This window comes from Streptomyces sp. NPDC048484 (genome assembly GCF_040651415.1).
Classification (GTDB): Bacteria; Actinomycetota; Actinomycetes; order Streptomycetales; family Streptomycetaceae; genus Streptomyces.
Window position 1 is genome coordinate 114,748 of sequence record NZ_JBEZJY010000012.1, and the last position, 57,671, is coordinate 172,418.

A 57,671-nucleotide genomic window follows, 5' to 3' on the forward strand; every position below is an offset into this window, starting at 1 on the left:
CGTACGGCCCCACCGAGGCGACCACCAACTCCACCCTCGGCCTGTGCGACCCCGACACCCCGGCCGGCACGATCGTGCCGATCGGCATCCCCGACCCCGGTACCCGGGCCTACGTGCTCGACGCCCGGCTCCAGCCCGTACCGGCCGGTGTCCCGGGCGAGTTGTATCTCGGCGGAGCCGGTCTCGCCCGCGGCTACCTGGGGCGGCCCGGCCTGACGGCCGAGCGGTTCGTCGCCGACCCGTTCGGCGCGCCCGGCGAGCGGTTGTACCGCACCGGCGATCTGGTGCGCTGGAAGGCCGACGGCAGGCTGGAGTTCCTCGGCCGCGCCGACTCGCAGGTGAAGATCCGCGGCTTCCGTATCGAACCCGGCGAGATCGAGTCCGTGCTGCGCGCCCACCCGGCCGTGGAGCAGGCCGCGGTCCTGGTCCGCGAGGACCGGCCCGGGGACCGCAGGCTCGCCGCCTACGTCGTTCCCTCGCTGGACGCGGACCGGGACTTCGGTGAGCAGGTCCAGGAGTGGAAGGACCTGCACGAACTGCTCTACGCGGCAGCCGGATCCGAAGGCCGGCGGGACGAGACGGCGGGCTCGGACGACAGCTCCGCGGGCTTCCGGGAGAACTTCGCCGGCTGGAACAGCATGTACGACGGGCTGCCCATCCCCGTCGCGGAGATGCGGGAGTGGCGCGAGGCGACCCTCGCCCGCATCGAGGAGTTCGCGCCGCGCCGGGTGCTGGAGATCGGCGTCGGCAGCGGCCTGGTCCTCTCCCGGATCGCCCCCGGCTGCGAGACGTACTGGGGCACCGACCTCTCCGAGCAGGCGGTACGGGCCCTGCGCGCCCAGGTCGACACGGTGCCGGAACTGGCGGGCCGCGTGCAGCTGAGCGCCCGGCCCGCCCACGACACCACCGGCCTGCCCCGCGCCTACTTCGACACGGTCGTCCTCAACTCGGTCGCCCAGTACTTCCCCGGCGCCGACTACCTCACCGATGTCATCGGCGGCGCCGCCGAGCTGCTGGCCCCCGGGGGGCGGCTGTTCGTCGGCGATGTGCGCAACGCCCGTCTGCTGCGCTGTCTGCGGGCCGCCGTGGAGACGCGTCGGGCGGCCGACCCCGGGGACAAGCAGGCCCTGCGGGCCGCCGTGGAGCGGTCGGTCGCCTGGGAGGGCGAACTGCTGCTCGACCCCGACTACTTCGCGGCCCTCGACGGCTTCGACGTCGACATCCGTGTCAAGCGGGGCAGCCATCACAACGAGCTGACCCGCTACCGCTACGACGTGGTGCTGCGCAAGCGGACGCAGCCGCCGGTACCGCTCGACGAGTCGCCGTCGGGCGGCGAGGAGACGTTGTCGGGTGGTGATCCGGCGTCGGTCGACGGCGACGAGGTCGCGTGGGCGGACCTGAGCGGCGGGGGCGAACCTGCGGTCGGTCCTCGCGGGCTGGACGCCCTCGATATCCTGCTCGCCAGTCGTCCGGCCCTCCCCGCCGGGTGCGCGGCCCCGCTCCGGGTCACCGGTCTGCCCAACGCCCGCCTCGCCGAGGACCTGGCAGCGCTGTCCGTCCTCGACGACAGCAGCCGCACCGCGGCTCCGGCCGACGCGGCGGCCCCGGACCCGGACGCCCTTCACGCTCTCGCCGCCCGGCACGGGCTGAAGGCAGCCGTCACCTGGAACGGGGTCGCCGACGACGGCAGCCTCGACGTGGTCTTCGGCTCGGGCGACGCCGTGCACGGAGCGTCGGGCCGGTTGTACCGCCCGTCCGGAGCCGTCCCGCACGCCAACCGCCCCGCGCCCTTCCGTGATGTGAACTCCCTGATGAAGGCCCTGCGTTCGTACGCGGCCGATCAGCTCCCGGAGTACATGGTCCCGTCCGCCGTCGTCCCCCTGGACCGCCTGCCGGTGACGCCCAGCGGCAAGCTCGACGGCGCCGCGCTCCCGGTGCCCGACTACGGGGCCCTCAGCTCCGGCCGGCCGCCGCGTGACGCCCGTGAGGAAGTGCTCTGCGCGGCCTACGCCGAGGTGCTCGGCCTCCGGGCGGCAACGATCGACGACGACTTCTTCGCCCTCGGCGGCGACAGCATCACCGCCATCCACCTGCTCATCCACGCCCGCCGAGCCGGGTTGCGGCTCAGCTCCCGCGATGTCTTCCGGCACCGGACGGTCGCGGCCCTCGCCCAGGCCGCAGGCGTGCGGACCGACGCGGAAACCGGCAAGGGGGGCGTCGGTGCGGAGGCACCGCTCGTGCGGGTCACCGAGGCCGAACTCGCCGAGCTCCAGAGCGAGTACCCGGTGACAGTGCGGGAACTGCTGCCGCTGAGCCCTCTCCAGGAAGGCTTCTACTTCCACTCCCTCGTCGACGGCGCCGACCGCGACGCCTATGTGGTCCAGCAGGCACTCGAACTGTCCGGTCCGGTCGACGCCGAGGTACTGCGCCGGGCCGCCCAGCGCGTTCTCGACCGGCACGCCCCGCTGCGGGCCTGCTTCCGCCCGCTCCCCGACGGGCGCCCCGTGCAGATCATCGCCGAGGGGCTTGAGCTGCCCTGGCGCGAGGTGGATCTCTCGGCGGAGGCGTATCTCCCGACGGAGACCGGCCGGGCCGCCGACGCCGAGGACCGCCTGCGGCTCGCCGCCGACGCGGTCGCCGCCGAAGAGCGCGCCCGCCACTTCGACCTCGCTCGGCCGCCCCTGATGCGCTGCGCGTTCGTACGGCTCGGCGAGAACCTGGGCCGACTGCTTCTGACGTTCCATCACAGCATCGCCGACGGCTGGTCGTTGCCGGTCCTGCACCGGGAACTGCTGGCCAACTACGGTGCGAGGCCCGCCCAGTTGCCCGAGGTCGCCCCGTACCGCACGTACCTGCGTGGCCTGGCCGCCGCCGACCGTGACGCGGCGCGCGAGACGTGGCGCGACGCGCTCGCCGGGATCGAGGAGCCCACCCGCCTGGTCGAGGCCCCCGCCGACGGCACACCGATCACGCCCGCCCAGGTCCGCGTCGAGCTGTCCGAGCAGGTCACCGCCCGCCTGTCGGCGCGCGCCCGCGAGCTGGGAGTGACGCTGGGAACGGTCGTCCAAAGTGCCTGGGGTCTGCTGATCGGACGGCTGACCGGCCGCCAGGACGTGGTGTTCGGCACCACCGTCTCCGGCCGGGACGCCGAGGTCGAAGGCATCGAGTCCATGGTCGGGCTGTTCATCAACACCCTCCCCACCCGCTTCCGTTGGGAGCCCGCGGACACCCTCGTCGGCCTCCTCGGACGGCTCCAGGACGAGCAGGCCGCACTGCTGGACCACCAGCACCTCGGTCTCGCCGAGATCCAGCGTGTCGCCGGACTCGCGGGCAGCGGCGAACTGTTCGACACCCTGGTCGTCTTCGAGAACTACCCAGCCGCGGACGGCCTCTCCGACCCCTCCGGCCGGGTCCGGGTCACGGGCCACGAGTTCCACGACGCCGTCCACTACCCGCTCGCCCTGATCGTGAAGCCGGGCCGCCGTCTCGACCTGCGTCTGAAGCACCACGCCCAGCGGCTCGACGCCGAGGCCGTGCGCCGCCTCGCCGACCGGCTCACCCGGATCCTGCACGCCCTGGCCGCTGACCCCGGGCAGCCGGTCGCCGCCCTGGAACTGCTCTCGCCGGCCGAGCTGTCCCAGGCCCACCCGGCCGGCGAACGGCGGGAGGTGCCCGACACCACCCTGGCCGCGGCCTTCGAGGCCCAGGCCGCCCGCACCCCGAGTGCCACAGCGGTCGTGTACGAGGACGAAACCCTCACCTATGAGGAACTCGACGCCCGTGCCGCCGAGTTGGCGCGACGCATCCGTACCAGGGGCGCCGGTCCCGGTGTCATCGTCGCGGTCGCCGTACCGCGCTCGGCCGCCCTCATGATCGCGCTGCTCGGTGTGCTGAAGTCCGGCGCCGCCTACCTGCCGGTCGACGTGGACTACCCCGCCGACCGGGTGGCCCACATGCTCACCGACTCGGGAGCGACGACGGTCGTCACCACCTCCGACACCGCTCACCGGCTGCCCGAGGTCCCGGGCCTCGCGCACCTCCTGGTGGACGCGGCGACGGACGACCAGCCCGAAGCCGCCCGCGCTCCTGAAGGCACCCGTGCTCCCGAAGCGGCCCCCGACGACCCCGCGTACCTGATCTACACCTCCGGTTCCACCGGGCGGCCCAAGGGCGTCCTCGTCACCCACCGGGCCGTCGTCAACCGGCTGACCTGGATGCAGGGCGAGTACGGACTGGCCGCCGACGACCGGGTGCTGCAGAAGACCCCAGCCGGCTTCGACGTCAGTGTCTGGGAGTTCTTCTGGGCGCTGTGCGAGGGAGCCGCCGTCGTGCTCGCCCGCCCGGACGGACACCGCGACCCGGCGTACCTCGCCGAGCTGATCCGTGAACAGGGCGTCACCACCCTGCACTTCGTGCCGTCGATGCTCGAAGCCTTCCTGCAGTCCGAGGAGATCACCGACGATCCCGGGTGGGCCGGTTCCCTGCGGCGCGTCTTCAGCAGCGGCGAGGCGCTGCCCACCGCCGCGTCGGCCCGCTGGCGGGACCTCACCGGGGTGCCGCTGCACAACCTGTACGGCCCCACCGAGGCCGCCGTCGACGTCACGTACCACCCGTACGACAACGCGCCCGGTACCACCGTGCCCATCGGCCGGCCGGTGTGGAACACCGTCCTGCGCGTCCTGGACTCCTGCCTGCGCCCGGTGCCCTCAGGGGTGCCCGGCGAGCTGTACCTGACCGGCGTCCAACTGGCCCGCGGCTATCACGCGCGGCCCGGCCTGACCGCCGAGCGGTTCGTCGCCGACCCGTTCGGCGGGCCCGGCGCACGCATGTACCGCACGGGCGACCTCGTACGCCGTCGCGCCGACGGGGTCGTCGAGTACCTGGGCCGCACCGACCGCCAGGTCAAGATCCGTGGCAACCGGATCGAACTCGGCGAGATCGAGGCCGCGTTGGTCCGGCAGGCCTCCGTCGCGCAGGCAGCCGTCACCGTCACGGGCGGCGCGCTGGTCGCGTATGTCGTCCCCGCACGCGACGCGCACCCGGAGCCCGCCGAACTCCAGGCCGCGCTGGGCGAGTCGCTGCCCGCCCCCATGGTGCCCGGCGCGTATGTCGTCCTGGGATCCCTTCCGTTGACCCCCAGCGGCAAGCTCGACCGGGCCGCGCTGCCCGCTCCGCAGGCGGTACGCGCCGAGGTGCGCGCGCCTCGCGACGAGCGTGAGCGCGCGCTCACCGGGATCTTCGCCGCCGTGCTGAAGCTCGACGAGGTCGGCATCGACGACGACTTCTTCATGCTCGGCGGCGACAGCATCACCTCGATCGGAGTCTCCAGCCGCGCCCGACGGGCCGGCCTGGACCTCAACCCCCGCGACGTCTTCGAGCACCGCACCCCCGCGGCCCTGGCCGCAGCGGCCACTACGGTCGTCGAGGCCCGCGCCCCGCGCTCCGACTTCGCCCTCACCGCCGAGGAGACCGAACGCGTCCACCGCCTCAGCCCGGGCCCGGTGGACGACATCTGGCCGCTTGCCCCGCTCCAGGAAGGCCTGTTCTTCCACTCCACGTACGACGAGGGCACCCTGGACGTCTACACCGTCCACGAGTCCTTCGACCTCGCCACCCCGCTCGACACGGACCGGCTCCGCACCGCCGTACGGGTGCTGCTGGAACGTACCCCCAGCCTGCGCGCCGGGTTCACCAGTGAAGGCCTGCGCCAGCCGGTGCAGTTCATCGTCCGCGACCCCGAGATCCCACTCGAAGAGGTCGACCTCTCCGCACTGTCCACAGCGGAACAGGACGCCAGAATAAGGGAGTTGACGGACGCCGAGCGGTCCCGTCGCTTCGATCTGACCCGGCCGCTGCTCTTCCGGATCCTGGTCATTCGGCTCGGTGAGGATCGCGGCGACCGACTGGTCGTCGGCCGGCATCTGCTCCTGTGGGACGGCTGGTCCGCGTGGCTCTTCCTGGACCAGTTCTTCGCCCTGTACGAGTCCGGCGGCGACCCGGGCGGCCTCGTCGCGCCCGGCTCCTACCGCGACTACCTGACCTGGCTGGAGGTCCAGGACACCGCCGTCGCCACCGCCGCCTGGCGCACCGCCCTCGCCGGACTGGACGAGCCCACCCTGCTCGCCGCCGCCGACCAGGGCCTGGAGCCGGACATCCCGGAGAGCCTCGACGCCTTCGTCCCGGACGAGGTGGGGATCCGGCTGCGTAACATCGGCCGCCGGTACGGACTGACCCTCAACACCGTGCTCAACGCCGCCTGGGGCCTGACCCTGGCGACCGCGACCGGCCGTACCGACGTCGTCTTCGGCACCACCGTCGCGGGCCGGCCGAGCGAGGTGCCGGAGATCGAGAACGTCATCGGCATGTTCCTCAACACCGTCCCCGCCCGCATCGCCTACGACCCGGCCGAGCCCGTGCTCGCACTGCTGCGCCGCGTCCAGGGCGAACGGCTGGCCGTCATGCCGTACGAGTACCTGGGCCTCGGTGTGCTCCAGGCCGAGACCGGGCACAGGCGGCTCTTCGACACCCTCTTCGTGCTGCGCAACAGCGACACCGAGGAGCGGCTGGCCGAACTGAGCGACCGGCACGGGGCCACCGCCGTCGCCAACGTCGACGCCACGCACTATCCCGTCAACCTCGTCGTCACGCCGGGACGCAGCATCCAGGTCACCCTGACCCACCGGGCCGATGTCATCGCGCGCCCACAGGCCCAGGAACTGCTCGACCGGTTCACCCTGCTCCTGGACCGGCTCACCCATGACCTCGACGCCCCCGTGGGACGCCTGGACCCGCGACTGCCGACCGAACAGGCCGGGTTGGAGCGCGCGCTGGCGGCCGGCCGGGTGCCCGAACCCGAGGACACCATCGCGGACCTGCTGGCCGACCAGGCCGCCGCCACGCCCGACACCACCGCGCTGGTCTTCGGCGACGAGACCCTCACGTACGCCGAACTCGACGCCCGCATCAACCGCATGGCACACCTGCTGCTCGACCGCGGCGCCGCGCCCGAGCGGGTCGTCGCGCTCGGGCTGCCCCGCTCCCTCGACATGGTCGTGGCGCTCTTCGCAGTCCTGCGCACCGGCGCCGCCTACCTGCCCCTGGAGCTGGACCACCCCGACGACCGGCTCGTGGCGATGCTCCAGGACGCCCGGCCCACGCTGCTGCTGTCGAACGCGGCCGTCTCCGCACGGCTGGCGGCGGCCGACACGCCCCGCGCCCTGCTGGACGACCCGGCGGTCGAGGCCGAACTGGACTCACTACCAGGGCACTTGGAGAGGCGGGTCTTCAGCCTGGAGCACCCCGCGTACGTCATCTACACGTCCGGGTCCACCGGCCGACCCAAGGGTGTCGTCACGCCCTACCGCGGCTTGACCAACATGCAGCTCAACCACCAGCGGGAGATCTTCGAACCGGCCATCGCCTCGGCGGGCGGGCGCGGACTGCGCATCGCGCACACGGTGTCCTTCGCCTTCGACATGTCCTGGGAAGAACTGCTGTGGCTCGTCGAGGGCCATGAGGTGCACATCTGCGACGAGGAGCTGCGGCGCGACGCCGAGGCGCTGGTCGCGTACTGCGAGACCCACCGCGTCGACGTGATCAACGTGACGCCCACCTACGCCCATCTGCTCATCGAGCAGGGCCTGTTGGAGGGCCACCGGCCGCCGCTCGTGCTGCTCGGCGGCGAGGCCGTGTCGGAGACGGTGTGGAACCGGCTCCGCGACACCGAGGGCACGTACGGCTACAACCTCTACGGGCCGACCGAATACACCATCAACACCCTCGGTGGCGGCACCCTCGACAGCGCCACACCGACCGTGGGGCGTCCGATCCGCGGCACCCGCGCCCACATCCTGGACGCCTGGCTGCGCCCGGTGCCCGAGGGCGTGCCCGGCGAGCTGTACATCGCGGGCATCGGCCTGGCCCGCGGCTATCTGGACCGGCCGGGCCTGACCGCCGAGCGGTTCGTCGCCGACCCCTTCGGTGAACCCGGCGAGCGCATGTACCGCACCGGTGACCTGGTGCGCCGCCGCCCCGACGGCAACCTCGACTTCCTCGGCCGCACCGACGACCAGGTCAAGATCCGCGGCTACCGCGTGGAGCTGGGTGAGATCGAGACCGCCCTCTCCCGGCACCCGCAGGTCGCGCACGCCGCCGTCGTCGTCCGCGACGAACGGCTCGTCGGTTACGTCGTCCCGGCCCCGCTCACCGGCGACGACCGCGACGGCGCCGAGCGCGAGCAGGTCGGCGAGTGGCAGGAGATCTACTCCGACGAGTACGAGGAGATCAGCACCGCCGTCTTCACCGAGGACTACGCGGGCTGGGACTCCTCGTACGACGGCCTGCCCATCCCCTTCGAGGAGATGCGGGAATGGCGCGAGGCCACCGTCGAGCGGATCCGCTCGCTGCGCCCGCGCCGCGTCCTGGAGATCGGCGTCGGCTCCGGCCTGCTGCTGTCCAGGCTCGCGCCGGAGGCGAAGGCATACTGGGCGACCGACTTCGCCGCCCCCGTCATCCGCAAGATCGGCGAGGAGCTGCGCCAGGACCCGGAGCTGGCCGCGCGCGTCATGCTGCGTGCCCAGCCCGCCGACGACCTGACCGGCCTGCCCGCCGACGGCTACTTCGACACCATCGTCATCAACTCGGTCATCCAGTACTTCCCGAGCATCGACTACCTGACGTCGGTGATCCAGGGAGCGATGGAGCTCCTGGCCCCGGGCGGCGCGCTGTTCGTCGGCGACGTACGCAACCTGCGCCTGGCCCGGACCTTCCAGACGGAGATCCAGCAGGCCAGGGGAGTCACGGGGGAGGGCCTTGAGCGAGCCGTCGAACGCGGTCTGCGCCTGGAGAAGGAACTCCTCGTCGACCCCGACTACTTCACCACCCTCGGCCACCGTGTCGACCTGCGCACCAAGCGCGCCCGTCACCACAACGAGCTGAGCCGCCACCGCTACGACGCCGTCCTGTACGCCGGTGAGGCGGACGTCGCCCTGGAGCGGGTCCCGTCGGTCGGCTTCACCAGGGATCTCGACCTGGTGGATCTCGTCCGTGCGGTCACCCCGCTGCGGTTCACCGGCATTCCCGACGCCCGCGTCGGGGCCGCCCAGGGAGTGGACCCTCAGACGCTGCACGACCTCGGCGCCGAACTCGGCCGGCGCGTCCTGACCACCTGGTCCCGCGAACCCGGCACGTACGACGCCGTGTTCATCCCCGGCACCGGCGCGGACACCGAGACCGGCACCGGCACGGACGCTGAGACCGGCGCCCGCATCGGTTCCGGTGAGGGGCCCGGTCGCACCGCCGGGCTGTATCTCCCGGGTGGCGGCGAGGCCCCGTACGCCAACGAGCCCACCGCGGCGCGCGGCGCGAACAGTCTGGTCCGGCGCCTGCGCGACGACCTCAAGCAGCACCTGCCCGACTACATGGTCCCGGCCGCGTTCGTCACGCTCGACCGGCTGCCCATGAACGACAACGGCAAGCTGGACGTGCGCGCCCTGCCCGACGCCGAGCCTGCCGTCGCCCTCGGCAGGGGCCGCGGACCGCGCACTCCACAGGAAGAGGTGCTCTGCCGGCTCTTCGCCGAGGTGCTGGGCCTGCCCGAAGTCGGCGCCGAGGACGGCTTCTTCGACCTGGGCGGCCACTCGCTGCTCGCCACGCGGCTGATCAGCAGGGCCCGCACGGAACTGGGTGCCGAGCTGGCGATCCGTGACCTCTTCGAGGCACCGACGGCCGAACTGCTCGCCGCACGGGCCGACACCGGGCGCCCTGTCCGCCCGGCCGTCACCCCCGCCGAACGGCCCGACCGCATCCCGCTCTCGCCGGCCCAGCGCCGGCTGTGGCTGGTCGAACGGATCACCGGCAGCGGTGTCGCGTACAACTTCCCGCTGGTCTTCCGGCTCCGCGGGGAACTCGATTCCGACGCGCTGCGGTCCGCCCTGCGCGACGTGGCGGGGCGGCACGAGGCGCTGCGCACGGTGTTCCACGAGCACGACGGAGAGCCGTACCAGCGGATCGTTCCGGCCGCCGAGGCCGCGCCCGGGTTCACCGTGACGGACTGCGCCGAGGAGGCCCTGGCCGCGCTGATCGAGTCGGCGCAGCGCCGCCCCTTCGACCTGGCACATGAACTCCCGCTGCGCTGCGAGGTGTTCCGGGTCGGTCCGGCCGACCAGGTGGTGGCCGTCGTACTGCACCACATCACCACCGACGAATGGTCCGACCGGCCGTTTCTGACCGATCTGAACACCGCGTACGCGGCGCGGACCGCGGGCCAGGAACCCGGCTGGGCCCCGCTGCCCGTCCAGTACGCCGACCACACCCTCTGGCAGGACAACCTGCTCGGCCGGCTCGGTGAGCAGCAACGCGACTACTGGGCAGAAGTGTTGAGCGACCTGCCCGACGAGCTGCCGCTGCCCCTCGATCGCCCCCGCCCGGACACACCGACCGGACAGGGCGGCAAGGTCCGCCTCGAACTGCCCGACGGCACCGGCCGGGCGCTGCGCGACCTGTCCACCGCCGGCGGCACCAGCATGTTCATGCTGTTCCAGGCCGCCACCGCCGCGCTTCTGCACCGGCTCGGCTCGGGCGACGACATCCCGCTCGGCGCGCCCATCGCGGGCCGTACGGACGACGCGCTCGACGACCTGGTCGGATTCTTCGTCAACACCCTCGTGCTGCGCACCGACCTGTCCGGTGAGCCCACCTTCCGTGAACTCCTGGGCCGGGTACGGGAATCGGCCCTGGAGGCGTTCGAGCACCAGGACCTGCCCTTCGACCAGGTGGTCGAGGCGATCAACCCGCCGCGCGTGGCGGGCCGCAATCCGCTCTTCCAGGTCATGCTCGGGTACCACTACCGGCCGGACGGCGACCCCGACGTGCTCGGCATGTCCACCGAGTGGTTCGACATGGACACCGGCATGGCCAAGTTCGACCTCCACTTCACCTTCGTGGACGAGGCGGACCGGCTGGTCCTGCTCCTGGAGTACGCGGCCGACCTGTGCGACAGCGGCACGGCGGAACGCCTTGCCGGGCGCCTGGTCCGGCTGCTGGAACAGGTGGCGGCCGAACCCGACCTGCCGGTCGGGGCGTTGGACGTCCTGGAGGAGTCCGAGCGCAGGCTCGTGCTCTCGGACTGGAACGACACGGCTCACAACCTCGTGTCCACCACCCTCCCCGAACTGTTCCGTGCCCAGGTGGCCCGTACGCCCGACGCACTCGCCCTGGTATTCGGCGAACAGCGCCTGACCTACGCCGAGTTGGACGGGCGGGTGGAACACACCGCGCGGGTGCTTGCCGGTATGGGCGTGGGTCCGGAGCGCACTGTGGCCGTCGCGCTGCCGCGCTCGGCGGACCTCGTCGTCGCCCTGCTCGCGGTGCATCGCGCGGGCGGCGCCTATCTGCCGCTGGACTCCGACTACCCGCGGGATCGCCTCACGTTCATGCTGGAGGACGCCCGCCCGGTGTGCGTGATCCGCGACCGCCTGCCCGAGGGGGAGGAGGGCGAACTCCCCGGCGCGTACGACCCGTCGAGCCCCGCCTATGTGATCTACACCTCCGGTTCCACGGGCCGCCCCAAGGGTGTGGTCGTGCCGCAGGCGGGCATCGTCAACCGCCTGCTGTGGATGCAGGACACGTACGGACTGAACGGTGCGGACCGGGTGCTGCAGAAGACCCCGTCCAGCTTCGACGTCTCCGTGTGGGAGTTCTTCTGGCCGCTGATCACCGGGGCGGCTCTGGTGGTCGCCGGACCGGACGGGCACAAGGACCCCCGCTACCTTGCCGAACTCATCCAGCGGGAGGAAGTCACCACCGCGCACTTCGTGCCCTCGATGCTCCAACTGTTCCTGGAGGAACCGGCGGCCGCCCGGTGCACCGGCCTGCGCCGTGTGATGTGCAGCGGCGAAGCCCTGACCGGTCCGCTCGCGGACCGCTTCCACCGAACGCTCGCCCCCGTCGAACTGCACAACCTGTACGGGCCGACCGAGGCATCCGTCGACGTCACCGCCACCCAGGTGCGCCCCGGCGCCATGACGGTGCCCATCGGCCGGCCGGTGTGGAACACCCGCGTGTACGTCCTGGACGCCGCCCTGCGACCGGTACCGACGGGTGTGGCGGGTGAGCTGTACCTCGCGGGCGCCCAGCTCGCCCGTGGCTATCTCGACCGCGCCGGTCTGACCGCCGGGCGGTTCGTCGCCGATCTGTACGGCCGGCCCGGCGAGCGCATGTACCGCACGGGCGACCTGGCCCGCTGGACGTCCGACGGCCTGGTCGAGTACCTGGGGCGCACCGACGACCAGGTCAAGATCCGCGGCTTCCGAGTCGAACTCGGCGAGATCGAGGCCGTACTCGGACGGCACGGCACCGTCGCCCGGGCCGTCGTGGTTCCGCACGACCAGCGGCTCGTGGCGTATGTCGTCCCGGCGGTCGGACGTGCCACCGACAGTGCGGTACTGGGCCGCCATGCCGCGGCCGAACTGCCCGAGCACATGGTCCCCGCGGCCTTCGTGGCCCTGGACGCCCTGCCGCTCACCCCCAACGGCAAGCTCGACCGCAGGGCCCTGCCCGCCCCGGACTTCGCCGCCCGGACCACCGGCACCCTGCCGCGCACCCCGCGTGAGGAGATCCTCTGCGGTCTGTTCGCCGACGTCCTGGGCCTGGAACGGGTCGGTGTCCACGACGACTTCTTCGCCCTCGGTGGGCACTCGCTGGTCGCCATGCGGCTGGCCGGCCGCATCCGCACGGTGCTCGGCACCGAGGTGTCGCTGCGCACGGTGTTCGAGGCGCCCACGGTCGCCCGGCTCGCCGAGCGCCTCAGGGAAGGCACCGAGGGGGCCGGCGCCGGGCTGCCCGTCCTCGCGCCCGCGGACCGGCCCGAGCGGCTGCCGCTCTCCTTCGCCCAGCAGCGGCTGTGGGTGCTGTACCGGGTGGAGGGCCCCAGCCCCACGTACAACATCCCGCTCGCCTGGCGGCTCACCGGGCCACTCGACGCCGACGCGCTGGACCTCGCGGTCGACGACCTGGTCGCCCGCCACGAGCCGCTGCGGACCGTCTTCCCGGAGGAGGACGGGCGCGCGTACCAGCTGATCCTGGAACCGGCACAGGCCCGCATCGCCGTGCGGTCCGCCTCCGTGGCCGACGAGGAAGAGCTGGCCGAACGGCTCGCAGAGGCCGCCGGGTACGGCTTCGAGCTTGACCGGGAGGCGCCGCTGCGCGTGCACCTCTTCCGCACCGCCGAGGACGAGCACGTGCTGCTGCTCCTGCTCCACCACATCGCGGGCGACGAGTGGTCGGACCAGCCCCTCACCCGCGACCTGGCCGACGCCTACGAGGCACGCGCGGCGGGCCGGGCGCCCGAGCGGGCACCGCTGCCGGTCCAGTACGCCGACTACACCCTGTGGCAGCGGGCGGTGCTCGGCGACGAGAAGGACCCGGAAAGTCTGGTTTCCCGTCAACTCGCGTTCTGGAAGCAGGCGTTGGCGGGGCTCCCCGAGGAGCTGGGGCTGCCCGCCGACCGGCCGCGCCCGCTGGAGGCCGGCTACCGCGGTGGCGGGGTCGCCATGGCCCTGGACGCGGAGCTGGCGGCGGGGCTGCGCGAGCTGGCCCGGTCGGGCAACGTCAGTATGTTCATGATCGTCCAGGCGGCGGTGGCGGCGCTGCTGACCCGGCTGGGCGCCGGCACGGACATCCCGCTCGGCAGCCCCATCGCCGGGCGCACCGAAGAGGTGCTGGAGGACGTCGTCGGGTTCTTCCTCAACACCCTCGTGCTGCGCACCGACACCTCCGGCGATCCGGCGTTCCGCGAACTGCTCGCCCGGGTGCGGGAGACCGACCTGGCCGCCTTCGACCACCAGGACGTGCCGTTCGAGCGGGTGGTGGACGTGCTCAACCCCGCCCGGTCGTTGTCCCGGCACCCGCTGTTCCAGGTCATGGTCGTGTACCTCGCCGCCGGCAGCGAAGGGGACGTCCTCGCCGGACTCAAATCCCGGCGGGAGGAAGTCGGCGCCACAAGCGCCAAGTTCGACCTCTCCTTCGACTTCGTGGAACGCGACGGCGGTGACGGCGTCGACGGTGGCGGAGTCGACGGTGGCGGAGTCGACGGGGTGCTGGAGTACAGCACCGACCTCTTCGACCCCGCGACCGCCGAAGCGATCGCCGAACGGCTCGTGCGCCTTCTGCGGGCCGTGGTCGCCGCCCCCGACACCCCGATCAGCCGGATCGACATCCTCGGCGACGCGGAACGCCGCCGCGTCCTCACCGAGTGGAACGCGCGGCCCCTGCTCGCCGAACCGACCACCGTGCCGGCCCTCTTCGAACGGCAGGCCGCGCTCTCACCGGACGCACCAGCCATCGCGTCCGACGGCATCAGGCTGACGTTCGCCCAGCTCAACGCCAAGGTGAACCGGCTCGCCCGGCTGCTCGTCGCGCAGGGCGCAGGACCCGAACGCCTCGTGGCGCTGGCCCTGCCCCGCACCGCGCGGACCCTGCTGGCCGTCCTCGCGGTGCACAAGGCGGGCGCCGCCTACCTGCCGCTCGACCCGGACGCTCCGACCGGCCACCTGAGCGACACGCTCGTCGACGCCCGCCCGATCCTGACGCTCAGCACACGGCAGATCGCGCCGCTGCTGCCCGCGGGCGGTCCCCCGGTGCTGGAGCTGGACGCCCCGGCGACCGCGGAACTGCTCGCCGCCGAAGCCGCGAACGATCTCACCGACGCCGACCGCCTCGCGCCCCTGACCCCGCGCCACCCGGCGTACGTCATCTACACCTCCGGCTCCACCGGCCGCCCCAAGGGCGTCGTCATCACCCACGAGACGGTCGGCAACCTCTTCCACAGCCACCGCGAGACGCTGTACGCGCCGGCCAAGGCGGCCACCGGCCGACGTCATCTGCGCGTCGGGCACGCCTGGGCGTTCTCCTTCGACGCCTCCTGGCAGCCCCAGTTGTGGCTGCTGGACGGCCACTGTGTCCATGTCGTCTCCGACGAGACCCGCCGCGACCCGGACCTCCTCTCCGCGGCCGTCGTCGAGCACGGCTTCGACTTCCTGGAGGTCACACCGTCGTTCTTCGCGCAGATGGCGGACACGGGGCTCGTACGCGAAGACGGCAGCAGCCCCCTCGCGGTCGTCGGCGTGGGCGGCGAGGCCGTGCCGGGCGCACTGTGGGAGCGGCTCGGACGGCTGAACGGCACCGAGGCGTTCAACCTGTACGGGCCGACCGAGTCCACTGTCGACGCGCTCGTGGCACGGGTGCGCGACAGCGACCGGCCCCTCGTCGGCCGCCCCGTCGCGGGCACCCGTGCGTACGTCCTCGACGACCGGCTGCAGCCCGTACCGCCCGGCGTGACCGGCGAGCTGTACCTGGCCGGCGGCGGCCTCGCCCGCGGCTACCTGGGCCGCCCCGCCCTGACCGCCGAGCGCTTCGTCGCCGACCCGTTCGGCGGGCCCGGCTCCCGGCTCTACCGGACCGGCGACCTGGCCCGCTGGACGGCCGACGGATACCTCGACTACCTGGGCCGGGCCGACGACCAGGTCAAGATCCGCGGCTTCCGCATCGAACCCGGCGAGATCGAGTCCGCCCTGACCGCCCACATGGACGTCGCGCAGAGCGTGGTGACGGTACGTCAGGAAGGCGCGCGGAACCTGCTCGTGGCGTACGTGGTCCCCGTGCCCGGAGCGCTGCCCGACGCCGGACGGCTGCGCGCCCACGTCGGCGTGCGTCTGCCCGACCACATGGTCCCGGCCGCCGTGGTCCTCCTGGACCGCCTGCCGGAGCTGGCCAACGGCAAACTGGACCGGGCCGCCCTGCCCGCCCCGGACTTCTCCGCGCTCTCCACCGGCCGGGCTCCCGGCACCGAGCTGGAAAAGGCCCTGTGCGCCGTGTTCGCCGGCGTACTCGGCCTGGACGAGGTCGGCGTCGACGACGACTTCTTCGCCCTCGGCGGCGACAGCATCATGGCCATGCAGCTCGTCAGCAGGGCCCGCGCGGCGGACGTGCGGATCACGCCGCGCCTGGTGCTCCGGCACCGTACGGTCGCCGGGCTCGCCGAAGTGGCGACCAGCACCGGAGCCGCCGACGCCCGTCCGGCAGCCGACGACGGAACCGGCGTCGTGCCCCTCACCCCGGTCATGCACTGGCTGCGAGAACTGGGCGGCCCGTCCAAGGGCTACCACCAGGCGGCCCTGGTCCGGACGCCCGCCGCGCTGGACCGGCCGAAGCTCACAGCGGTGCTGCAGGCGCTCGCGGACCGGCACGCCATGCTGCGCGGCACGCTGATCCGCCGCGACGACGGCGACGGCGACGGCGACGGCGGTGACGGTGCCTACGGCGACGACGCCGGGAACTGGAGCATCGCGGTGCCGCCCGTCGGCGCGGTGGACGCCGGGACCTGGATCGAGCGGGTCGACGTCGCCGGACTGGACGACGAGGCGCTGCGGACGGCCGTCGCCGACGGCGCCCACGCCGCCCGCGCGGCGCTCGACCCCGACGCCGGTGTCATGGTGCGGGCCGTGTGGTTCGACGCGGGCGCCGAACCCGGCAGGCTGCTCCTGATGGCGCACCACCTCGTGACCGACGGTGTGTCCTGGCGCATCCTGCTGCCGGACCTGGAGACCGCCTGGCGGGCCGTAGACGCGGGGCGCCCCGTGCGGCTTCCGCCCGTCGACACGTCCTTCCGTACCTGGTCGCGCAGGCTCGAAGAGCTGGCCAAGGACCCGGCCCGGGAGGCTGAACTCCCGTTCTGGAGCGGGTTGTTGCAAGGCGCGGCACCCTTGCCGCTGAACAGCCCGCTCGACCCGGTCCGCGACACCGTCGGCACCGTGCGGCGGCTGGAGCTGCGGCTGCCCGCCGAGCACACCGGCCCGCTGCTGTCCGCGGTGCCCGCCGCCTTCGCCGCGAACGTCAACGACGTCCTGCTCACCGGCCTCGGACTCGCCGTGGCCGACTGGCGGCGGCGTCATGACAGCGGCCCCGGAGGACCGGTCCTGGTCGACCTGGAGGGTCACGGCCGCGACGAGGAGGTGGCGGGGGACGTTGATCTGTCCCGTACGGTCGGCTGGTTCACCAGCGTCTTCCCCGTCCTCCTGGATCCCGGTCCCGTCGATCTGGACGCGGCGCTTGAGGGCGGCCCGGCCATCGAGGAGGCACTCGACCGGACCCGGCGGCACCTCGCCTCGCTGCCCGCGAACGGCGCCGGCTACGGCATGCTCCGCCATCTCAACCCCCGTACGGCGCCGGTACTCGCCGGTTTCGAGGCGCCGCCGATCGAGTTCAACTACCTCGGCCGCTTCGGCATCCCCGAGGCCACGGACTGGTCGTACGCCCCCGAGGAGGACGTCTCGGACATCGGCGCCGAGCCCGGCATGCGGGAGGGCCATGCGCTCGGCATCAACGTGGTGACCGAGGACCGCGCCGACGGCCCTGTCCTGGCCGCCCACTGGTCCTGGCCCGAGGCCGTCCTGGACGAGGAGGCGGTCCGCGACCTGGCGGAGTCCTGGTTCCGCGCACTGCGTGCGCTGGTCGCTCGGGCGGTATCCCGCGACTAGGTCCGCACTCGTTTCCAACGTCCCTGTCCAACGCCCGTGCAAGACAAGTGAGTCGGAGGAATCCCATGAGCACCAACCCGTTCGAGAACCCCGAAGGCACCTACTCCGTGCTGGTCAACGAGGAGGGCCAGTACAGCCTGTGGCCCGACTTCGTGGACGTGCCGGCCGGCTGGACCGTCGCGCACGGCCCGGCCCCCCGCCAGGAGTGCCTGGACCACATCGAGACCAACTGGACGGACATGCGTCCCAAGAGCCTGGCGGAGCGGATGGCGGCGGAACAGGCCGGCTGAGGCTTCGTCGGCGACGGACAGGGAGACGGTATGGAGACGGACATGAAGGCGTACGCCCATCTGTGGCAGGGGCCGCCGTATCCGCGCCGGTGGGTGCTCTGGGACACCGCGGGGGACGTCCTGGTGTTCGACCGGGACGCCAACTGTTTGGTGGACATCGACGACGGGGCCGTACGGGGCGAGGTTCTGCGCAGGATGCGTGACGCGGGGGTGCCCGAGAGCGACGACTATCCGGGACAGCCCTGCGCGTGAACGGGACAGCCCTGCGCGTGAAGCGGCTCCCACTCCGCCCTGCTTCACTGTTCAATGGAGGTGAACGCCTTTGACGCTGCCGTGCCGCGAAAGGAGTCGACCGTGCCCCCTGTGGTGGTGCCGCCGGTCGGCGCGCGTATCCGCCGGGCGCGTACGGCCCGGGGTATGAGCCTGCGCGGTCTGGCCCGGGAGATCGGAGTGTCCGCGAGCCTCATCTCGCAGATCGAGACGGGGAAGAGCCAGCCGTCGGTGAGCACCCTGTACGCGATCACCACCGCGCTCTCCATCCCCGTCGAGTCGCTCTTCGACGCCGACGCCGACGCCGACGCCGAGGGCGCCCCGGTCCTCGCCCCCGCCCCGGCCCCCGTGGCGACGGTCGGCGAAAGGCGCCGCGCGCCCGTGGGCGCACCGCCCGACCCCGTGCCGAACGCACTCGCCGCCTTCGCGGCCGACCCCCGCCGCAGGATCGGCCCGCTGGTCAACGGCGGTGAGCGGGAGGTGCTGGAGCTGGACTCGGGCGTCGTGTGGGAGCGTCTGGGCCGTGTTCCCGGAGCGGACGTCGACTTCCTGCTCGTGACGTACCGCCCCGGCGGGGCCTCCTCCGGCGCGGGCGGCCTGATGCGGCATCCCGGAACCGAGTACGGCTACCTGACCTCCGGCGAACTGGTGCTCACGCTCGGCTTCGACGAGTACGCGATCCGGCCGGGCGACGCGGTCAGCTTCGAGTCGACGACCCCGCACCGCTACCGCAACGACGGCGGCGAACCGGCCGTCGGTGTCTGGTTCGTGTTCAGTATGCCTTGACACTTTCCCCGGACGGTCGTTCACTCCGGATGAGGGTGGTGGTCGCCTTGGCAATCCGCACATTCGGGCCGAACGCCGTCGACTGGGAACAGCGCATCGACCTCGACCGGCTCCGTCAGGAACGACTGGCCCGGCTCCACGCGGCCCTGAACCGCTCCGAGTTGGGCGCGTTGCTGAGCTTCGACTTCGCCAACATCCGCTACATGTCCGCCACTCACATCGGCACCTGGGCGATGGACAAGCTGATCCGCTTCGCGCTGCTCGTCCGCGGCGGCGAACCGGTCGTCTGGGACTTCGGCTCCGCCGCCCGCCACCACCAGCTGTACAACCCGTGGCTCGACTACAGCGACGGCAAGGAAGGCCCGCCCACCGGCGCCCGCGCGGGCATCTCGACCCTGCGCGGCGCCTTCCACCCGGACGCCGGAATCGGCGCGGACGTCGCGGCGAAGGTGGCCGCCGAACTGCGCGAACACGGTCTGGCGGGTGAGTCGTTGGGCGTCGACATCGCCGAGATGCCCGTCCTGCTCGCCCTCAAGGACCAGGGCATCGACGTCGTCGACGGCCAGCAGGTGTTCCTGGAGGCCCGCCGGGTCAAGACGCCCGACGAGATCTCCCTGCTCACCCAGGCCTGCTCGATGGTCGACGCCGCCTACGAGGAGCTGTACGCCCACCTGCGGCCGGGCGTGCGCGAGAACGAGTGCGTCGGACTCGTCAGCAAGGTCCTCTACGACCTCGGCAGCGAGTACGTCGAAGGCGTCAACGCGATCTCCGGCGAACGCTGTTCACCGCATCCGCACGTCTACAGCGACCGGCTGATCCGCCCCGGCGACCCCGCCTTCTTCGACATCCTGCACAGCCACCTCGGATACCGCACCTGCTACTACCGCACGTTCGCCGTCGGCAGCGCCTCACCCGCGCAGCGCGACGCGTACGTCCGCTGCCGTGCCTACATGGACGAGGCCATCGCGCTGGTAAGGCCGGGCGCCACGACCGCCGACATCGTCGAAGTCTGGCCGCGCGCCCAGGAGTTCGGCTTCCCCGACGAAACCGCGGCCTTCGCCCTGCAGTACGGACACGGGGTGGGCCTGTCCATCTGGGAGAAGCCCATCTTCAGCCGCCTGGTCTCGCTCGACCACCCCGAAGTCCTGGAAGCGGGCATGGTGTTCGCGCTGGAGACGTACTGGCCGGCGGCGGACGGCTGGTCGGCGGCGCGTATCGAGGAAGAGGTCGTCGTCACCGCCGACGGGTGTGAGGTGATCACCAAGTTCCCGGCGGAGGAACTCCTCGTCGCGGGCCGCAAGTACTGGACCGTCGGCGGCGAGCTGAACACCCGCCGCGAGTCCCAGTCCCACCTGAACACCCGTGAGGGCAGGGGGGAACGATGACCCGCGCCCCACAGGCGGCAGCCGGAGTCGAGGCCGCTCGACTCCTGCTCCTGTACGAGGAGATGGCCGTGATCCGGCGTACGGAGCAGGCCGCCCACGACCTGTTCATGTCCGGCCTCGTCAAGGGCACCACCCATCTCGCCGCCGGGCACGAGGCCATCGCCGTCGGCGCGAGCGCGGCCCTGCGCGACGACGACTACGTGTTCGCCACCTACCGCGGCCACCACCACGCCCTCGCCCGTGGCGCGACCCCCGAGGAGTGCCTCGCCGAACTGATGAGCCGAGCGACAGGCCTGTGCGGGGCCAAAGGCGGCTCGATGCACCTCACCAAGGCCTCGGACAACATGCTCGGCTCGTACGCGATCGTGGGCGCCCATCTCCCACTGGCGGTCGGCGCCGCCTGGTCGGCCAGGCTGAGGGGAACCGAGCAGCTCGCCGTGGCCTTCTTCGGCGACGGGGCGACCAACATCGGCGCCTTCCACGAGGCGCTCAACCTGGCCGCCGTGTGGAAGCTGCCCGTGCTGTTCATCTGCGAGAACAACCTGTACATGGAGTACACCCCGATCGCCGACGTGACCGCCGTGGCCAACCCCGCGGCCGACCGGGCGCCCGCCTACGGCATCCCCGGCGAGATCGTCGACGGCAACGACGTGGTCGCCGTGCGGGAGGCGGTGACCGGGCTCGCGGACCGGGCCCGGGCAGGAGGCGGGCCCGGTCTGCTGGAGGCCCGGACCTACCGCCACTACGGCCACAGCCGCGCCGACCCGGCGACGTACCGGCCCGCCGAGGAGGTGGAGCGCTGGCTCAAGCACGACCCGCTGGACGTGGCCCGCGGCCGGCTCGCCGAACTGGGCGTGCCGACCGAGATGGTCGCGGGGGCCGACGAGCGCGCCGGCGCCGTCGTACAGGCGGCGGTCGAGGCGGCGAAGAACGCGCCCGGGCCCGACCCCCGTCAGGCGCTGACCGACGTATGGGCGGACGGAGGTGCGCGGTGGCGGACGTGATCACCTACCGGCAGGCCGTGGCCGAGGGCATCGCGCGGGAGATGCGGCGCGATCCGGCGGTGGTGTGCCTCGGCGAGGACATCGGCGCGGCGGGCGGGGTGTTCAAGACGACCGCCGGACTGTACGAGGAGTTCGGGTCCGAGCGGGTGTGGGACACGCCGATCTCCGAACAGGCCATCGTCGGGGCGGCGATGGGCGCCGCGATGACCGGGATGCGCCCCGTCGCGGAGATCATGTTCTCGGACTTCCTCGCCTGCTGCTGGGACTACCTCGCCAACGAGATCCCCAAGGTCCGCTACATGACGGGCGGTCAGGTCACCGTGCCGCTGGTGGTGCGGACCGCCAACGGCGGTGGCCTCGGCTTCGGCGCGCAGCACTCCCAGGCCACCGAGAACTGGGCACTGACGGTCCCCGGACTGAAGATCGCCGCACCGGCCACGCCCGCCGACGTGATCGGCATGATGGCCGCCGCCATCCGCAGCGACGACCCCGTGGTCTTCTTCGAGCACAAGGGACTGCTCGCGGCCAAGGGGCCGCCCGCACCGCCGGACCACGTCGTCGAGCTGGGACGTGCCGCCGTGGTACGCGAGGGCGCCGACGTCACCCTCGTGGCCCTCGCCTCGATGGTGCCCGTGGCGCTCACCGCCGCCGAGCGACTGGCCCCGGAGGGCATCGACGCCGAAGTGATCGACCTGCGCTGTCTCGTGCCGCTCGACGCGCTGACCGTGCTCGGCTCACTCGCGAAGACCTCACGGCTCGTGACCGTCGAGGAGAACCCGTACCAGGGCGGCTGGGGCGGCACGCTCGTGTCGATCGTCGCCGACGAGGGATTCGGTCTCCTCGACGCGCCCGTACGCAGGGTCGCCGCCGAGTGCGTGCCGCTCCCCTTCGCGGACGTCCTCGAAAGGGAGGTCATCCCGACCGTCGACAAGGTCGTGGCGAAGGTCCGCGACCTCAGCGCGTACTGAATCCGACACGTACTGAATCCGACATGCAGAGAGGCGAGTAAGGCGATGACCGACCGAATGCTGCTGCGCTCGGGCCATGTGCTCTCGATGGACCCCGGCATCGGGGACCTGCCCGACGGTGACGTCCTGATCGAGGACGGGAGGATCGTCGAGGTCGCACACGGCATCAGCGCGGACGCGGAAGTGCTCGACATGACGGGCCGCATCCTCGTACCCGGCTTCGTCGACACCCACCGGCACACCTGGGAGGCGCCCCTGCGCGGCTGCGCGCCCAACGCCACGCTCGACGACTACTTCGTCGAGGTCCTGGACACCTACGCGCCCGTCTACGGCCCCGAGGACGTCTACGCGGGCAACCTGGCGGGCTCGCTGGAGTGCCTGAACGCCGGGATCACCTCCCTTGTCGACTGGTCCCATATCAACAACACGCCCGAGCATCCCGACGCGGCGGTCCAGGCCCTCGGCGAGACCGGCATCCGCGCCCAGTACGCGTACGGCAGCGCCAACACCTCGCTCGCCGACTACTGGTACGAGAGCAAGATCGCGATACCGGGCGATGACGTACGGAGGGTGAAGGAGCGTCATTTCACGTCCGACGACAGCCTGTTGACCATGGGGCTCGCCACTCGCGGACCCGGCTTCTGCATCAACGACGTCGTCGAGGCCGAGTGGCGCCTCGCGCGCGAGCTGGGCATCCCCATCACCGTGCACGCCGGCATGGGGCGGCTCGCCGGCCGGTTCGCAATGGTCAAGCAGCTGCACGACCTGGGGCTGCTCGGCCCCGACACCACCTATGTGCACTGCTGCTACTTCAGTGAGGAGGAGTGGCGGATGGTCGCCGACAGCGGCGGCACGGTGTCCGTCGCCCCGCAGGTGGAGACGCAGATGGGGCACGGCTGGCCACCCGTGATGAAGGCGATCGAGTACGGCCTGAGGCCGTCCTTGAGCATCGACGTCGTCACCACCGTGCCCGGCGACATGTTCACCCAGATCCGCGCGGCCTTCGGCGCCGAGCGGGCCCGGGTGAACGCGGCGTGCTGGCAGGCCGACAGCCCCGTACCCGCCACCATGTTGACGGCGCGTCAGATGCTGGAGATCGCCACGGTCAACGGCGCGCATGTCGCGGGCCTTGAGCACCGGACCGGTTCACTGACCCCTGGCAAGCGCGCCGACGTCGTGGCGATCGACGCGACGGCGCTCAACGTCGCACCGCTCATCGACCCGGTCGCCGCCGTGACGCTGAGCGCGGACGTCTCCAACGTCGAGACCGTCATCGTCGACGGCGTCGTCCGCAAGCGCGAGGGCAGGCTGCTCGCCGACGTCGGGCGGGCGCGGCGACTGGTCGAGGAGTCCCGTGACCGCCTCACGGCGGCGGTCGAGGCGCGTGGGAAGCGACAGGCATGACACACCATGTGATCCGGCGGGCGGCGGACGCCACGTTCGCCGCCCCGCCCCTGCTGCCGGCCGGAAGCAGCGGGCTCCGGCGGCGGAGCGTCGTGGGGGAGGAGGACGGCTCCGTACACACGGGCTTCGGCGTGTGCGAACTGGCGCCGGACGGGGCGATCGGGGCCCACGTCCACTCGTACGAGGAGTCCTTCCACCTGCTTTCGGGCACCGTGGTCCTCGATGTGCCCGAGGGCTCGTACCTCCTCGAAGAGGGCGACTACGGGCTGCTGCCGACGGGCGTCCCGCACGCCTGGCGCGGCGCCGGGGACACCATCGCGCGCTGGGCGGACATGCTCGCGCCGGTGCCGAGGGCGCGCTACGGGTACGACACCCGGGCCGTGCCGGCGCTCCCCGTCCACGAGCCGTCCCGGATCGACGTACGCGACCCGCGCACCCGCTCGTTCGGGCACTTCGAGGCCGCCCGGATGGATCCGGGAAAGCAGTCCCAGGACCTGCTGACCGTGTCCGCCAGTATGCGCACCGCGCTGCTCGTGTACAGCGGGATCACCGTGAAGATGATGGTGGACGCCGACCTGGGCGCGGTCGCCTCGACGATGTTCATGGTCCAGTACGCGGCCGACGGCGTCGCGGGCGCGCACGACCACCCCTTCGAGGAGACGTACCTGATCGTCGAAGGCACCGTGGATGCCACCTTCGACGGCGAGCGGTACCGACTGGAAGCGGGCGATGCCGCCTGGGCGGGCGCCGGTTGCGTGCACGGCTTCACCAACGCCGGTACGGGACACGTGCGGTGGCTGGAGACACAGGCCCCGCAGCCGCCCTCGCGCCACTCCTACCGGTTCGCCCGGGACTGGGACCACCTGCGCGACGTGCTGGAGGAGAAGCCATGAGCAGTGTTGTCGTCATCGGCGGTACGGCCGGCATCGGCCACGAGATCGCCCGCACCCGCGCGGAACGAGGAGACGAGGTCGTTCTCACCGGCCGCGACGCCCACCGCGCCGACACGGCGGCCAAGGGGATCGGCGCGCGCGGGCTCGCCCTGGACCTGTCCAGGCCACGGGAGATCGCGCCCGCGCTGGCCGGTGTCGAGCACGTCGACCATCTCGTCCTCGCCGGTATCTCGCGCGACCGGAACACCGTCACCGAGTACGACATCGAGGCCGCGCTGCAGCTTGTCACCCTCAAGCTCGTCGGCTACACCGAGGTCGTCCACACGCTGGTGCCGCGTATGCATACCGCTGCGGAGAGCGCCGTCGTGATCTTCGGCGGGCAGGCCAAGGAGCGGCCCTACCCGGGCGCCACGACGGTCGCGACGGTGAACGCGGGCGTCACGGGCCTGGTGCGCACCCTCGCCACCGAACTCGCCCCGATCCGGGTCAACGCCATTCATCCGGGCATCGTCGGCGACAGCCCGTTCTGGGCGGACAAGCCCGCCGAGGTGCTGGAGAACTACCGCGCACAGACCCCCACGGGACAGCTCGCGCGCATGCGGGACGTCGTGGACGCGGTGGACTTCCTGCTGTGCAACGTCGCGGTCAACGGCGTCGACCTCGCCGTGGACGGCGGGTGGTTGCTGCGGTGAACTAGGACCGTTTCTCCCGCGCCTGACGCAGGCAGTCCTCCACGACGGTTTTGTCCAGCGCCGCCCGGACCAACGCGGCGGCCAGAACGACGGGCTCGGTGTCCCCGGCGAGCTTCACCAGCCGGCCGGGTTCCTCGGGCAGCCCGAGCCGGGCCGCGCCCTGCAGGGCCTTCGCGTCGAGGTGGGGCGCGACCTCGGGCCAGACCTGCTGCACCTCACGCAGGAAGATGTCCACGCCTGCGGGGCCCAGGCCCGGTATCTCCCGCAGCAGGCCCCGGAGTTCGTCCAGGTCGCCGCCCGCCGCCTCACGCATCCGGCGCGGGTCGCCTCCCCAACGGTCCAGCAACAGCTCGGCGCCGTCCCCCAGTTGGGTCGCCGTGCGCTCGTCGTAACGCCGGTAGCCGCCTTGCCCCAGTGCGTCGACCCGGTCCTGCCAGGTCGCCCCGGCCATCCGGCGCGGATCGCGCAGCCCCGCCTCGTACAGGGCGCGGGTGGTCGCGAGGGCGACGGAACCACGGATCCGGGCGCTGAGCAGACAGGCCATGACCAGGGTCCGGTACAGCGGCTGTGGTGTGTTCCGCAGCCGGATGCCCGCTTCCTCGGCGAACGTACGGCCGTGCTCGGCGAGCAGGGCCCCGAGGACCCTCTCCGCCTTGCTGCTCATGCCGACGATCGGAGGGGATCGTGCCCCAGTGTCATCAGGCGCCGGCGGCGACGGGTCTCCTCGGCCTCGTGGCCGGGCCCCGGGTCCGTCTCGGCTGTGACCGTGTCCACGACCTCGTACATCACGTCGAGGTCTTCCTCGGTGAGATCGATTCGACGCTTCTGCAGGATGGCCAGCACATGCTCGCCGGTGGGCGAACCCGCGTACTCGGGCGGCGGCACCGACTCCTCGGCCTCGTCGTTCACCCGCAGCCAGGCGGCCAGCTCCTGCGAGGTCATGTTCACCACACGGTGGAACTCGTCCCACAGCGCGTCGAGCTCGAGGGCGTCGGCCATCGGGTGCCCCTTTCGTCCGTCACTCCGCTTTCGTCCGTCACTCCGTGCGGCCCCGAGTGCCCAGGACGGATCGCCGAAAACACTCCATGTGATCCCTCATGCCGGCCCCATGCCAGCCCTCATGCCGGCCCCGAGCCATCCCCCGTGTCAGGGCGCGAGCGCGTCGTCCACGAAGCGCGTGACATCCGCGAGGACCGCGTCCTTGTGGGTCTCGTTGAACACCTCGTGCTGAGCACCCGGGTACACGCGCTCGCTCCACTCCGCGCCGCGCAACTCCTCCACGCCCGCCCGGCTGGCGGGCAGCGGCACGATCCGGTCGGCGTCCCCGTGCAGCCACAGCAGCGGAAGCGCCCCCACGTCCCCGCCCTTGGAAATGGTCTCCAGAGTGCGGACGAATGCCTCCAGCGTTGGCCGTTTGAACGGCCCGTGCCAGACGAGGGAATCCGCCGCGTACGCCCGGCCGACCGACGGGTCACGCGAAAGCGCCGTCGGATCGATGGGGACCGCGGGCAGCGGATCGAGCGCGAGCAGCTGATGCAACGGCGCCCAGCCTCCGATCACCGGCCCGGACAGGACGAGCGCGGCCAGGCCGCCCCCGTACCGCTGGGCGTATCGCGCGGCGATCAGGCCGCCCATGGAGTGGCCGATCAGCACGACCGGCACACCGGGGTACGCGTCCCGGGCCAGCAGTTCCACCGTATGCACGTCGTTCACGACGTCTTCGAAGTCCTCGATGAGCGCGCGCTCGCCGCCGGACTTCCCGTGGCCCATGTGGTCGGGGCCGAACACCGCCCCGCCGTGCCCGTGCAGTACGTCCGCGACGTACTCGTAGCGCCCGATGTGCTCCCCGTAGCCGTGGACCAGCAGCGCCACGTACCGCGGTCGTTCCCTGGGCCATTCGCGCGCGGTGATGCTGCTCCGGGTGCCCGTGAGGGTGTGCTCGCGGGAGTCGGCCATGGTTCCTCCATCGGCGTCGGCGAAGGTGCGGGGGCGATCTTTCCAGGGGGTGCGAGGCCGGTCCAGGGTGCGAAGTCGATGATGGCGGCAGCAGTGGCGGCAGGGGTCACCTGTCGAGACACCGCTGACATGATCGGATAGGTGGGCATAGCATCGGTTCCCGCATGGACACGATGACGCTCTGGCACGTAACGCCCTGGGAGTTCGCCGCTCTCGCCGCCGCGGCCCTGCTCGTCGGCTTCTCCAAGACCGCCGTGAGCGGGGCCAACACGGTCAGCCTCGCGATCTTCGCGGCGGTTCTGCCGGCCCGGGCCTCCACGGGGGTTCTGCTGCCCATCCTGATCGTCGGGGACGTGCTCGCCGTCCTCACCTACCGGCGGCACGCACACTGGCCGACGCTGTGGAAGCTGTTCCCGGCGGTCGCCGCCGGGGTGGTCGTCGGCACGGTGTTCCTGATGTGGGCCGGCGACGAGATGGTACGGACGTCGATCGGCGCCATCCTGCTGCTGATGGCCGGGGTCACGGTGTGGCGCCGCCGGAAGGCCGAGACGGCGGAGGAGCCCGACTCGGTGGCCACGCGGACCGGCCGGATCAAGGCCCGCTCCTACGGCGTACTGGGCGGTTTCACCACGATGGTCGCCAACGCGGGCGGCCCGGTGATGTCGATGTATCTCCTCTCCGCGGGCTTCCGCAAGCTCGGTTTTCTGGGCACCTCCGCCTTCTTCTTCCTGATCGTCAACGTCTCCAAGGTTCCCTTCAGCGTCGGACTCGGCCTGATCGACGGCCACTCGCTGCTGCTGGACGCGGCCCTCGCGGCCTTCGTCCTGCCGGGTGCCCTCATCGGGAAGTGGGCGGTCGACCGGATCAACCAGCGGCTGTTCGAGCGGCTGGTGATCGCGGCGACGGTGGTGGGCGGCGCACAGCTGCTCCTGCGCTGAGCGGCGCGCCGGCACGGGCGCGGGGGGCTGCGCGACGCGCCCGACCGGACCTGCGGATTCACGACTGCGCCCACAGCCGAGCGTCTACGCTGGAAGGCGTCAGAGGCGTGCGTGTTCCCAGGGTGAAGAGCAGGGAGGCTGCCATGTCCGAGGCATCCGCTCATCAGGATCCACCGGCATCCGGCGGCTACCTTCCGATCGCCGACCACGGCCTCATCGGTGATCTGCGCAGCGTGGCCCTCGTGGGCACCGACGGCACGATCGACTGGTACTGCTGCCCGGCCTTCGACGCTCCGAGCGTCTTCGCCTCGATCCTCGACGCGGACCGGGGCGGCTCGTTCCGACTGGCGGCCGCCGTGCCGGCCCGGACCAAACAGTTCTACTTCCCGGACACCAACGTCCTGGTCACGCGCTTCTTCACCGAGGACGGGGTGGGCGAGGTCCAGGACTTCATGCCGGTGGACGGCGACCCGACCGAGGCGGACCGGCACCGGCTGATCCGGCGCGTGCTGTGCGTACGCGGCTCGATCCCCTTCCACGCGCGCGTGGCGCCCCGGTTCGACTACGCGGCGCAGCCGCACACCGCGCGGACGCACGACGGCATGGTGGTCTTCGAGTCCGCGAACCTGTCGCTCGCGCTGACCTGTACGGAGCCGCTCGAATGCGACGGGCTCGACGCGACGGTGGACTTCAAGCTCCAGCAGGGCGAGTCCGCGGTGTTCGCCCTCGACCAGGTCAGCGGCGACGTCGCGCCCCGCCGCTGCCCGCGCGCCGAGGCGGAGGAACTGCTCGTCGCCACCGTGGCGTTCTGGCGGCACTGGCTGACCGCCTCCCAGTACCGCGGCCGGTGGCGGGAGATGGTGCACCGCTCCGCGCTGACCCTCAAACTGCTCACCTACGCGCCGACCGGCGCGATCGTGGCCGCGGCGACGACCAGCCTGCCCGAACAGCTCGGCGGCGAGCGCAACTGGGACTACAGGTATGTGTGGGTGCGGGACGCGGCCTTCTGCGTGTACGCGCTGCTGAGGCTGGGCTTCACCAGCGAGGCCGAGTCGTTCATGGCCTTCACGGCCAGACACATCAGCCCGGGCGACGGCCACCCCGCGGGCCCGCTGCAGATCATGTACGGCATCGACGGGCGCACCGACCTGCACGAACGGGAACTCACCCACCTGGAGGGATACCAGGGCTCGTCCCCTGTCCGCGTCGGCAACGCGGCGGCCGACCAGCTCCAGCTCGACATCTACGGCGCCCTCATCGACTCGGTCTACCTCTACGACAAGTGGGCCCAGCCGATCTCCAGCGACCAGTGGGACGACATCTGCGCGCTGGTCGACTGGGTGTGCGACCACTGGGACCAGCCCGACGAGGGCGTCTGGGAGACCCGCGGCGGCCGGAAGAACTTCCTCTACTCCCGGCTCATGTGCTGGGTGGCGATCGAGCGTGCCATGAGGCTGGCCACCCGCCGGGGCCTGCCCGCGGACATCCTGCGCTGGCGCGGGGCCCGCGACACGATCTACCGGCGGATCATGAAACGCTGCTGGTCGACGACGCGTCAGGCGTTCGTCCAGCACGAGGACGACGACGTCCTCGACGCCGCGGTGCTGATGATGCCGCTGGCCAAGTTCATCTCGCCCACCGACCCGAAGTGGCTCTCCACGCTCGACGCGCTCACCGAGGACCTGGTCTCCGACTCGCTCGTCTACCGCTACGACCCGAACACGAGCCCCGACGGCCTGCGTGGCGAGGAGGGCACCTTCTCGATCTGCTCCTTCTGGTACGTCGAGGCGCTGACCAGGGCCGGACGGCTCGACGAGGCGCGGCTGGCCTTCGAGAAGATGCTCACCTACGCCAACCACCTCGGCCTGTACGCCGAGGAGATCAGCCACACCGGCGAACAGCTGGGCAACTTCCCGCAGGCCTTCACCCATCTGGCGCTGATCAGCGCGGCGTTCAACCTCGACCGGGCGCTGGGTTGACGGCACGGGGGACCGCCGAGGTGTCGTGGGCCAGGTCCTCGACCAGCAGGCGTTTGGCGATGGTGTCGACGGCGACGCGCAGTTCGTCGCCCGAGGGGCGGCCGAGGTCCTGCTCGACGCGGTCCGCGAGCCAGCCGGCCCACGCCTCGCCGATGACACGGGCCTCACGGGCGCCGGCCCCGGTGTGGGAGAAGAGGGTGCCCTCGCGGGTGAGGTAGCCCTCCTCGGCCATGCGTTGGAAGACCGGCACCAGGACCTCCGGGGGCAGGCGCCGGCGGGCGGCGATCAGGGTGAGGCTGGCGTGCCCGACCATCCGGGTGAACAGCTCGACCTGCATCACGGCCCAGGCACCCGCGATGTCCAGCCGGGTGTCCGCCTCGACGACGAGCCGGCGCATGGTGTCGGGGCCGGCAGCACCGATGATCTTCCCGACGGTGGCTTCCAGACGCTGCCGGTTGTCGGCCGCGGAGGGGGTCGCGAAGCCCTCACCCATGTCGGTGGACCCCATCCGGGCGCTGTCGCGCAACTGCACCTGCTTGAGGAAGAGGGAGACGACGAAACCGAGCAGCGCCACGGGCACGGTCCACAGGAAGACGGTCTGCAACGTCTCCGCGTACGCCTTCACGAGGGGCGCGGCGGCCGCCGACGGCAGGCTGTGCAGCCCGTCCGGGCTGGTCGCCGCCTTGGTGAGGGCCGCGGGGTCGGCCCCGCTCGTCCGGGCCGCCTCGGCGACGCCGTCCGAGAGGTTCGGCTTCAGGGTGTTGGCGTAGATCGTCCCGAAGACCGCGGTGCCGAACGAACTGCCCAGCGTACGGAAGAAGGTCACACCGGATGTCGCGGTACCGAGGTCGGTGTACTCGACGGTGTTCTGCACGGCGATGGTGAGGACCTGCATGCACAGACCGATCCCCGCACCGAGCACGAACATGTAGAGCGAGGAGAGCCAGGTGCTGGTGCCGCTGTTCATCAGCGAGAGCAGGTACAGACCGGCGCCCATGACCAGGGAGCCGACGATGGGGAACACCCGGTAGTGGCCGGTCTTGCTGATCACGTTGCCGCTGAAGACCGACGCGATGAGCAGGCCGACGACCATGGGCAGGGTGCGTACGCCGGAGACCGTGGCCGAGTCCCCGTCCACGTACTGCAGATACGTCGGCAGGAACGTCATCGCGCCGAGCATCGCGAAGCCCACGATGAAGCTGAGGATCGAGCAGACCGTGAAGACGGGATTGCCGAACAGACGCATCGGCAGCATGGGCTCGGCCGCACGGGTCTCGGCCCGGCAGAAGGCCGCGAGGGCCACGACACCACCCGCGAAGAGGCCGATGACGGTGGGCGAACCCCAGGCGTACTCGTTGCCGCCCCAGCTCGTCGCCAGGATCAGGGCACTGGCGCCGACCGCCACCAGGGCGATGCCCAGATAGTCGATGACCGGCCGGGACGGCGACTTCACCACCGGGATCGTGCGGGCCGCGGCCACCACGACCAGGATGGCGATGGGGACGTTGACGTAGAACGCCCAGCGCCAGGTGAGATGGTCGGTGAAGAGGCCGCCGAGCAGGGGCCCGATCACGGTGGCGACACCGAACACCGCGCCGATCGCGCCCTGGTACTTGCCGCGTTCCCGCAGCGGGATCACATCGGCGATCAGAGCCATCGCGGTGACCATCAGACCGCCCGCGCCGATGCCCTGCATGGCCCGCCAGGAGATCAGCAGCAGCATGTTCGAGGAGAGGCCGCACAGGAACGACCCGGTGATGAAGATGATCGCCGATGCCTGGAAGACGACCTTGCGGCCGAACAGGTCACCGAACTTGCCGACGAGCACCGTGGCGACGGTCTCCGCCAGCAGATAGCTGGTGACCACCCACGACATGTGCTCCGCGCCACCGAGGTCCGACACGATCGTCGGCAACGCCGTGCCCACGATCGTCTGGTCCAGCGCGGCCAGCAGCATACCGAGCATGATCGTCACGAAGACGACATTGCGGCGGCGCTTGTCCAGCACGGGAGGCTGTGTGGCGGGCGGCCCCGCGGCCGCCGGCCCTGCGGTGTCGGTGGTCGTCACACCCGTCAGCTTCACATCGGCCGATGGGGTGTGCATGTGGGGCCGTCCGCATGGGGGCGCGGCCCGCTGCGGACCGGTACAGGGGTACTTCGACCGGTACAGCGGTACTTCGACCGGTATCGCGGTACTGCGGCCGGTCCCGCGGGGGGCCTGAATTCAGGGATTCAGCCCGACTCGGGCATGCCCCGGTCCCGTGGGTGCCTGCGCAGCAGATACGTGTCCATGATCCAGCCCTTGCGCTCGCGGGCCTGCGCACGGAGCTCGACGATACGGGGGGCCGTCTCCGCCAGGGGACCTGAGGCGAGGATCTCGTCCGGGGTGCCGAGGTAGGCGCCCCAGTAGATGTCGATGTCCTGCCCGGTGTCGGCGTACCGCTGGAACGTCTGGTGGGCGTCCAGCATGACGACCACGTCGTCGACGTCCTCGGGGAAACCTTCGGCGAGCCGGCGGCCCGTGGTGATCTGGACGGGGCGCGCCACGCGGTTCAGGCCGGTGCGATGGCGGGCGACCAGGGACGAGACGCTGCTGATGCCCGGCACGACGTCGTACTCGAACGCCACAGCGTCCCGCTCGCGAATCTCCTCCAGGATGCCCAGCGTGCTGTCGTACAACGAGGGGTCGCCCCAGACGAGGAACGCCCCGCTCTCGTCCTCGCCCAGCTCCTCGGCGATCAGCCGCTCGTAGATCTCGGCGCGGGCACTGCGCCAGTCCCCGACGGCGGGGGAGTAGCCCGAGCCTCCGGCGGCACGGTCGCGCTCCGGATCGCGCGCCTGCACTGTCCGGTACGACCCCTCCGGCAGATGTGCGCCGAGAATGTCACGGCGCAGCTGGACGAGGTCCGACTTCGCCTCGCCCTTGTCCAGGATGAAGAACACGTCCGTGCTCCTCATCGCCTTGACCGCCTGCAGGGTCAGTTGGTCGGGATCGCCCGCACCGATGCCGATGACATGAATCTTTCGCACACCCCGAGTCTGCCGCACGGCACCACGGCCGCAGTCACCGCACCTGGCCCCAAGGCGGCTGAGGCACGCTCTAGGAGCCGCCCCCACGCAACCGCGGCGCCCGATCCCGCGCGTCCACGGCTGCCTCGTCCCGTTCCACGCTGTCCGCCAACTCGTGTGCCCAGGTGGCGAGTTCGGTCAGCGTCAGCCCGTACGGACGTGCCGCCCCGGAACCCGCTCCCCACTCCTCGACCGCGCCGGCCCCCCGCCGCAGCAACCGCGCGCCGCCCGTCACGTTCCCCCGGGCCGCGTGCGTGAGCCCCACCGCGAGCTGGGCGAGCCCCCGCCACAGCGCCCGCTCCTCGGCGGGGCCCGACTTCCAGGCGTCCTCGAAGACCTCGTGCGCGTGGAACGGCTTCCCCGCCTCCAGCAGCGCCTGCGCCTCGGTGACCGTGTCCTCGGGGGCGCGCACCACCCCTTCGGGCTGCCGCTCCACGCCGTCCACCCCGTACGGCAGGGGCCGCCCGAGCCCGTCCCGGGGCCGCGCGTTGCGCGCCCGCCCCTCCGTGTCCCGGTCCCGCCTGTCGTCAGAAGTGCTGCTCATGCACCGATTGTCCCCCCTTCCACGCCGTCTGCGAAGCAGCCCCTGGTGTGCGGTAAGGTTTTGCTCGCGCCGATCATGCGGTTCACCGTAGCGAGGCGCATCGGGACGTGGCGCAGCTTGGTAGCGCACTTGACTGGGGGTCAAGGGGTCGCAGGTTCAAATCCTGTCGTCCCGACGGAAACGTCGCAGGTAGGGGTCACCTTCGGGTGGCCCCTGCTTCGTGTTCGGGAGCGTTGTGGGGAGCAGGGACGCGCTGCACCCTCTAGCCCTTCGCGGTCCGCTCGGAGCTGCTCCGGTCCTCCTGGGTGGCGGCCCAGGAGGCGAGAAGGCGTAGGGCGTCGGCGCTGGGGGAGTCGGGGGCGGCCGTGTAGACGAGGAGGGTGAGGGCGGAATCGTAGGCGAGCGTCATGGCCTCGAAGTGCAGTTCCAGAGCGCCGACGGCGGGGTGGCGGAGCCTCTTGACGCCCGCGCGATGGTAACGGACGTTGTGGTCGGCCCACCGCTGGCGGAAGACCTCGCTGCGGGTCGACAACTCCCCGATGAGTTCGGTGAGTTCCTTGTCGTACGGGTTGCGGCCGGCTTCGGCGCGAACCATCGCCGCGATGTCGTCGGCGGCCTTGTCCCAGTCGACGAAAAACTCGTGGGCGGCCGGATCCAGGTAGACGAACCGGGCGCTGTTCGCCGGGCGCCGGGGGTCGGCCAGGATCGGGGCGTACAGGGCGCGGGCCAGCTTGTTGGTGGCCACGAGGTCGTGCCGTTCGTTGCGGATCCAGGCGGGTGCGTCGCCGATCGCGTCGAGGACCTGCTGCAGGGCGGGCCGCAGCGGCTTGGCCGGGCTGCGGCGGCGCGTCGTCACGGCGGGGCCGGTGGTACGGCGTGCGAGGTCGAACAGATGCTCGCGTTCGGCGTCGTCGAGCTGGAGGGCGCGGGCGACACCGTCGAGGACGCCGTCCGAGGCGCCGGAAAGGCGGCCGCGCTCCAGCCGCACGTAGTAGTCGACCGAGACTCCGGCGAGCAGCGCGACCTCCTCGCGGCGTAGCCCCTTGACCCGCCGGTTGCCGCCGTACGCGGGCAATCCGGCCTGATCGGGAGTGATGCGGGCCCTGCGGGTGGCGAGGAACTGCTGGATCTCGGTGCGCTCGTCCATGCCTTTCACGGTAGGCGAGGCCCGGGCAGCCAGGCAGGTACTGCCAGTACCTGTAACGACAGGTCCTGCCGCCGCGGGGGGAATGGATGTTTCCTGAAGGGACCGGGATCGGGATGCCCGGCGCCCGAGGGCGTCAACTCCGCCGGAACGCGTCGGAAAGCCTCGGGTCCCGGGCCCCGGGGCGTCCGTCACCCGGTCGGCCCAGCGGGACGTGGACGTCCCGCGCGGTGCGAGGCACTCGTGCCGCAGGCGCCCCGCGTGTGACGGCCGACCCCTCCGTGGTCCGGACGGCGCCCCGCGTGTGATCGGGCCGCTGGTCGGTGCGGCACGGTCGCGCCGTCTCGCCGAGGGTGGAGAGGGCGCCGCACGCGAACATCCGTCCAGGAGGCCGCGCCTCCGGGACCGGACCCGCACCGTCCCGGCGCGAACGACCGAATACAGCGAGTACGGAGGAACGACTCATGGAAGCGACGCTGAACAACGGCGTGCGGATGCCGGCCCTGGGCTTCGGGGTGTACCAGACACCGCCCGACGCCACGGTCGAGGCCGTCCGGACCGCCCTGGAGACCGGGTACCGCCTGATCGACACCGCAGCCGCGTACGGCAACGAGCGTGAGGTCGGGGAAGGGATCCGCCGCTCGGGCCTCGACCGCGACGAGGTGTTCGTCGAGACCAAGGTGTGGATCAGCGACTACGGCTACGACCAGGCGTTGCACGCCTTCGACAAGAGCGCGGGCAAGCTCGGTGTCGACCGGATCGACCTGCTCATCCTCCACCAGGCGCTGCCCGGCCGCTTCGACCTGACACGGGGCGCCTACCGGGCCCTGGAGACGCTGCTGGCCGACGGACGCGTAGGTGCCATCGGGGTCAGCAACTTCATGCCGGAGCACCTGGACGCGCTGATGGAGCAGGCGGGCGTGGCTCCCGCGGTCAACCAGGTGGAAGTACATCCGTTCTTCGCCCAGCCGTCCGTGCAGGCAGCCGACGCGGCGCTGGGGACCCTCACCCAGGCGTGGTCCCCGATCGGCGGCATCACCAGCTACCGCTCCACCGGCGACGGCACCAGCACTTTCGACGACCCCGGTATCGGCAAGATCGCCGGCGCCCATGGCAAGACCTCCGCGCAGGTCATGCTCCGCTGGCACCTGCAACAGGGCCGCTCGGCCATCCCCAAGTCGGTCCGGGCCGAGCGCATCGCGGAGAACTTCGACGTGTTCGACTTCGACCTCACCGGCGAGGAACTCGCAGCCCTCGACGCCCTCGACACCGGCGTCCGCGGTGGCCCCGATCCTGAGGACATCACCCTCGACAACTTCGGCATGGCCATCCCCGAAGCCTGAGCCGTCGCGCAAGAGGCGCCGCCCGGCTTGAGGGCCCCGCGCGACGAAGAGCGGCAGCACCCGGACGACAAGGACAACGAGGACGAGGACGAGGAGAAGAGCGATGAGGCACATCAAACTGCGTGACCTGGAGGTTTCCCGGATCGGACTGGGTGCCATGGGCATGTCTCACGGCTACAGCGACTCCGGGACCGACGAGGCGGAGTCGATCCGTACCCTGCACCGCGCCCTGGAGCTGGGCGTCACCCTGATCGACACCGCCGAAATATATGGTCCCTACACCAATGAGGAACTCGTCGGCCGCGCGCTCAAGGGCCGTCGCGACCAGGTGGTGCTGGCGACCAAGTTCGGGATGGTCGCCCATTCCGGGGCGGGTCCGTGGAACCTCGACTCCAGCCCGGCGAACATTCGTACCTCCGTCGAAGGCTCCTTGAAGCGGCTGGGCACCGACCGCATCGACTTGTACTACCAGCACCGCGTCGACCCGAACGTTCCGATCGAGGAGACGGCGGGGGCCGTGGGCGAGCTGATCGGTGAGGGGAAGGTCCGTGCGTTCGGTCTCTCGGAGGCCGGACCGGACACGATCCGCCGCGCGCACGCGGTCCACCCGGTCTCCGCCGTCCAGTCGGAGTACTCGCTGTGGACCCGGGGTCTGGAGGAGCGGGTCCTGCCGGTGTTGCGCGAGCTGAACATCGGGCTGGTCCCCTTCTCCCCGCTCGGTCACGGGTTCCTGACCGGCACGGTCCGTTCCACAGCGGACTTCAAGGAGGGGGACTTCCGGCACGGGAACCCGCGCTTCACGGGCGAGAACTTCCAGCGCAACCTGCGGATCGCCGACGAGGTGCAGGCCGTCGCCGAGCAGGCCGGCGCCACCCCGGCACAGGTCGCACTGGCCTGGCTGCTGTCCCAGGGCGACGACATCGCGCCCATCCCCGGCACCAAGCGTGTCCACCGGGTCGAGGAGAACAGCGCCGCCGACGGCATCCAGCTGACCGGCGCGCAGATCGACACGCTCTCCAGCCTGCCCCCGGCCGCCGGGGAGACCCACCCCGAGGGCGCCCGGCAGATGCTCGAACGCTGACACCCGACCAACGCTGACACCCGACCGACGAACACACCGCGCGAAGAGGCTCCCTCATGCGGCCCCTCATGCGGCCCCCTCGTGCGGACCGTCCTCCTACCGCGGTCTCCGCGATCGCCTTCACCTCGTTCGGAAGGAAAGACCATGACGACCTGGAACGGTTCGGACCTGGACAAGATCGGTGCGGCCGAGGAACTGGACCTGCAGTCGGAGCGGGACGACGGCACTCTGCGCGCCCCGGTCACCATGTGGGCGGTCCGCGCCGGTGACCACGTCTACGTCCGCTCGGTCAAAGGCCCCGACGGCCCCTGGTACCGGGGAACGCAGACCACCCACCAGGGGCGCATCGAGGCCGGCGGCGTGCGGCAGGACGTGACCTTCCGCGAGGCGGACTCCGCCGAGCACGCCGCCGTGGACGCCGCCTACCGGGAGAAGTACGGCCACTACACGAGCATCGTCGAGCACGTTCTGACCGAGCGGGCCCGCACCTCCACCCTCCGTCTGGAGCCACGCTGACGCCCGCCACACCGCAATCCTTCCTTCTCCACGTGTCATAGGAGCCCCGCCCATGCGAGCCACCCCCCGTCACACGGGACACGAGTTCGGCCTGGCGGACATCGCCGACGGCTGCCGGGCGATGAACGACCGCGAAGCCCTCAAGGCGCTGGTGCGGCCGTGACCCCCCGCAAGCCCTGCGAAGCCGCCGCCGCGGCACACGAGCGTCTGTTTCCCGGCCACGTCTCCACCCTCGCGGTCACCGATCCGGAGCTGATCGAGTACTTCGACAACTTCGCCTTCGACGAGGTCCTGCGCCACACCGCGGACCTGCCCGAGCGCACCCGGCTGATGACACAGCTCGCCGCGATGATCGCTGTCGGCGCGCTGTCCGAGTACCGGGTGATGCTGGGCGCCGCCCTCACCGTCGGGGTGACCCCGGCGGAGGCCAAGGAGATCGTCTACCAGGCGGTGCCGTATGCCGGCATGGCCCGCGTCTTCGACTTCCTGCACGCCACCAACGACACCCTCACCGAGCGCGGTGTCGAGCTGCCCCTGCCCGGCCGGTCCACCACGACGCCGGACACACGCCGAGCGGACGGACTCGCGGTGCAGAAACGCATCGTGGGCGACACCGCCGTGGACACCATGTACGCGAACGCGCCCGCCGACGAGCAGCACCTCCAGGAACTGCTGAGCGCCAACTGTTTCGGCGACCACTACACGCGGACCGGCCTCGACGTGCCCGCCCGCGAGCTGCTCACCTTCGCCATGCTGGCCGCGCTCGGCGGCGCGGACGCACAGGTCCGTGGGCACGTGGCGGCCAACCTGAACGTCGGCAACACCCGCTCCGACCTGATCGCCGTCCTGACCGGACTGCTGCCGTTCATCGGCTACCCCCGCACCCTGAACGCCCTGGGAGCCCTCGACGCCGTCGCCCCGGCCTCGGACGCCCCGTCCCCGAAGGAAGCATCATGACCGCACGCACCTGGCTCATCACCGGCGTCAGCAGCGGCTTCGGCCACGCATTGGCCACACAGCTGCTGGAGCGCGGAGAGCGTGTCATCGGCACCGTCCGTTCCACCGACAAGGTGGCCGACCTGCTCAAGCGGTACCCCGACACGTTCAACGCGCCCGTCCTGGACGTCACCGACACCACAGCTGTCCGCAACGTGGTGGACGAGGCGTTCGCTGCCGGCCGCGTCGACGTGACCGTCTCCAACGCCGGATACGGCCTGTTCGGTGCGGCCGAGGAACTCACCGACGCTCAGGTGGACCACATCATCGCCACCAACCTCACCGGCTCCATCACTCTGATCCGCGCCGCACTGCCGCACCTTCGCGCCCAGGGCGGCGGACGCGTCATCCAGGTCTCCTCCTACGGCGGCCAGGTCGCCTTCGCCGGGAACTCCCTGTACCACGCCACCAAGTGGGGCATCGAAGGGTTCGTCGAGGCGGTCGCCCAGGAGGTCGCCGGCTTCGGCATCGGCATGACCATCGTCGAGCCGGGTGGCGCGCGTACCGAGTTCCGCTACGGCAGCGCACGGGTCGCCGACCTTACCGAGGTCTACGACGCCACCCCCGCCCACGCCTTCAAGGCCATGCTCGACCCCGCGAACGGGCAGGCCCCCGGCGACCCGCAGCGTATGGCTGCCCGCATCATCGAATCCGCCGACACCGAGCCGGCCCCGCTGCGCATGGTCCTCGGATCGCAAGCCCTGGACACCACCGTCGACGTGCTGCGCAAGAGGATCGACGACTTCGAGTCGCAGCGTGAACCGGCTTCTTCCACGGACTACCCCGCCGGGGAATGACCGGGCGACGGGACAGCCACCGGGCAGGTGCGTGACCGGTTCCGCCCGACAGCGGCCGACCCTCAGGAACGCGCCCCTCGAGATGCTCGACTTCTGCGCCGAGCACCGCATCGGTTCCGAGATCGAGGTCATCCCGGCCGAGAAGATCAACGAGGCGTACGAGCGCGTCCTTGCCTCCGACGTGCGCTACCGCTTCGTCATCGACATCGCCTCTCTCGGCTGAACGTCGGCGCGCGACGAACGGGGACGGGCGCGGGCGAGCAGGGACGAGCGGTGCCACGGCATGAAGGCTGGGCGGGGTTGCCTACCGCGGTGCGAGTGCGGCGAAGGCCTCGTCGAGCAGGTCGTCGAGGCCGAGGCGGCCGTCGGTCGCGGTCCAGTGGTCGACGGCGACGTTCAGGCAGTTCACCGCGGCGGCGGCGCGTACCAGCGGGCGACACCGCCGGCCGGCGCTCCGCGGGCGACGCCCGCGCGACCCTCAGCCGGGACTGAGACAGGCCGCGCGGACCAGACTTCCGCGCCGAGTACGGCATCGGCTCCAGCTCCGGCTCCGAGGTCATCTCCGCCGAGAAGATCAACGAGGCGCTACTGGACGAGCTCCCAGTCCTGCGAGCCGTCCGTGGCCGCGTTCTGCAAGGTCAGCGGTGCTCCGTCGGATGCGCCGGTCACGTACAGGTTCGTGTTCTCGACCGACTGCAGCTTGTAGAACCCGTCGCTGGTCCTGACCAGGTTCCAGCTGCCGGTGCCGCTGTTGTCGACCCACTGCCCGATCCGCCGGCCGGCCGTCGCGCTCCCCGTCCAGATGGCCGCCGCGCGGCCGCCCGACTTGTTCAGCAGGGTCGTGCCGCCCTTCGGCCCGGTCACCACGTGCCAGTACTGGGTGTCCGGGTTCGCCGCCGAGCCGGGCTCCTCCGAGCGGACGTCGGGATGATGAAGGCAGATAAATACTGACGAAAAATGCGACTGTTGTTCACCCTCCTCGGGGGACGGCCATGGTGGTGCCGGTAGGGGTCGGTCAGGAGACAGGGGTCAGGAGACAGGGTCAGGAGACGAACACGCGGACGTCCCAGGCGCCGAGGTCCAGCGCCGTGCCCGCGGGAAGGGAAACGCCGGTCAGGGCGTCGGAGAGGTCCACCGGGGCGGGGACGGTCGTCGGCTCCCAGTTCCAGTTGTGGACGATGTGGACGCGGCGTCCGTCGGGGGATGTGCCGGTCGTGGCGGTGACGGATGCCGGGAGGTCCCCCCACGCGTGGCCGGAGGCCGGTGCCATCCAGGCGGCCAGCGCCTGGGCGAGGTCGCGGCCGGGGACGGTGCCGACGGTGGTGACACGGCCGGCGCCGTGGCGGCGGGTGGTGACCGCGGGCCAACGGCCGAAGTGGGGGTGGTCGTAGGTGACGAGTACGTCGGCGTCGGTGACGGTCAGGCCGTCCGCCCAGTGAGTCGCCGTCGCGCTCTCGGGCAGGTCGAGCGGCCCCCCGGACGAGGACCGTACGGGGACCTCCTGTACGAGGTTGCTGAACTCGTCGTACTGGACGCCCGCGGCCTCGACGAGCCGCCCGGGAGCCGGCTCGTGCCGGGCCCGCGCCTCGTGGTCGGCGTAGCCGGTGCGCGGGCCGAGGACCAGGTGGCCGCCGGCGCGGGCGTAGGCCGCGAACCAGTCGAGCGTCGAGTCGGCAGCGATGTACAGCGCCGGGACGACGAGGACGGGGTGGCGCTGGACGGCTTCCTCCGGCGTGATGCCCTCCCGGTCACCGCGCGGGTCGTGCAGTTGGCGGGCGTGGACGATGCGGACCTGACGGCCGGCGTCGAAAGCACCCCGGTAGAAGGGGTCGAAGATGCGGTGGTAGGCGGTCGGGTCGGGTTCACCGTCCGGCTTGGCCAGTGGCGGGTACTTCTGCATGAGCCACTTGCTGGGCGTCGAGTAGACCATCGTGATGTCGGCATCCGGTTCGAGTCCGGCGACGAGCGGTCCGGCCGTGTCGAACTCGGCGCCCAGCCGGGCGAGTTCGGCGTAGGTGCGGCCGGGCTGTCCGGTGTGGGGCAGGATGCCGCCCCAGTAGGTCTCCGCGCCGAAGTGCAACGTGTGCCAGTGCCAGTACTCGATCATGCGGGCTCCGCGGCCGACCAGCGCCCAGGCGGCCTGGCGCCACTGACCGTCGTAGGCGGGGCGGTTGTCCCACGGCATGCCGATGGAGCCGGCGTTGGTCTCGGTGACCAGGAACGGCTCCTGGCGGGAGGAGAACATCCAGTCGGCGGTCTGGTACAGCGCCCACACGCCGGTGGTCTGCCAGCTCTGCTGGTGGTCGTCCGGTGTGGGGTCGGGCAGCAGCAGATCGTCCTGCATGCCGTAGTACGCGTTGCCCGTGGCGATGTCGAGGTGGTCGGTCAGCTCGTCGTCCTCCACCGCGGGGCGCTTGTAGGAGATGCAGGTGGTGACGAACTGCCCGGGGCGGGCGTACTCGCGGACGATGTCGGCCTGCCAGCCGATGAACTCGGTGCACTGGGCGGCCTGGAACGCGCGCCAGGCGACGTCGTACTGAGGCTGTGCGTTGCCGTCCGGAGTCCACAGATCTGCCCAGGTGGACAGGCGATGGGACCAGTACACCAGGCCCCATTCGCGGTTGAGCGTCTCGACGTCGCCGTACTGCTCGCGCAGGTGATCGGTGAAGCGCTGGAAGACGCCGTGGTTGTGGAAGAGTTCCAGGCCGGGTTCGTTGTCGACCTGGAAGCCGATGACTGCCGGGTGGCCGGCGTACCGGGCGATGATCTTGCGGATGATCCGCTCGGCGTGGAAGCGGAAGGCGGGGTGGGTGAAGTCCACTTCCTGGCGGGCCCCCCAGCCGATCCGCTCGCCGGTGCGCCGCTCGCCCGTGACCTCCGGGTACTGGCGGGACAGCCACGGCGGCACCGCGTAGGTCGGGGTGCCGAGGACGACGCAGATGCCGCGCTCATGGGCGCCGTCGAGGACGGGCTGAAGCCAGTCGAGATCGAAGCGCCCGTTCTCAGGCTCCCAAGTGGACCAGACGGACTCACCGACCCTGATGACGGTGACATGCGCGTCGGCCATGAGATCGAGGTCGGTCTTGAGGCGTTCGTCGGGGCGTTCGGCGCTGTAGCGGGGTTGGTACTCGTGGTAGTACGCGGCGCCGAAGAGGACGCGGGCGGGCAGGTCCGCCATGGACAAACCTCCGGAGAGCAGGGGGTGTTGGGGGGCGTTGGGGTGTTACTGCTTGACGCCGCCGGTGGCCAGGCCGCTCTGCCAGTACCGCTGGAGCATGAGGAAGGCCAGGACGAGCGGGACGATCGAGATCAGGGAGCCGGTCACGACGAGGGCGAGCATGTCGCTGCTGGCTCCGGCGCCGCCGTTCTGCGCCTGGTCGGCCCAGCGGGAGAGCCCGACGGTGATGGGATACAGGTTCGGGTCGTTGAGCATGATCAGCGGCAGGAAGTAGTTGTTCCAGGTGGCGACGAGTGTGAAGAGCACGACGGTCACCAGGCCGGGCGCCAGCAGCCGCAGCGCGATCGTGCAGAAGATGCGGAGCTCTCCGGCGCCGTCCATGCGGGCGGCCTCCACGAGACTGTCGGGGACGGCGTCCTCGGCGTAGATCCGCATCAGGTAGAGGCCGAAGGGGCTGATGAGCGAGGGCAGGATGACCGCCCAGGGGGTGTTGACCAGGCCCGCCTCGGCGAAGAGGAGGTAGGTGGGAATCGCGAGCGCGGTCGTCGGGATCATGATGGCGCCGAGTACGAGGTTGAAGGCGGCGCCGTGGCCGCGGAAGCGGTACTTGGCGAACCCGTACCCGGCGGTGGCCGCGAGCAGCGCGGCGCCGAGTGCGCTGACGCCGGCGTACATGACGGTGTTGAGCAGCCAGCGGCCGAACACTCCGTCGTCCTGGGTGAAGGTGGCCTTGATGTTCGACAGCAGCTGCGGGGCGTCGGAGAACCACAGGCCGAAGCTGTTGAACAGGTCCTGGGTGCTCTTGGTCGAGGCGACGAGCAGCCAGAACAGCGGCAGGAGGAAGTACGCCAGGACGGCCAGCATGGCGATGGTGAGCGGGGTGCTGCGGCGGTGGACCGACGACCGGCGCCGGGTCCCGGCCTCGGCGGGAAGCCGCTTCGTCTTCGAGGTGGTGGCGGCTGCGGGGGTCACGGTGGTCATGAGCTCCTCCTGCGGTTCGCGACGAGCAGGAAGGCGTACGACACGATCACGATGACAAGACCGAGGATGAAGGACACCGTGGCCGCGTAGTTGGTCTGCTGACTGATGAAGGCGACGGAGTAGGCGTAGAGGTTGGCGGTGTAGGAGCTGTCGATGACGGAGGGGGCGACCTTCATCAGCAGGTTCGGTTCGTTGAACAGCTGGAAGCTGCCGATCACCGAGAACAGCAGGGTGAGGGTCAACGCCGGGCGCAGCGCGGGGAGTTTGACGGACCAGGCGATGCGCCAGGAGCCGGCGCCGTCCATGGCGGCCGCCTCGTAGAGCTCGGCGGGGATGGTGCGCAGGGCGGCGTACAGGATGATCATGTTGTAGCCGACGAACTCCCAGGTCACGATGTTCGCGAGGCTGCCGAGCATCCAGCTGTCGCTGAGGAAGTGCGGGGCAGGCAGGCTGAGATCGCGGCTGATCTGGGCGAAGGGGCCGAAGTCGGGGCCGTAGAGGTAGCCCCACATGAGGGTGGCGATCACGCTCGGGACGGCGTACGGGACGAAGATGCCGAGCCGGATCACCCGGGACAGCCGCAGCAGGCCGCTGTCCAGCGCGAGCGCGAAGGCCAGGGCCAGCAGCAGCATCACGGGCACCTGGATCAGGAAGAACAGCGCGACGCGGCCGATGCCCTTGAGGAGAAGCGGGTCCTTGAGGGCCGTCACGTAGTTGTCCAGGCCGACGAACGTCGAGCCGCCGATGAGCTTTTCCTGGAAGAGGCTGAGGTAGGCGGCGTAACCGAGCGGGGCGAGGAAGAGCAGCAGGAACAGCACCATGAAGGGGGCGATGAACAGTGCCCCTGCCGTGCCGTGGCGCCGACGGGGTGGGGGCTTGCCGCGGGCGGATGCTGCGGATGCTGTGGTGGTGGCCATCGTCAGCCTCCCTTGACCGTGAAGCCCTGGCCCTTGGCGAAGGTCGTGATGCGCGACTGCCATGTACCGAGTGCGCGGACGGTGTCGGTCTTGTCGGCGAGGGACTTGCCGACCGTCTCGGTCCAGTCGGTGGCCACCCGGTCGAGGAACGGCGGCCACTGGAACGAGGGGTCGACCTTGGTGCCGATGTCCGCGAAGACCTCGTTGACCTTCTGGCCGCCGTAGAACTCGGGCGTGTCCCCGAGGAAGGCGGTGTCGGCGAGCAGCGCCTTGGTCGCCGGGAAGAAGAACTGCTCGGTGGCGAACATCCTGGCGCTGGCGGGGTCGCTGTTGAGGAACTGCGCGAACACCGCGGCCTGGATCGGGTTCTTGGTGGAGCGGATGACCGCGGTGGTCGAGCCGCCCCAGTTGCCCGCGCCGGGTTCGGCGGCGTCCCACTGCGGCATCGGAGCCGCCCGCCACTTGCCCGCGGTGGCCTTGGCGGAGCCGGAGAGGAAGGCAGGGCCCCAGGCCCCGGTGAGCCAGGTGGCGTACTTGCCCTTGTTGAGGGCGGCGTACCAGCCGTCGGTGAAGTCCGGCTCGACGCCGATCACGTCCTCCTTGGCGAGCGTGCCCCAGTACGCCCCGAGCTTGCGCGAGACGGCGTCGTCGACGCTGACGGTGATGTCGCTCTTGCCGGCGGTCACGTAGGGCTTGCCGCCCGCCTGCCAGAGCAGGCCGTGCCACGCGGCGGGCTGGTTCTGCGCGAGGTTGGTGAGGTACACGCCCGGGTCGGCCTTGTGCAGCTTGCGGGCCGCCGCGGCGAACTCGTCCCAGGTCGCGGGGACGTCGATGCCGTGCTCGTCGAAGATGTCCTTGCGGTACAGCATGCCCATCGGGCCGGTGTCCTGGGGGATCGCCCAGATCTCGCCGTTGCTGCCGCTGACCTGTCCCCAGGTCCAGTCCACGAACTGGGACTTGAGCGCGGAGGCACCGAACGGGCGCAGGTCCAGCAGGCTGTCGGTGACGGTGAACGTCGGGATGGCCTGGAACTCCATCTGCACCATGTCCGGGGCACCGTTGTCGGCCTTGAGCGCGGTGCGCAGCTTCGTGTACTGAGGCGTGCCCTGACCGGCGTTGACGACCTTGACCTTGACGGCCGGGTACTTCTTCTCGAAGAGCGCGATCTCCTTGCCGATGTTCGGCACCCACGTCCAGAACGTCAGCTCGGTCGGGGTCGTCATGGCCTTGTCGATATCGGCCTGGCTGACTGGCTCGGTGGAGGCGGAGCCGCCCCCGGAGTCACCGCCGCCGCAGGCCGTGAGGGCGGCGCCGAGCGACAGCGCGCCCGTCGCGGTGAGGAACAGGCGACGGTTCATGGAGGAGGAGCCGGCGATGGATTCGAATGTGGGCATGGTGAACTCCCGCCGATGGCGAAGGGGACCGCACGCCGAGATGAGGGTGTGCGGAAAGGAATGACGAAGGAGGAAGCAGGCGTAGGCATCACGATCTGGATGTCGATCTGGATGTCGATGCCGACGTGCTCGGGAAGCGCGACTGCGCGGGCTGCGACCGGTGTACGGCACGCAGGTGTCTGCGGGGCGGGCCGCAGAGAGCTACGGCCATGCGGCTCAAGAGTCACTGGATGGTCAAGAGCCACTGGGTGAAGGGGGCGCGCGTCGTCCGTGTGGCGGGGTCGTCCGCGGCGGGGACGTGGTCGGGATGGACAGGGCTGGACCACGGCAGGTACGGCGGCCAGCCCCTGGGACCTGGATCACACGCCGAGGCGGGGCTCCGTGGCCCGGACCGGTCGGCGCTGTTCAGTGGTGGGTGGACGAACCCCCCTTCGGGAGCGGGGGACCGGACGCCGCTCCACGGGTCCGGGAGGCGCTGTGTCGTCGCCGTCCCGGGGTTGTCCGGGGCGGCGGGGGCTGGGTCGAGGCACGGACGACGAGGTCGACCGGTGGGGCGCTCGCGGGCAGAGCCTCTGCCTGCGGGTTCTCGATGGCGTGCACGAGTCGCTTGAGCCCCTCCTGTGCCACGGTGTTGAACGGCTGGCGCACCGTGGTCAGCGGAGGAGCCACATGGGCGGCGACCGGGATGTCGTCGAAGCCGACGACGCTGACGTCCTCCGGCACACGCCGGCCGGCTTCCGTCAGGGCATGGATCAGGCCGATGGCCATGTCGTCGTTCGCGGCGAACACCGCCGTCACGTCAGGGTCGGCGGCCAGCTCCTGGCCCGCCGAGTAGCCGGAGGCGGCCGACCAGTCGCCCTCGAAGACCGGCGGTTCGTCCCTGCCGTGCGCGGCCAGGGCCCCCCGCCATCCCGCAAGACGGTCCTTGGCGGCGTACCACCGTTGAGGACCCGCGAGGTGATGGACCGTCCGGTGCCCCAGCTCCAGCAGATGCTCGACGACCGCCTGCGCCATCAGGTCGGCGCCGCCTCCGCCGGCCAGCACCGCGGAGGCGGTGAAGGGCGGGGGCGAGCCAAGAACCAGGATCGGCACACTGAGGCGGACGGAGAGGTCTCCTCCAGCCTCTTCCTCCTCGATCGGCTCGGAGATGACGATCCCGTCCACGCCCTGATCGAGGAGCGAGTCGACGGCTCCGGCGAGCCCCGCGGGGTCGCCTTCCATCGTGTTGACCACGCGGAGCGCGTAGCCCATGTCCCGGACGGCCCGCTCCACACCCATGAGCAGTGAGGCGGGACCGTACAGGGCGGTGCCCAGCGTCACCACGCCGATCGAGCGGGTCCGCCCGGAGGCCAGCGACCGGGCGGCGTTGTTGCGGCGATAGCCGAGTTGCCCGGCGGCTTCGAGTACGCGTCGGCGCACGTCGGCGGAGACATACGGCTCGTCGTTGAAGACCCTCGACACCGTCTTCTGCGAGACCCCGGCCAGCCGGGCCACGTCCACGCTGCGTGGTACCCCGGGACTTCCGTCCCGTTCTGTCTCTCGCGTCATGACGTCTCCCGGTGACCACACGATCGAGCCCGATACCGTCAGACGCCGACGTCTGACTGCGCGGTCATGTCTACGCAGTCATACGACGCGCCGTCAAGAGTTCGGCACGTATCCGCTGCGAGGGCGCCCTCGATCCGGGCGGGGAAGCGAGTTGGCCGAAGGCGGTATCCGGACCCAAGCCGTCGAGGTCCGCCACGATCGGTCGCCGCTCTGTCACCAAGCCGCTGACTCGGCTCCACGGGAGGCGTTGTGAAGAGCGTGTGGTGACCCCGAGGAGAGGCCGCGGCTTCGCTCGGCCAGGGGTGAACAACAAGTGACGGACCGGTCGCAGTGAGGTGGTCAAGTCGGGAAGATCTCCTTCGGGTACGACGAAGGTCACAATTACATATCGGACACTTCGTACTTCAATCTTCACGCGAGGCACACACGTTGGCTAAGTTGACCGGCAGGCCGTACGACTCCCTCCGGTGAACCTCGCCGGGTCGCGCGGCCTCCGCCGAATCCGGCAGGCCCTCGCGGCAGTCGGAGCCGGAGGTCCAGTCGACTTCTTGGGTGTATCGGCTCAACTGCCCGATGGGCAGCGGCCGTAGGGCATGCCTTCCGGAACCAGTCCGCCCGGACCCGACAGCCGGCCCGGCAGGCGGTGCACGGAAGGAGTCGTCTCCCATCGCGCCGGAACGAACGCCGCTCACCGGAGGCACCAGCCTCTCCGGCATGTCCCGCTCCGCCGTCGTGAAGGCGGCTCCCACATCTGTGGACGGGTTCTCCCAGGCCGGCGCCTCCGGCACGAAAGGCGACGAGCCGAGCCGCGCGGAGGTCCAGCAGCGGATCACCAACCTCTACGACCGGGTCGAGAATGCCACCGGGAACTTCAACGCGACCCGGGCGATGAGCAGGACGCCGCGTGACTCTTCCAGGGCGACACGCGACTCTTCCGGGCCGGCGTCCGGGGGCAGGCCCGGCCGCGGCGGCGCCACCGACGCGCCCGCCGCCCCGCTGTCGGACGTCGCGAAGCAGTGGTTCGACGTGGGGCGCGCGCAGTTGGGTCCCGCCTTCCCGGCGGTGCTGCCGCCCGACAGGATGCCGGACCGTGGCTCGGCCGGCTCCCGGCCCGCCGACTCAGGTGGCCGCTCGGGCGGCCGGGGTCGGGAAACGGCGGACAAGCCCGTCCTGGAGCTGACCGCCGGCCCGTCCGCCGGAGGTTCCGGCGGGCCTGTGGCGGAGTTGACCGCGAGGCCTGTCGCCGAATTGACCGCAGGGCCTGTCGCCGAATTGACGGCGGGGCCCGTCGCCGCGTTGCCGGCCGTGCCGGCGCAGCGGCAGGCGGCCGACAGAGCCTTGCCAGGACAGGCCACCGAGCCGTCGCAGGCCTCGTTGAAGTCCCGGAAGCAGCGGAACCAGCGCAAGCTCGGACAGGCCCGTGAGCTGCTGGCCGGGCATATCGCCCGGCGAAGCGCACCCGTCGCGGAGCTGGAGTCCCGCCCGGCCGAGGCCGCCTGGCGTCCCGCCGCCGAGCAGACCTACCCCCGGACCGGGATGGACTCGTGGCAGCAGCCGGCCATCGGCCGCGGAACCGAGCCGTACACCGGGGGCGCGCCGTACGTCGCGACCGCGCCGTACGACGAGCTCCCGACGTACGCCGCCGTGGACATGCGCGCGGGTACGGACATGCGGGCAGGCGCGGACATGTACCCCGGTTCGGGTACCTATCCCGGCCCGGACGCTCGTGTCACCGCCGCCCCGAACCCCGGCAGCGGCATGTACGTCGGCACGGACCAGTACGCCGGTACGGGGTTCTACGGCGACGCGAGCACGCCCATCGCCGCGGGAGTCGCCGCCGACATGCAGGCGATGTCCAACCCCGGCTACGTCAGCGCTGGTTACACCGGCCCCGGGTATGCCAACCCTGGCTACACCGACCCCGGGTACGTCAACCCCGACCCCGGCTACGGCGGGAAGGGCGCCAGGGCGGTCGACTTCGCGCGGGCGCAGATCGGCAAGCCCTGCGTCTGGGGCGCGATGGGGCCGGGCTCGTACGACTGCTCCAGTCTCATCCAGGCCGCATGGAAGGTCGCCGGGGTCGCGCTCCCGCGTTCCGTCCAGGAGCAGGCGACCGCCGGCACGATGGTCTCCGTCTCCGACATCCGGCCCGGCGACCTGGTGCTCTTCAGCGGGCCCGTCGGACACGTCGGTGTCTACACCGCCAACGGCATGATGATCCACGCGCCGAGCCCGGGGGCGGCCATACGCGAGGAGTCGATCTACTGGGCCGGGGAGCCGGCGATCCACAGCGTGATACGGCCCGCCTGAGCCGACGCGGCCGGGGACGGAGGGCGAGCGGTCGGCCGACTGCCTCGGGCGCGCTCTGTCGTTCCTGACCCGTATCCCACGCGACGCAGCCCCCGCCCTCCTCCCGTGAGGCCGGCTTCCTCCTACGGTCGATCAGGAAGGCACCTCTCCCTGGTCGTCAGCACCCTCTGCCCAGCCGTACGACCCGTACGAGCTGCTGGCGGCGGAGTAGCGACGTAGGTGAGCCGGCGCCGGACCGCCCGGCACCGGTTGCGAACGTGGGCTCCGGCTCAGCCGAAGCCCACGTAATCCTGCAGTGCCTGCGAGCGGGAGGGGTGGCGCAGCTTCGACATCGTCTTCGACTCGATCTGACGGATGCGCTCACGGGTGACCCCGTAGACCTGGCCGATCTCCTCCAGAGTCTTGGCCTGACCGTCCAAGAGGCCGTAACGCAGGGTGATTATGCCCGCCTCGCGCGGGGTCATATGGGCGAGAACGGCCTGAATGGTGTCTCTGAGGAGACGGAACGTCACCGCGTCGAAGGGGGAGACGCTTTCGCTGTCCTCGATCACATCACCGAGTTCGGTGCCGCCGTCTTCGCCCAGCGGCATGTGCAGCGAAACGGGTTCCTTGATGTATCCGTCGAGTTCCACGATCTTCGAGACAGGTAGATCCAACTTTTCCGCGATCTGCTCCAGCGTGGGCTCGACTCCCAGTTCCTGGAGCAATTCCCGGCGCAGCCTGGCCACTTTGTTGATCGCTTCCACTGCGTGGACCGGAATGCGGATGGTGCGACTCTGGTCGGCCAGGGCCCGGGATATCGCCTGCCGGATCCACCAGGTGGCATAGGTCGAGAACTTGAATCCCTTGACGTAGTCGAACTTCTCGACCGCCCGGATCAGGCCCGTGTTGCCCTCCTGGATCAGGTCCAGGAAGTTGAGCCCGCGTCGCGTGTAGCGCTTGGCTATGGACACGACCAGACGCAGGTTCGCCTCGGTGAGGTGCGACTTCGCCCGGTGGCCGTCCTGGGCGAGCATGGCCAGCTCCTGCCGGAACAGCGGGTCCAGGCCGGGTTCCTCGTCGAGCTTCCGCTGGGCGAACAGGCCGGCCTCGATCCGTCTGGCGAGGTCGACCTCCTGTTCGGCGGTGAGCAGGCGGACCCGGCTGATCACCTTCAGGTAGTCCCGTACCTGGTCGACCGTGGCGCCGTCGGAAGCGAGCACGGGTTCCGGGCCGTCGGACTCGTCGTCCGCAGGGCGTGGAAGCCCCTGCTGGTCCTGTGGATCTGTCTCCATCGCGCTCAGCATCTCTTCCCGGGCCTCAGTCCCCGCACACTCAAGCAATGTCAACCAGGACCACTGGGCCCCCGGAAATCCCACATTCTCGTCATTCCTCTTTCCGTCCAATAAAGGTACACCCGCCCGAGCCGTCGGTGGCGGGCCGGAATTATCCAAACATTGCAGTGAGATGCATCACATTTTGCAGGCGAAAGTTTCGAATAGCGATGCCCGCCGAACGAGGCGTTGACCCCAGGAACAACCGGTTCCTAGGGTGAGCGCGCCTCGACGGGGTTGAGGGACGAGGATTCCACCGGATGCCTGAGATCCACGGGACGCCTGAGACCACGGGATGCCTGGGATCCATCGGATCCATCGGATCCATGGGGAGGGCCTGCATGACCGCCGACCATCACATCCGCAACCCTGTACTGCCCGGATTCCACCCGGATCCGAGCATCGTGCACGTCGGCGCGGAGTACCTTCTCGTCACCTCCACCTTCGAATGGTTCCCGGGTGTGCCCGTGCACCGCTCGACCGATCTCGTCCACTGGGAACGGGCCGGCCACATCCTGGACCGGCCCGATCTGCTCGGCCTGCGCGGAGTCGCCGACTCGGCGGGAGTGTGGGCGCCCGCAGGTCACCGTCCGCAACCTGCACTCGTACAGTGCCGGCCAATGAGGCGACGGCATCGACGTGTTCAGCAGCGAGGACGTCCTGATCGAGGGCGTCTTCCTGCGCAACAGCGACGACTGCGTCGCGGTCTACGCCCACCGCTGGGACTACTACGGCGACTGCCGCAACATCACCGTCCGGCACTCCACCCTGTGGGCCGACACCGCCCACCCGGTCAATGTCGGCACCCACGGCAATCCCGAGAAGCCCGAGAACATCGTCTTCAGCGACATCGACGTCCCGCAGCACCGCGAGCCGCAGGTCCTCTGCCAAAGATGCGCAGGGCCTGGTCATCGACAAGGAGACAGGCCTTATCTCCGGCACCCCGGAGGGGCCCGGTATCCGTACGGTCACCGTCGCGGCCACGAACAGCGTGGGTACGGCGACCATGTCCCTCGAACTCACCGTGCGGAACCCGTGACGAGGACGAGGGGGCAGCCGTGCCGACCGAGACATCCGCGCGGATCGTACGTACTACTGCACGGTCACCGTCACCGGCCCGCAGGAGGAGAGCGGCAACTCGGGGCGGGTGGCGGCGACCGTCGGCCCAACTGTCATGGCATCGGCTCGTGTTCGGCACCGGCCGCGACGCGTGTCAGACGCCTGCCAGCCGACTCCGTGCGTGACGCGCGCGGGCCGACTCCACACGCGACGTGCGCCGGCCGACTCTGTCCGTGTCGGAACTCGTCTCGTCGGCTGCCGTGTACGCCGATCGTGGCGTCCCCTCACGCCATTTTCTGCGGCACCACCACCATCTGGACCTGGACCTGAATCTGAACCTGGACAGGGCTGGAGATGCGCAGAATGAACAGATTGAGCCGCACATCCCCCACCAGTACCTCTCCGAAACGGAGTTCAGCCGCCGCGGACTGTTGAGGACCGCCGGTGGTCTCACCGCCGCCCTCGCGGTCGGCGCCTCCGCCACGGCCCTCACCGGCGGCTCGGCAGCGGCGGCCCCGGCGACCTTCACCCACCCGGGCGTGCTGCGCGCCGACGGTGAACTCAACCGCGCCAAAGTACGGGTCGCCGTGGGCAACGCCCCCTGGCTGTCCGGCTGGAACCGGTTGACGGCCAACCCGCACTCGGCCGCCACCTGGACGCCGCGCCCGCAGGCCACGGTCCGCGGCGGCACCGGGGAGAACTACGGCACCTTCTACAACGACATCCACGCCGCCTACCAGGAACGCCCTGCGCTGGAAGATCGCCGGGACCACCGCCCACGGCGACACGGCACGCGACATCCTCAACGCCTGGTCGGCCACGCTCACCACGGTCACCGGAAACGCCGACCGCTTCCTCGCCGCCGGGATCTACGGCTACCAGTTCGCGAACGCCGCCAGGACGTGCCCTTCACGACGTACACGTGGGGCACGGGTCAGAACTGCGCCCAGCAGTCGCAGACGGTGATCTCCTCGTCGAGCCGCGGGCAGGTCAGGCCGGTGTGGGACATGCTGCGTTACCACTACGCCCGCAGGCGCGGCCTGTCCGTGCCGTATATCACCGCCATGGCCGAGAGCGTGCGGCCCGAGGGCGGAGGCGGCGACTACGGGGCCGCCAGTGGCGGCTTCGACCAACTCGGCTTCGGGACGCTGCTGTACGCCAATTAGGCGACCGGCGACCGGCGACCGGAGCCAGGCGCCAGGTGGCCCGCTGGTCACGGCGGGGGCGCCACCGAGGCTCGTACCGTCACATGGGTGCCCAGGAGCAGGTGCTCGTCGGGGGCGTCCGCGGACCGGGTCAGGGCGGTGCGGACCGCCAGGCGGCCCAGCTCCTCGTACGGGACGTGGACCGTGGTGAGCGGGGGATTGAGGTCGCGGGCGAAGGGGATGTCGTCGTAGCCGGCCAGAGAAATGTCGCGGGGCACGGACAGGCCCGCTTCGTGCAGGGCGGTGAGGGCACCCGACGCGACCATGTCGGTGGAGGCCATCACCGCCGTGAAGTCGAGCTGCTGGGCGAGTGCCTGGCGGATGAGGCGATGCCCCGAGTCCCGGGTGAAGTCGCCGAAGAGGCGCAGGGCCGGGTCCGGGTCGAGCCCCCGGGCCCGGTGAGCCGCCAGATAGCCCTGTTCCCGGCCCTGGGCCGTGGTGTTGGACGGGTTGCCGCCCAGAAAGAGGACTCGACGGTGGCCCTGGGCGAGGAGGTGGGCGCAGAGCGCGAACGCCCCGTTCTCGTTGTCGTACTCGATGACCGTCACCGGAGCACCCGGATCCAGGGGCGGGCGGCCGCAGAGCACCAGACGGGAACCCGCGGAGGCCAGCGAGTCGGCGATACGGGCCATCAGTTCGCGGTACTCGGCGGTGTCCGAGGTGCCGCCGACCAGGATCACGGCGGCGGCGCGCTGGGCACGCATCATCTCGATGAACTCCAGCTGCCGGTCGGCGTCGCCGTCCGTGCTGCAGACCAGACAGAGATGGCCGAGCCGGGTCGCCTCACGTTCCACGCCGTGTGCCATGTGCGCGAAGGAAGGGCCGGTGATGTCGTCCAGGACGAAGGCGAGGGTCGGTGTGCCCGCGCCCGCGATGGCCTTGGCGCGGGCGTCGGCCACGTAGTCGAGCTCACGGACCGCTCGCAGCACGCGTGTCCGGGTCGATGCGCTCACCGGGTAGTCGCCGCCCAGCACGCGGGACACGGTGGACGCCGAAACGCCGGCCCGTGCCGCCACGTCCCGGATGGTGTGTCGGCCGCCGGTGTCGCCTGCGGGTTTCCTCGTCATGGCCCGCCTCTCCCTCCGGGAAGTGCGGCAACGCGTCCGGCAACCGGTTCCCGAGCCGGAGGCTAGCAGCGCGAGATGCGGAGGGGGCGGGAGAAAGGGGGAGAGGGCGGGAGACGATGCGGACGTGAACGCGCACACGGACCTGCGGACCTGCGGATCCGTGGAGTGTGGCCGTCCGTGACTCCGAGCGCCGGTTACCGGACTTTCAGCTCCGGTAACCGCGCAGCTTTCGGTACAGCGTGGCGCGGGCGATCCCCAGCGCCGCCGCCGCACGCGCCTTGTTGCCGCCGTGACTGCGCAGCGCTTCCAGGATGGCGGTGCGCTCGGCGTGTTCCATCGGACTCAGCGGCCGCTCCGCGGGCCCTTCCCGGACCGGGTCCGGCAGTTCGGCCCGCCGTACAGGTCCGGTCGTCCGCCGCCGCTTGGCCAACGCCCGGACGACATGAGCAAGTTCGGTGACGTTCCCGGGCCACGGATGGCGCTCCAGGGCGTGCAGCGCGTCCAGTGTCCAGGTGAGAGGAGGCTCGCCCGGCGCGGGCCTCGGCGCCAGTCTGGGAAGCAACTCCCTGATGTCCTCCGGACGTTCACGCAAGGCCGGGAGCGTCACCGAGCGGGCCGCCAGAGTGTCCAGCAGACGCTGGAGGCACGGTCCGGGGGGATCGCCGGGCGTGTACGTGACCAGGAGCGGTGCGTGCGGGTGCTCGTCGAGCAGGGAATTGAGCGAGGCGATATCGGGCTGCGCGAGCCGCTCGGCGTGGCGCAGCAGCAGTACACGGCCGCCCGTCAACGCCTCCAGCCAGCCGTGGTGGTCGCCGAAAGCCCGCTCCCTGTCGAGTTGCCTGTCGCATTCCCCGTCGAGTTCGTCATTGAGTTCGTCATTGAGTTCGCCGAGGGTCCGCTCCGCCGCGTCCAGGACCAGCGGCGGTGGTGCGTTGCGCGCGGCCTGCACCTCTCGTGCCAGGGTGGTCTTCCCGGTGCCCCGTTCGCCGGTCAGCAGCAGAGGCTCCCGGGAGCGCGCCAGCTCCGCTGCCCGGGTCGTCGCGTGCCGCCAGGGAACCGAGTGCCCGGCGAGCGTGACGCGGGGTTGTACGGTGGGACGCGCGTCACCCCCGACGGGCGGTTCGAGGACGGCGACCACACCGATGACCGTGTTCTCGTGGCGTACCTGCGTGACCCGCGCGGTGCCGACACCGTCAGGCAGTTCGAGTTCGTACGCGACCGGTCCGGCCCCGTACCCGACCGGACGGGCTTCGTGTGCGACCGGCTCGGCCCCGTCCCCGGCCGCCGGGCGGCACAGCGATCCGCCCGGTGCTTCAGGCTCGGGGAACGGCCTGCCCGGGGGCGAGCCGTTCGCCGCGGCGCTGCGCTCCAGCACCTCCACGGCCTCCGGCGACAGCAGCCCCGCCGCCGCCTCGCTGAGCAGGCGGTTCCTCCCGTCCAGCGCCACCACCGCGGCCCGCGGTCGGCAGGCGGCCCGCTGGTAGGCGTCGAGCAGCACACGCTCCGCCGTGCGCGAGCGGGTCAGGAGCTCCGCCTCGACGGCTGTCGCCGTGGCCTCGGCGAGGGCGGCCCCGGGATGCTGCGAGCAGTCGGTGTACAGGCCGGACGCGACGGTCACCGTGCCCAGGGCCCGGCCGCTCTCGGGCGCCAGCACCGGAACGCTGACGGCGGACACGTCCTGCCACAGGTCGAGGAAATGCTCGGGGCCGTGCACCTCCGCGCGGCGCCGTTCGCGCAGGGCGCGCGCCGCGCTGTTGTGCCCGACCTCCCGCTCGGACAGGTCACGGCACTGCTCGTGGGCGGGCGCGTTCCCGCCCGACCACAGCACCCGTAGCCGCTCGTCGGTCAGGACGAGGGCCGACTGCCCCGAGTTCAGGGCGGGAGCGAGGCGTTCGAGCACCGGCCGCGCGGCGGTCAGCAGAGCCGACTCCGCCGAACGTTCGGGCCGGGCGGATTCCCTGAGGTCGTGCGGTACGCCGAAGAAGCGGGCGCGCCGCCACGCGGCGACGACCTCGTCCGGTACGCCGTCGGGCAGTGGGAGCCCCTTCAGGAACCGCTCACGCGCCTGGCGCAGCGGGGTGACGGGGGACGCGGGGCAGTCATTTGCGGTGGTCACGGCGCCTCCCACGGTACCGGGCGTTGTTGAAGGGGTAACAAGGGGTCGCGCCGCCCCTGCTTCGTCCCGGCGGCGGTCCGGGACGTCCGCGCGAGGTGCCCGCCCCTCGTACGCCGCCTCCAGCACGGCCGGTGCACCCTCCGTCATGACCGGATGACCGGGCGCGGATGGGCGGCCGGCCTGCCCTGCGACCAGGCCGGCCGCCTTCCGTCGCGTCGGCCGCTGCAGTCGCTCCATCGGCCGCTGTGGTCGCTTCCGGAGTAGTCGCTTCCGGGCCGAGTGCGAGGTCGGTGAAAACCCCGGGCATGTATTGACATACGGCTGAATCGATTCTTAGCTGGCTGCGCCTGCCATCTAGATCCGTGAAGCAAGTTCACGGATGCGAATATCGGCCGGCGGTACTCATAGATCGACCACGGCCTGGAGGCAGTGCGCGCATGACCACGACCGACACCCGGATCCGGGAACTGATCGTCACGCCCATCGCTTTCCGTGACCCGCCGCTCCTCAACTCCAACGGTGTGCACGAACCGCTCGCCCTGCGCGTGATCCTGCAGCTCGTCCTGGAGGACGGCACGGTGGGCCTCGGTGAGTCGACCGGCGGTGACGTCCGTCTCGAACGGCTGGCGGTCGCCGCGCAGGCGGTCGTCGGCCTGGACGTCTTCGACACCACGGCCGTCATGGCCGCGATCGATGCCGCGTTGCTGCCCACCGTGCCCAGTTCCCACGAGCGCGGCTGGACCACCTCCGCGGTCGAGGTCGCCTGTCTCGACGTGCAGGGCAAGCTTCTCGGACGCCCGGTCAGCGATCTGCTCGGCGGCCGGGTCCGCGACTCCGTACCCTTCGCCGCCTACCTCTTCTACAAGTGGGCCGAACACCCGGCGCTCGACGGAAGCCCCGCTGTCGGCGACGACTGGGGCGAGGCACTCGACCCGGCGGGCATCGTCGAGCAAGCCCGGCTGATGCGGCAGCGGTACGGCTTCGACTCGTTCAA

At 71.1% G+C, this 57,671-nt stretch carries 33 protein-coding genes, 1 tRNA gene and 6 pseudogenes (2 of these 40 only partly in view); 24 read left to right on the forward strand and 16 right to left on the reverse strand.

The features are described from left to right. From AB0D14_RS14550 to AB0D14_RS14595, 10 genes are all read left to right on the forward strand, one after another. Positions 1 to 17,534: the 3' portion of an amino acid adenylation domain-containing protein gene (locus AB0D14_RS14550; protein ID WP_362778413.1), read on the forward strand. The gene continues 1,603 nt to the left of window position 1, outside the view; 17,534 of the gene's 19,137 nt are visible here — the last part of the coding sequence; its start codon lies beyond the left edge, outside the window; the stop codon is at positions 17,532 to 17,534. Between the two features lie 65 nt (positions 17,535 to 17,599). Then, on the forward strand, positions 17,600 to 17,824 hold the full coding sequence (locus tag AB0D14_RS14555) for an MbtH family protein (protein WP_362778416.1): 225 nt from the start codon (positions 17,600 to 17,602) through the stop codon (positions 17,822 to 17,824). A gap of 30 nt (positions 17,825 to 17,854) precedes the next feature. Next, positions 17,855 to 18,076 carry a hypothetical protein gene (locus tag AB0D14_RS14560; protein WP_362778418.1) on the forward strand — a complete coding sequence of 74 codons (222 nt, stop codon included), beginning with the start codon at positions 17,855 to 17,857 and terminating at the stop codon, positions 18,074 to 18,076. A gap of 102 nt (positions 18,077 to 18,178) precedes the next feature. Further along, complete coding sequence (locus AB0D14_RS14565; protein ID WP_362778420.1) at positions 18,179 to 18,880, forward strand: XRE family transcriptional regulator; 702 nt, start codon at positions 18,179 to 18,181, stop codon at positions 18,878 to 18,880. A gap of 47 nt (positions 18,881 to 18,927) precedes the next feature. Then, a complete protein-coding gene (locus AB0D14_RS14570) occupies positions 18,928 to 20,265 on the forward strand; it encodes a Xaa-Pro peptidase family protein (protein WP_362778423.1) in 1,338 nt (445 codons plus the stop codon). Further along, on the forward strand, positions 20,262 to 21,269 hold the full coding sequence (locus AB0D14_RS14575; protein ID WP_362778424.1) for a thiamine pyrophosphate-dependent dehydrogenase E1 component subunit alpha: 1,008 nt from the start codon (positions 20,262 to 20,264) through the stop codon (positions 21,267 to 21,269). The genes AB0D14_RS14570 and AB0D14_RS14575 overlap by 4 nt, the downstream gene beginning before the upstream one ends. Further along, positions 21,257 to 22,237 (forward strand): alpha-ketoacid dehydrogenase subunit beta, encoded by a 981-nt coding sequence (locus AB0D14_RS14580; RefSeq protein WP_362778427.1) that lies wholly within the window; start codon positions 21,257 to 21,259, stop codon positions 22,235 to 22,237. Before AB0D14_RS14575 ends, AB0D14_RS14580 begins: the two co-directional genes overlap by 13 nt. Positions 22,238 to 22,282: 45 nt before the next feature. After that, positions 22,283 to 23,641, forward strand: coding sequence for an amidohydrolase family protein (locus AB0D14_RS14585; RefSeq protein ID WP_362778430.1), 1,359 nt, complete (start codon positions 22,283 to 22,285; stop codon positions 23,639 to 23,641). Continuing rightward, positions 23,638 to 24,534, forward strand: coding sequence for a cupin domain-containing protein (locus tag AB0D14_RS14590; protein WP_362778434.1), 897 nt, complete (start codon positions 23,638 to 23,640; stop codon positions 24,532 to 24,534). Before AB0D14_RS14585 ends, AB0D14_RS14590 begins: the two co-directional genes overlap by 4 nt. Beyond that, a complete protein-coding gene (locus AB0D14_RS14595) occupies positions 24,531 to 25,226 on the forward strand; it encodes an SDR family oxidoreductase (RefSeq protein WP_362778436.1) in 696 nt (231 codons plus the stop codon). The genes AB0D14_RS14590 and AB0D14_RS14595 overlap by 4 nt, the downstream gene beginning before the upstream one ends. Position 25,227: 1 nt before the next feature. On the opposite strand, the gene AB0D14_RS14600 is transcribed toward AB0D14_RS14595, so the two are convergent. The 3 genes from AB0D14_RS14600 to AB0D14_RS14610 all read right to left on the reverse strand — a co-directional run bounded on the left by AB0D14_RS14600 (position 25,228) and on the right by AB0D14_RS14610 (position 27,182). Beyond that, positions 25,228 to 25,890, reverse strand: a complete 663-nt coding sequence (locus AB0D14_RS14600) for an endonuclease (protein WP_362778439.1) — start codon at positions 25,888 to 25,890, stop codon at positions 25,228 to 25,230. Beyond that, complete coding sequence (locus AB0D14_RS14605) at positions 25,887 to 26,225, reverse strand: DUF3140 domain-containing protein (protein WP_362778442.1); 339 nt, start codon at positions 26,223 to 26,225, stop codon at positions 25,887 to 25,889. The genes AB0D14_RS14600 and AB0D14_RS14605 overlap by 4 nt, the downstream gene beginning before the upstream one ends. Positions 26,226 to 26,372: 147 nt before the next feature. Continuing rightward, positions 26,373 to 27,182, reverse strand: coding sequence for a lysophospholipase (locus AB0D14_RS14610; RefSeq protein WP_362778445.1), 810 nt, complete (start codon positions 27,180 to 27,182; stop codon positions 26,373 to 26,375). A gap of 164 nt (positions 27,183 to 27,346) precedes the next feature. Between AB0D14_RS14610 and AB0D14_RS14615 the strand changes: the two genes are divergently transcribed. Together AB0D14_RS14615 and AB0D14_RS14620 are read left to right on the forward strand one after the other, a co-directional pair. Then, positions 27,347 to 28,120 (forward strand): sulfite exporter TauE/SafE family protein, encoded by a 774-nt coding sequence (locus AB0D14_RS14615; RefSeq protein WP_362778447.1) that lies wholly within the window; start codon positions 27,347 to 27,349, stop codon positions 28,118 to 28,120. 143 nt (positions 28,121 to 28,263) lie between these two features. Further along, a complete protein-coding gene (locus tag AB0D14_RS14620) occupies positions 28,264 to 30,099 on the forward strand; it encodes a glycoside hydrolase family 15 protein (protein ID WP_362778450.1) in 1,836 nt (611 codons plus the stop codon). Here AB0D14_RS14620 and AB0D14_RS14625 read toward each other — a convergent pair. The 3 genes from AB0D14_RS14625 to AB0D14_RS14635 all read right to left on the reverse strand — a co-directional run bounded on the left by AB0D14_RS14625 (position 30,074) and on the right by AB0D14_RS14635 (position 33,712). Then, positions 30,074 to 32,203, reverse strand: a complete 2,130-nt coding sequence (locus AB0D14_RS14625; RefSeq protein WP_362778451.1) for an MDR family MFS transporter — start codon at positions 32,201 to 32,203, stop codon at positions 30,074 to 30,076. The genes AB0D14_RS14620 and AB0D14_RS14625 overlap by 26 nt on opposite strands. 128 nt (positions 32,204 to 32,331) lie before the next feature. Then, a complete protein-coding gene (gene cobF / locus AB0D14_RS14630; protein WP_362778454.1) occupies positions 32,332 to 33,129 on the reverse strand; it encodes a precorrin-6A synthase (deacetylating) in 798 nt (265 codons plus the stop codon). Between the two features lie 70 nt (positions 33,130 to 33,199). Beyond that, positions 33,200 to 33,712, reverse strand: coding sequence for a DUF309 domain-containing protein (locus tag AB0D14_RS14635; protein ID WP_362778455.1), 513 nt, complete (start codon positions 33,710 to 33,712; stop codon positions 33,200 to 33,202). Positions 33,713 to 33,813: 101 nt separating this feature from the next. Between AB0D14_RS14635 and AB0D14_RS14640 the strand changes: the two genes are divergently transcribed. Then, a tRNA-Pro gene (locus tag AB0D14_RS14640) sits at positions 33,814 to 33,887 on the forward strand. 87 nt (positions 33,888 to 33,974) lie between these two features. Here the strand turns inward: AB0D14_RS14640 and AB0D14_RS14645 are convergent. Next, complete coding sequence (locus AB0D14_RS14645; RefSeq protein WP_362778458.1) at positions 33,975 to 34,859, reverse strand: helix-turn-helix transcriptional regulator; 885 nt, start codon at positions 34,857 to 34,859, stop codon at positions 33,975 to 33,977. 461 nt (positions 34,860 to 35,320) lie between these two features. On the opposite strand from AB0D14_RS14645, the gene AB0D14_RS14650 reads away from it, so the two are divergent. From AB0D14_RS14650 to AB0D14_RS14675, 6 genes and pseudogenes are all read left to right on the forward strand, one after another. Further along, positions 35,321 to 36,199: an aldo/keto reductase gene (locus tag AB0D14_RS14650; protein WP_362778460.1), complete on the forward strand. Its 879-nt coding sequence runs from the start codon at positions 35,321 to 35,323 to the stop codon at positions 36,197 to 36,199. A 103-nt stretch (positions 36,200 to 36,302) separates the two neighbouring features. Beyond that, positions 36,303 to 37,280 (forward strand): aldo/keto reductase, encoded by a 978-nt coding sequence (locus AB0D14_RS14655; RefSeq protein ID WP_362778462.1) that lies wholly within the window; start codon positions 36,303 to 36,305, stop codon positions 37,278 to 37,280. Positions 37,281 to 37,424: 144 nt separating this feature from the next. Continuing rightward, complete coding sequence (locus AB0D14_RS14660; RefSeq protein WP_362778464.1) at positions 37,425 to 37,796, forward strand: DUF2255 family protein; 372 nt, start codon at positions 37,425 to 37,427, stop codon at positions 37,794 to 37,796. Between the two features lie 159 nt (positions 37,797 to 37,955). Beyond that, a complete protein-coding gene (locus AB0D14_RS14665) occupies positions 37,956 to 38,753 on the forward strand; it encodes a carboxymuconolactone decarboxylase family protein (RefSeq protein ID WP_362778466.1) in 798 nt (265 codons plus the stop codon). Further along, the gene (locus tag AB0D14_RS14670) at positions 38,750 to 39,589 is read left to right on the forward strand and encodes an SDR family oxidoreductase (protein ID WP_362778468.1); all 840 of its coding nucleotides are present in this window, start codon (positions 38,750 to 38,752) and stop codon (positions 39,587 to 39,589) included. Before AB0D14_RS14665 ends, AB0D14_RS14670 begins: the two co-directional genes overlap by 4 nt. Before the next feature lie 79 nt (positions 39,590 to 39,668). Beyond that, positions 39,669 to 39,812, forward strand: a pseudogene (locus tag AB0D14_RS14675) (alcohol dehydrogenase); the annotation flags it as partial. Positions 39,813 to 40,174: 362 nt separating this feature from the next. On the opposite strand, the pseudogene AB0D14_RS14680 reads toward AB0D14_RS14675, so the two are convergent. The 6 genes and pseudogenes from AB0D14_RS14680 to AB0D14_RS14705 form a co-directional block, all read right to left on the reverse strand. Next, a pseudogene (locus AB0D14_RS14680) lies at positions 40,175 to 40,516 on the reverse strand (RICIN domain-containing protein); the annotation flags it as partial. Positions 40,517 to 40,631: 115 nt separating this feature from the next. After that, positions 40,632 to 42,767 carry a beta-galactosidase gene (locus AB0D14_RS14685; protein WP_362778470.1) on the reverse strand — a complete coding sequence of 712 codons (2,136 nt, stop codon included), beginning with the start codon at positions 42,765 to 42,767 and terminating at the stop codon, positions 40,632 to 40,634. A 45-nt stretch (positions 42,768 to 42,812) separates the two neighbouring features. Continuing rightward, entirely contained in the window at positions 42,813 to 43,748 is a 936-nt protein-coding gene (locus AB0D14_RS14690) for a carbohydrate ABC transporter permease (RefSeq protein WP_362778473.1), read from the reverse strand. Then, the gene (locus tag AB0D14_RS14695; RefSeq protein ID WP_362778476.1) at positions 43,745 to 44,665 is read right to left on the reverse strand and encodes a sugar ABC transporter permease; all 921 of its coding nucleotides are present in this window, start codon (positions 44,663 to 44,665) and stop codon (positions 43,745 to 43,747) included. Before AB0D14_RS14695 ends, AB0D14_RS14690 begins: the two co-directional genes overlap by 4 nt. Before the next feature lie 2 nt (positions 44,666 to 44,667). Beyond that, positions 44,668 to 46,059, reverse strand: a complete 1,392-nt coding sequence (locus AB0D14_RS14700) for an extracellular solute-binding protein (protein ID WP_362778479.1) — start codon at positions 46,057 to 46,059, stop codon at positions 44,668 to 44,670. A gap of 405 nt (positions 46,060 to 46,464) precedes the next feature. Beyond that, entirely contained in the window at positions 46,465 to 47,607 is a 1,143-nt protein-coding gene (locus AB0D14_RS14705; protein ID WP_362778482.1) for a LacI family DNA-binding transcriptional regulator, read from the reverse strand. A gap of 714 nt (positions 47,608 to 48,321) precedes the next feature. On the opposite strand from AB0D14_RS14705, the gene AB0D14_RS14710 reads away from it, so the two are divergent. Beyond that, on the forward strand, positions 48,322 to 49,917 hold the full coding sequence (locus AB0D14_RS14710; protein WP_362778485.1) for an NlpC/P60 family protein: 1,596 nt from the start codon (positions 48,322 to 48,324) through the stop codon (positions 49,915 to 49,917). Positions 49,918 to 50,186: 269 nt separating this feature from the next. Here AB0D14_RS14710 and AB0D14_RS14715 read toward each other — a convergent pair. After that, positions 50,187 to 51,146 (reverse strand): annotated as a pseudogene (locus tag AB0D14_RS14715) (RNA polymerase sigma factor); the annotation flags it as partial. A gap of 425 nt (positions 51,147 to 51,571) precedes the next feature. Here AB0D14_RS14715 and AB0D14_RS14720 point away from each other — a divergent pair. The 3 pseudogenes from AB0D14_RS14720 to AB0D14_RS14730 form a co-directional block, all read left to right on the forward strand. Then, positions 51,572 to 51,808: pseudogene (locus AB0D14_RS14720) on the forward strand (family 43 glycosylhydrolase); the annotation flags it as partial. 4 nt (positions 51,809 to 51,812) lie between these two features. Then, positions 51,813 to 52,112: pseudogene (locus AB0D14_RS14725) on the forward strand (glycosyl hydrolase family 28 protein); the annotation flags it as partial. Between the two features lie 548 nt (positions 52,113 to 52,660). Beyond that, positions 52,661 to 53,455: pseudogene (locus tag AB0D14_RS14730) on the forward strand (hypothetical protein). Between the two features lie 47 nt (positions 53,456 to 53,502). Here AB0D14_RS14730 and AB0D14_RS14735 read toward each other — a convergent pair. Next, entirely contained in the window at positions 53,503 to 54,561 is a 1,059-nt protein-coding gene (locus tag AB0D14_RS14735) for a LacI family DNA-binding transcriptional regulator (RefSeq protein ID WP_362778486.1), read from the reverse strand. Between the two features lie 205 nt (positions 54,562 to 54,766). After that, the gene (locus AB0D14_RS14740) at positions 54,767 to 56,677 is read right to left on the reverse strand and encodes a helix-turn-helix domain-containing protein (RefSeq protein ID WP_362778487.1); all 1,911 of its coding nucleotides are present in this window, start codon (positions 56,675 to 56,677) and stop codon (positions 54,767 to 54,769) included. A 437-nt stretch (positions 56,678 to 57,114) separates the two neighbouring features. Here AB0D14_RS14740 and AB0D14_RS14745 point away from each other — a divergent pair, with 437 nt between their 5' ends. Then, a protein-coding gene (locus AB0D14_RS14745; protein WP_362778488.1) for a glucarate dehydratase family protein crosses the window boundary here: on the forward strand, positions 57,115 to 57,671 show its start. The gene runs 700 nt beyond the window's last position; 557 of the gene's 1,257 nt are visible here — the first part of the coding sequence; its start codon is at positions 57,115 to 57,117; its stop codon lies off the right edge, out of view.

Coding starts and splice junctions, on each gene's coding strand:
- AB0D14_RS14655 (WP_362778462.1), top strand. CDS start 36,303: ATGAGGCACATCAAACTGCGTGACCTGGAGGTTTCCCGGATCGGACTG.
- AB0D14_RS14705 (WP_362778482.1), bottom strand. CDS start 47,607: ATGACGCGAGAGACAGAACGGGACGGAAGTCCCGGGGTACCACGCAGC.
- AB0D14_RS14710 (WP_362778485.1), top strand. CDS start 48,322: ATGTCCCGCTCCGCCGTCGTGAAGGCGGCTCCCACATCTGTGGACGGG.
- AB0D14_RS14625 (WP_362778451.1), bottom strand. CDS start 32,203: ATGCACACCCCATCGGCCGATGTGAAGCTGACGGGTGTGACGACCACC.
- AB0D14_RS14670 (WP_362778468.1), top strand. CDS start 38,750: ATGACCGCACGCACCTGGCTCATCACCGGCGTCAGCAGCGGCTTCGGC.
- AB0D14_RS14560 (WP_362778418.1), top strand. CDS start 17,855: ATGGAGACGGACATGAAGGCGTACGCCCATCTGTGGCAGGGGCCGCCG.
- AB0D14_RS14600 (WP_362778439.1), bottom strand. CDS start 25,890: ATGAGCAGCAAGGCGGAGAGGGTCCTCGGGGCCCTGCTCGCCGAGCAC.
- AB0D14_RS14610 (WP_362778445.1), bottom strand. CDS start 27,182: ATGGCCGACTCCCGCGAGCACACCCTCACGGGCACCCGGAGCAGCATC.
- AB0D14_RS14555 (WP_362778416.1), top strand. CDS start 17,600: ATGAGCACCAACCCGTTCGAGAACCCCGAAGGCACCTACTCCGTGCTG.
- AB0D14_RS14700 (WP_362778479.1), bottom strand. CDS start 46,059: ATGCCCACATTCGAATCCATCGCCGGCTCCTCCTCCATGAACCGTCGC.
- AB0D14_RS14635 (WP_362778455.1), bottom strand. CDS start 33,712: ATGAGCAGCACTTCTGACGACAGGCGGGACCGGGACACGGAGGGGCGG.
- AB0D14_RS14605 (WP_362778442.1), bottom strand. CDS start 26,225: ATGGCCGACGCCCTCGAGCTCGACGCGCTGTGGGACGAGTTCCACCGT.
- AB0D14_RS14620 (WP_362778450.1), top strand. CDS start 28,264: ATGTCCGAGGCATCCGCTCATCAGGATCCACCGGCATCCGGCGGCTAC.
- AB0D14_RS14660 (WP_362778464.1), top strand. CDS start 37,425: ATGACGACCTGGAACGGTTCGGACCTGGACAAGATCGGTGCGGCCGAG.
- AB0D14_RS14575 (WP_362778424.1), top strand. CDS start 20,262: ATGACCCGCGCCCCACAGGCGGCAGCCGGAGTCGAGGCCGCTCGACTC.
- AB0D14_RS14690 (WP_362778473.1), bottom strand. CDS start 43,748: ATGACCACCGTGACCCCCGCAGCCGCCACCACCTCGAAGACGAAGCGG.
- AB0D14_RS14615 (WP_362778447.1), top strand. CDS start 27,347: ATGGACACGATGACGCTCTGGCACGTAACGCCCTGGGAGTTCGCCGCT.
- AB0D14_RS14685 (WP_362778470.1), bottom strand. CDS start 42,767: ATGGCGGACCTGCCCGCCCGCGTCCTCTTCGGCGCCGCGTACTACCAC.
- AB0D14_RS14695 (WP_362778476.1), bottom strand. CDS start 44,665: ATGGCCACCACCACAGCATCCGCAGCATCCGCCCGCGGCAAGCCCCCA.
- AB0D14_RS14735 (WP_362778486.1), bottom strand. CDS start 54,561: ATGACGAGGAAACCCGCAGGCGACACCGGCGGCCGACACACCATCCGG.
- AB0D14_RS14595 (WP_362778436.1), top strand. CDS start 24,531: ATGAGCAGTGTTGTCGTCATCGGCGGTACGGCCGGCATCGGCCACGAG.
- AB0D14_RS14650 (WP_362778460.1), top strand. CDS start 35,321: ATGGAAGCGACGCTGAACAACGGCGTGCGGATGCCGGCCCTGGGCTTC.
- AB0D14_RS14590 (WP_362778434.1), top strand. CDS start 23,638: ATGACACACCATGTGATCCGGCGGGCGGCGGACGCCACGTTCGCCGCC.
- AB0D14_RS14645 (WP_362778458.1), bottom strand. CDS start 34,859: ATGGACGAGCGCACCGAGATCCAGCAGTTCCTCGCCACCCGCAGGGCC.
- AB0D14_RS14585 (WP_362778430.1), top strand. CDS start 22,283: ATGACCGACCGAATGCTGCTGCGCTCGGGCCATGTGCTCTCGATGGAC.